The organism is Rhodopseudomonas sp. BAL398, from assembly GCF_033001325.1.
Classification (GTDB): Bacteria; Pseudomonadota; Alphaproteobacteria; order Rhizobiales; family Xanthobacteraceae; genus JARJEH01.
Map to the genome: position 1 here is coordinate 5,706,259 of NZ_CP133111.1, position 57,671 is coordinate 5,763,929.

48 protein-coding genes (2 of these 48 only partly in view) are annotated in these 57,671 nt (G+C 62.8%); 17 read left to right on the forward strand and 31 right to left on the reverse strand.

Annotated elements, in window-relative coordinates:
- The 5 genes from RBJ75_RS26855 to RBJ75_RS26875 form a co-directional block, all read right to left on the reverse strand.
- Positions 1 to 536, reverse strand: the 5' end (the start) of a protein-coding gene (locus RBJ75_RS26855) for a polysaccharide deacetylase family protein (RefSeq protein ID WP_044405058.1). The gene continues 538 nt to the left of window position 1, outside the view; the window shows 536 of its 1,074 coding nt (coding positions 1–536); it begins with the start codon at positions 534 to 536; the stop codon falls past the left edge of the window.
- 72 nt (positions 537 to 608) lie between these two features.
- Positions 609 to 1,883 carry a glycosyltransferase family 4 protein gene (locus RBJ75_RS26860; RefSeq protein WP_152647567.1) on the reverse strand — a complete coding sequence of 425 codons (1,275 nt, stop codon included), beginning with the start codon at positions 1,881 to 1,883 and terminating at the stop codon, positions 609 to 611.
- A 216-nt stretch (positions 1,884 to 2,099) separates the two neighbouring features.
- Complete coding sequence (locus tag RBJ75_RS26865) at positions 2,100 to 3,350, reverse strand: lipopolysaccharide biosynthesis protein (protein ID WP_052628784.1); 1,251 nt, start codon at positions 3,348 to 3,350, stop codon at positions 2,100 to 2,102.
- A 29-nt stretch (positions 3,351 to 3,379) separates the two neighbouring features.
- Complete coding sequence (locus RBJ75_RS26870; RefSeq protein ID WP_080900827.1) at positions 3,380 to 4,831, reverse strand: undecaprenyl-phosphate glucose phosphotransferase; 1,452 nt, start codon at positions 4,829 to 4,831, stop codon at positions 3,380 to 3,382.
- Positions 4,832 to 4,888: 57 nt separating this feature from the next.
- Entirely contained in the window at positions 4,889 to 5,665 is a 777-nt protein-coding gene (locus RBJ75_RS26875; RefSeq protein ID WP_234707295.1) for a Crp/Fnr family transcriptional regulator, read from the reverse strand.
- 165 nt (positions 5,666 to 5,830) lie between these two features.
- Here RBJ75_RS26875 and RBJ75_RS26880 point away from each other — a divergent pair, with 165 nt between their 5' ends.
- The 3 genes from RBJ75_RS26880 (at position 5,831) to RBJ75_RS26890 (ending at position 9,108) form a co-directional block, all read left to right on the forward strand.
- On the forward strand, positions 5,831 to 6,004 hold the full coding sequence (locus RBJ75_RS26880; protein WP_160297899.1) for a hypothetical protein: 174 nt from the start codon (positions 5,831 to 5,833) through the stop codon (positions 6,002 to 6,004).
- Between the two features lie 370 nt (positions 6,005 to 6,374).
- Entirely contained in the window at positions 6,375 to 7,673 is a 1,299-nt protein-coding gene (locus RBJ75_RS26885; protein ID WP_080900829.1) for a class I SAM-dependent methyltransferase, read from the forward strand.
- Positions 7,674 to 7,812: 139 nt separating this feature from the next.
- Positions 7,813 to 9,108, forward strand: a complete 1,296-nt coding sequence (locus tag RBJ75_RS26890) for a DUF4910 domain-containing protein (protein WP_276156716.1) — start codon at positions 7,813 to 7,815, stop codon at positions 9,106 to 9,108.
- Positions 9,109 to 9,163: 55 nt separating this feature from the next.
- On the opposite strand, the gene RBJ75_RS26895 is transcribed toward RBJ75_RS26890, so the two are convergent.
- The 4 genes from RBJ75_RS26895 to RBJ75_RS26910 form a co-directional block, all read right to left on the reverse strand.
- On the reverse strand, positions 9,164 to 11,203 hold the full coding sequence (locus tag RBJ75_RS26895; protein ID WP_317528566.1) for an HlyD family type I secretion periplasmic adaptor subunit: 2,040 nt from the start codon (positions 11,201 to 11,203) through the stop codon (positions 9,164 to 9,166).
- A 13-nt stretch (positions 11,204 to 11,216) separates the two neighbouring features.
- Complete coding sequence (locus tag RBJ75_RS26900) at positions 11,217 to 13,490, reverse strand: type I secretion system permease/ATPase (protein WP_080900983.1); 2,274 nt, start codon at positions 13,488 to 13,490, stop codon at positions 11,217 to 11,219.
- Between the two features lie 93 nt (positions 13,491 to 13,583).
- Positions 13,584 to 15,662, reverse strand: a complete 2,079-nt coding sequence (locus RBJ75_RS26905; RefSeq protein WP_276156717.1) for a DUF642 domain-containing protein — start codon at positions 15,660 to 15,662, stop codon at positions 13,584 to 13,586.
- A 625-nt stretch (positions 15,663 to 16,287) separates the two neighbouring features.
- Positions 16,288 to 16,506, reverse strand: a complete 219-nt coding sequence (locus RBJ75_RS26910) for a hypothetical protein (protein WP_152647791.1) — start codon at positions 16,504 to 16,506, stop codon at positions 16,288 to 16,290.
- A gap of 111 nt (positions 16,507 to 16,617) precedes the next feature.
- On the opposite strand from RBJ75_RS26910, the gene RBJ75_RS26915 reads away from it, so the two are divergent.
- From RBJ75_RS26915 to RBJ75_RS26930, 4 genes are all read left to right on the forward strand, one after another.
- The gene (locus tag RBJ75_RS26915; protein ID WP_234707476.1) at positions 16,618 to 17,703 is read left to right on the forward strand and encodes a radical SAM protein; all 1,086 of its coding nucleotides are present in this window, start codon (positions 16,618 to 16,620) and stop codon (positions 17,701 to 17,703) included.
- A 15-nt stretch (positions 17,704 to 17,718) separates the two neighbouring features.
- On the forward strand, positions 17,719 to 18,885 hold the full coding sequence (locus RBJ75_RS26920) for a glycosyltransferase family 4 protein (protein WP_080901139.1): 1,167 nt from the start codon (positions 17,719 to 17,721) through the stop codon (positions 18,883 to 18,885).
- Between the two features lie 26 nt (positions 18,886 to 18,911).
- Positions 18,912 to 20,156 (forward strand): O-antigen ligase family protein, encoded by a 1,245-nt coding sequence (locus RBJ75_RS26925; protein ID WP_276156718.1) that lies wholly within the window; start codon positions 18,912 to 18,914, stop codon positions 20,154 to 20,156.
- Positions 20,157 to 20,235: 79 nt separating this feature from the next.
- The gene (locus RBJ75_RS26930; RefSeq protein WP_052628874.1) at positions 20,236 to 21,342 is read left to right on the forward strand and encodes an acyltransferase family protein; all 1,107 of its coding nucleotides are present in this window, start codon (positions 20,236 to 20,238) and stop codon (positions 21,340 to 21,342) included.
- A 141-nt stretch (positions 21,343 to 21,483) separates the two neighbouring features.
- Here RBJ75_RS26930 and RBJ75_RS26935 read toward each other — a convergent pair whose 3' ends face one another.
- The 4 genes from RBJ75_RS26935 to RBJ75_RS26950 all read right to left on the reverse strand — a co-directional run bounded on the left by RBJ75_RS26935 (position 21,484) and on the right by RBJ75_RS26950 (position 26,177).
- Entirely contained in the window at positions 21,484 to 22,266 is a 783-nt protein-coding gene (locus RBJ75_RS26935; RefSeq protein ID WP_152647654.1) for a hypothetical protein, read from the reverse strand.
- 25 nt (positions 22,267 to 22,291) lie between these two features.
- Complete coding sequence (locus tag RBJ75_RS26940) at positions 22,292 to 23,362, reverse strand: glycosyltransferase family 2 protein (protein ID WP_052628872.1); 1,071 nt, start codon at positions 23,360 to 23,362, stop codon at positions 22,292 to 22,294.
- Between the two features lie 4 nt (positions 23,363 to 23,366).
- Positions 23,367 to 24,890, reverse strand: a complete 1,524-nt coding sequence (locus tag RBJ75_RS26945; RefSeq protein ID WP_052628871.1) for a hypothetical protein — start codon at positions 24,888 to 24,890, stop codon at positions 23,367 to 23,369.
- Positions 24,891 to 25,502: 612 nt separating this feature from the next.
- On the reverse strand, positions 25,503 to 26,177 hold the full coding sequence (locus RBJ75_RS26950) for a LuxR C-terminal-related transcriptional regulator (RefSeq protein ID WP_052628870.1): 675 nt from the start codon (positions 26,175 to 26,177) through the stop codon (positions 25,503 to 25,505).
- 369 nt (positions 26,178 to 26,546) lie between these two features.
- On the opposite strand from RBJ75_RS26950, the gene RBJ75_RS26955 reads away from it, so the two are divergent.
- The 3 genes from RBJ75_RS26955 (at position 26,547) to RBJ75_RS26965 (ending at position 30,094) form a co-directional block, all read left to right on the forward strand.
- Positions 26,547 to 27,278 carry an SDR family NAD(P)-dependent oxidoreductase gene (locus tag RBJ75_RS26955; protein WP_044408413.1) on the forward strand — a complete coding sequence of 244 codons (732 nt, stop codon included), beginning with the start codon at positions 26,547 to 26,549 and terminating at the stop codon, positions 27,276 to 27,278.
- A 131-nt stretch (positions 27,279 to 27,409) separates the two neighbouring features.
- Positions 27,410 to 29,020 (forward strand): MBOAT family O-acyltransferase, encoded by a 1,611-nt coding sequence (locus tag RBJ75_RS26960; RefSeq protein WP_044408410.1) that lies wholly within the window; start codon positions 27,410 to 27,412, stop codon positions 29,018 to 29,020.
- A 39-nt stretch (positions 29,021 to 29,059) separates the two neighbouring features.
- Positions 29,060 to 30,094 (forward strand): hypothetical protein, encoded by a 1,035-nt coding sequence (locus RBJ75_RS26965; protein WP_044408407.1) that lies wholly within the window; start codon positions 29,060 to 29,062, stop codon positions 30,092 to 30,094.
- 271 nt (positions 30,095 to 30,365) lie between these two features.
- Here the strand turns inward: RBJ75_RS26965 and RBJ75_RS26970 are convergent, their stop codons facing one another.
- Genes RBJ75_RS26970 through RBJ75_RS26990 form a run of 5 tightly spaced genes read right to left on the reverse strand, consistent with a single transcriptional unit; the run spans position 30,366 to position 36,521 of the window.
- Positions 30,366 to 32,024: a GMC family oxidoreductase gene (locus RBJ75_RS26970; RefSeq protein ID WP_276156720.1), complete on the reverse strand. Its 1,659-nt coding sequence runs from the start codon at positions 32,022 to 32,024 to the stop codon at positions 30,366 to 30,368.
- Positions 32,011 to 32,676 carry a gluconate 2-dehydrogenase subunit 3 family protein gene (locus tag RBJ75_RS26975; protein WP_044406805.1) on the reverse strand — a complete coding sequence of 222 codons (666 nt, stop codon included), beginning with the start codon at positions 32,674 to 32,676 and terminating at the stop codon, positions 32,011 to 32,013. The genes RBJ75_RS26970 and RBJ75_RS26975 overlap by 14 nt, the downstream gene beginning before the upstream one ends.
- Entirely contained in the window at positions 32,669 to 33,637 is a 969-nt protein-coding gene (locus tag RBJ75_RS26980) for a hypothetical protein (RefSeq protein ID WP_044406803.1), read from the reverse strand. Before RBJ75_RS26980 ends, RBJ75_RS26975 begins: the two co-directional genes overlap by 8 nt.
- Before the next feature lie 11 nt (positions 33,638 to 33,648).
- A complete protein-coding gene (locus RBJ75_RS26985; RefSeq protein ID WP_044406800.1) occupies positions 33,649 to 34,746 on the reverse strand; it encodes an enolase C-terminal domain-like protein in 1,098 nt (365 codons plus the stop codon).
- Entirely contained in the window at positions 34,746 to 36,521 is a 1,776-nt protein-coding gene (locus RBJ75_RS26990) for a thiamine pyrophosphate-requiring protein (RefSeq protein ID WP_044406797.1), read from the reverse strand. Before RBJ75_RS26990 ends, RBJ75_RS26985 begins: the two co-directional genes overlap by 1 nt.
- 228 nt (positions 36,522 to 36,749) lie before the next feature.
- Here RBJ75_RS26990 and RBJ75_RS26995 point away from each other — a divergent pair, with 228 nt between their 5' ends.
- On the forward strand, positions 36,750 to 36,872 hold the full coding sequence (locus tag RBJ75_RS26995; RefSeq protein ID WP_276156721.1) for a hypothetical protein: 123 nt from the start codon (positions 36,750 to 36,752) through the stop codon (positions 36,870 to 36,872).
- A gap of 67 nt (positions 36,873 to 36,939) precedes the next feature.
- On the opposite strand, the gene RBJ75_RS27000 is transcribed toward RBJ75_RS26995, so the two are convergent.
- From RBJ75_RS27000 to RBJ75_RS27010, 3 genes are all read right to left on the reverse strand, one after another.
- Positions 36,940 to 37,668, reverse strand: coding sequence for a DUF72 domain-containing protein (locus tag RBJ75_RS27000; RefSeq protein WP_044406794.1), 729 nt, complete (start codon positions 37,666 to 37,668; stop codon positions 36,940 to 36,942).
- Between the two features lie 9 nt (positions 37,669 to 37,677).
- Positions 37,678 to 37,929, reverse strand: coding sequence for a hypothetical protein (locus tag RBJ75_RS27005; RefSeq protein ID WP_152647617.1), 252 nt, complete (start codon positions 37,927 to 37,929; stop codon positions 37,678 to 37,680).
- A 71-nt stretch (positions 37,930 to 38,000) separates the two neighbouring features.
- Positions 38,001 to 38,144, reverse strand: a complete 144-nt coding sequence (locus RBJ75_RS27010) for a hypothetical protein (RefSeq protein WP_234707328.1) — start codon at positions 38,142 to 38,144, stop codon at positions 38,001 to 38,003.
- 254 nt (positions 38,145 to 38,398) lie between these two features.
- Between RBJ75_RS27010 and RBJ75_RS27015 the strand changes: the two genes are divergently transcribed.
- The 5 genes from RBJ75_RS27015 to RBJ75_RS27035 all read left to right on the forward strand — a co-directional run bounded on the left by RBJ75_RS27015 (position 38,399) and on the right by RBJ75_RS27035 (position 45,598).
- Positions 38,399 to 39,643 (forward strand): acetate kinase, encoded by a 1,245-nt coding sequence (locus tag RBJ75_RS27015; protein ID WP_317528567.1) that lies wholly within the window; start codon positions 38,399 to 38,401, stop codon positions 39,641 to 39,643.
- A gap of 45 nt (positions 39,644 to 39,688) precedes the next feature.
- The gene (pta, locus tag RBJ75_RS27020) at positions 39,689 to 41,824 is read left to right on the forward strand and encodes a phosphate acetyltransferase (RefSeq protein WP_317528568.1); all 2,136 of its coding nucleotides are present in this window, start codon (positions 39,689 to 39,691) and stop codon (positions 41,822 to 41,824) included.
- Between the two features lie 166 nt (positions 41,825 to 41,990).
- Positions 41,991 to 44,267 carry a formate C-acetyltransferase gene (gene pflB / locus RBJ75_RS27025; protein WP_411194534.1) on the forward strand — a complete coding sequence of 759 codons (2,277 nt, stop codon included), beginning with the start codon at positions 41,991 to 41,993 and terminating at the stop codon, positions 44,265 to 44,267.
- Positions 44,254 to 45,060: a pyruvate formate-lyase-activating protein gene (pflA, locus tag RBJ75_RS27030; protein WP_317528569.1), complete on the forward strand. Its 807-nt coding sequence runs from the start codon at positions 44,254 to 44,256 to the stop codon at positions 45,058 to 45,060. The genes pflB and pflA overlap by 14 nt, the downstream gene beginning before the upstream one ends.
- 22 nt (positions 45,061 to 45,082) lie before the next feature.
- On the forward strand, positions 45,083 to 45,598 hold the full coding sequence (locus RBJ75_RS27035) for a hypothetical protein (RefSeq protein ID WP_234707532.1): 516 nt from the start codon (positions 45,083 to 45,085) through the stop codon (positions 45,596 to 45,598).
- 169 nt (positions 45,599 to 45,767) lie between these two features.
- Here RBJ75_RS27035 and btsR read toward each other — a convergent pair whose 3' ends face one another.
- Both btsR and RBJ75_RS27045 read right to left on the reverse strand, forming a co-directional pair.
- Complete coding sequence (gene btsR, locus RBJ75_RS27040) at positions 45,768 to 46,487, reverse strand: two-component system response regulator BtsR (RefSeq protein WP_044418208.1); 720 nt, start codon at positions 46,485 to 46,487, stop codon at positions 45,768 to 45,770.
- Positions 46,484 to 48,190, reverse strand: a complete 1,707-nt coding sequence (locus RBJ75_RS27045) for a sensor histidine kinase (protein ID WP_234707533.1) — start codon at positions 48,188 to 48,190, stop codon at positions 46,484 to 46,486. The genes btsR and RBJ75_RS27045 overlap by 4 nt, the downstream gene beginning before the upstream one ends.
- A gap of 205 nt (positions 48,191 to 48,395) precedes the next feature.
- Between RBJ75_RS27045 and RBJ75_RS27050 the strand changes: the two genes are divergently transcribed.
- On the forward strand, positions 48,396 to 50,213 hold the full coding sequence (locus RBJ75_RS27050) for a carbon starvation protein A (protein WP_044418209.1): 1,818 nt from the start codon (positions 48,396 to 48,398) through the stop codon (positions 50,211 to 50,213).
- A gap of 138 nt (positions 50,214 to 50,351) precedes the next feature.
- Here RBJ75_RS27050 and RBJ75_RS27055 read toward each other — a convergent pair whose 3' ends face one another.
- The 8 genes in view from RBJ75_RS27055 to RBJ75_RS27090 are tightly spaced (at most 16 nt apart) and all read right to left on the reverse strand, a layout consistent with a single transcriptional unit that may run on beyond the window.
- A complete protein-coding gene (locus RBJ75_RS27055; RefSeq protein ID WP_152647900.1) occupies positions 50,352 to 51,743 on the reverse strand; it encodes a sensor histidine kinase in 1,392 nt (463 codons plus the stop codon).
- Entirely contained in the window at positions 51,721 to 53,223 is a 1,503-nt protein-coding gene (locus RBJ75_RS27060) for a sigma-54-dependent transcriptional regulator (RefSeq protein WP_276156436.1), read from the reverse strand. Before RBJ75_RS27060 ends, RBJ75_RS27055 begins: the two co-directional genes overlap by 23 nt.
- A gap of 1 nt (position 53,224) precedes the next feature.
- Entirely contained in the window at positions 53,225 to 54,265 is a 1,041-nt protein-coding gene (hypE, locus tag RBJ75_RS27065; RefSeq protein ID WP_044408699.1) for a hydrogenase expression/formation protein HypE, read from the reverse strand.
- A complete protein-coding gene (hypD, locus tag RBJ75_RS27070; RefSeq protein WP_044408696.1) occupies positions 54,262 to 55,401 on the reverse strand; it encodes a hydrogenase formation protein HypD in 1,140 nt (379 codons plus the stop codon). The genes hypE and hypD overlap by 4 nt, the downstream gene beginning before the upstream one ends.
- Positions 55,398 to 55,631: a HypC/HybG/HupF family hydrogenase formation chaperone gene (locus RBJ75_RS27075; protein ID WP_044408693.1), complete on the reverse strand. Its 234-nt coding sequence runs from the start codon at positions 55,629 to 55,631 to the stop codon at positions 55,398 to 55,400. The genes hypD and RBJ75_RS27075 overlap by 4 nt, the downstream gene beginning before the upstream one ends.
- 16 nt (positions 55,632 to 55,647) lie before the next feature.
- Entirely contained in the window at positions 55,648 to 56,565 is a 918-nt protein-coding gene (gene hypB, locus RBJ75_RS27080; protein ID WP_044408689.1) for a hydrogenase nickel incorporation protein HypB, read from the reverse strand.
- Positions 56,565 to 56,906 carry a hydrogenase maturation nickel metallochaperone HypA gene (gene hypA / locus RBJ75_RS27085; protein WP_044408687.1) on the reverse strand — a complete coding sequence of 114 codons (342 nt, stop codon included), beginning with the start codon at positions 56,904 to 56,906 and terminating at the stop codon, positions 56,565 to 56,567. The genes hypB and hypA overlap by 1 nt, the downstream gene beginning before the upstream one ends.
- Positions 56,899 to 57,671: the 3' portion of a hypothetical protein gene (locus tag RBJ75_RS27090; RefSeq protein WP_044408684.1), read on the reverse strand. 259 nt of this gene lie beyond the right edge of the window; the window shows 773 of its 1,032 coding nt (coding positions 260–1,032); its start codon lies beyond the right edge, outside the window; its stop codon occupies positions 56,899 to 56,901. The genes hypA and RBJ75_RS27090 overlap by 8 nt, the downstream gene beginning before the upstream one ends.

Below are 57,671 nucleotides of genomic sequence, written 5' to 3' on the forward strand. Positions count from 1 at the left end.
CAGTCGCAGGCCTCGCGATAGGCGCGAGCACGGCTGCGCAGCGTATCGACGCACCATCGCCGCTGCATCGGCTCGATCTCCACCGTCGAGTGCTGCAGGAAAAGGCGCTCAAGACCGAGCCACCAGCAGTCGAGATCGCCGGTGACCATGCCGCTGGCCACGTAGACGGCGAAGGGGGCGTTGTGGCTTTCGAACACCGGCAATGCGTGGAGGAAATTGTCGGCATAGCCATCATCGAAGGTGAAGGCGACGAACCGTCGGCCGTGGGGCTGTCGTAGCCGGGCCGCCACGGTATCCAACGAGACGACGTCGATCCGAGAGGCGCGTAAATGCGTCAGCAGGCGATCGAGGAATCGGGGAGTCGTCCGCAAATCGGAGTCGATATGAAGGTGCCGGTCCGGCGCTGCGCTGTGGAGCATATAGATCGCCCCGCATCCGCCATACCAACGCGCCGCCGCATGAGAGAGGCCGGTGCGGTGAAGCAGCTCGATCGCGCAGCGTTCGGTCCAGCTGCCTTGGCTTTCCGAAGCCTGCATTGCCCTCGTCCTCCCACGCAAGTGACTCGAAGTGCTCGCTTCGGCCGCCGCCAAGACGGCGGACCGGCGAGCTCACAGGGGACTGCTACCGGCTTCCGCGTTGACGGGGAGCTGCGTCGCCGTGGCGGCGACGGCCGGATGTTTGCGTCGCTGCACCAGGCTGGTGTAAAGCGCGAGGAGAGCTTGGCCGTGCGCCGCGATCGTATATTCCTCCTCGATGACCTTCCGCGCAGCGGCGCCGAAGCGTTTGCGCAAGTCGGCATCCCCAAGCAGCAGTTGGATCCGCTCAGTCAAGCTGTGGCGGTGCTTTGGAGGGAAGAGGAAGCCGGTCTCGCCGTCGCGAACGAGCTCCGGATTGCCGCCGATGTGCGATGCGACCACTGGCTTGCCGTGCGCCATCGCCTCGATGATCGCCATCGAGCAGTTCTCGGTCATCTCGGAGGGGACCACCACGACCGCCGCCTGGTCGATGCAGGAGCCGAGCGCGCTGCCCGACAGGAAGCCGGTAAACTCAGCCATCGGGAAACGTTGCCTGTATTCGTTCAGTTGCGGGCCGGTCCCCGCGACGACCAGCCGCCATTTGGCACCATCATCGGCATGAGCCTGCAGCAAGGTCGCAACGCCCTTGTCCGCCGTGATCCTGCCGAAATAGAGAACATAGCCCTGGTCTGACGGGACGACCTCGATGCCGGACAGATCGATTCCATTGGGAATGCATTCGATTCGGCTGGTCGAAAATCTTGCGGCGACGGCATCGCGGAGGAAACGGCTGGGCGCGACGAAGGCACTGACGTTCTGGTAGCTTCCGGCGGCCTGGTGATAGCGTGCTTCCAGCCAAAGCAGCAGCCGTTTCGGCAATGAATGTCCGCCGCATTTGTGGAGAAGCACGTTCTCGAACCGAGAGGGAGCGCATTTCGTACACGGCGCACCCTCCCGCATCTGAGTATAGACCGGGCAGACCGGCTTTAGATCGTGGAACGTCAACACCACCGGAATGTCGAGATTGGCCGCAGCCGAGATGATTGACGGGGTGAGTTGATGATAGATGTTGTGACAGTGCAGCAGATCGGGTTGTTCGGCCCGAATGAGCGCGGAGATCTTTCGCACCGCCTCCGGCGAATGAACGAAGCTCGCAGCCGATTCCAAGCTGGAAACAATCGACCTGGATTGATAATCGCGCGAAGATACGAAATATGCCGCTGTCGGCGACGGCAGATTCCGCGGATCGCTCATTGAAAAATGAATAACCTCCACGCCCATCGATTTCATCAGCGCTATTTCATCGAACATGACGACCTCTGAGCCGCCATTGCGAAAGAAATACTTGTTAGCATATAGGATCTTCATCCAGCTCATCCTTGGGCGCCGAACCGGCGCGCTGCCGCCGCGAGTTAGATGAAATGATGGAGAGAGCGGCACAAAGCGACTTGATGATCGTCAAGATCTCGATGAATTTGTCGGCCACATCGCGGGAGCACCCCACGCGACGACTAAGCATGACGGACTATGCGGCCAGGGAGATCGCGCGCTGGGGGCTGTCGGCGACGACGATCAGCGACCAAATCATTGACGGAGAAAGACCAGCTTGTAGCGCCAGCCTGCGATGGCGCCGAAAGTCAGCAGCAAGGCGATGCCGGCGCCTGCCAAGCCAGCGAGAGGAAGCAGGACGACCTGAAAGAATGAGAGGAGTGCTATCGCCACCAGATTGGTCGCGGTCATGACGCGGTCGCGTCGGGCGGAAAACAGCGCCATCGCTCCCCAATCGGCGATGCAGCGGGCGACGATACCCGCCACGATCAACCAGAACGCGACGATATTGAGGCTCGCGAGCGGTTGGCGCAGCAATGGCAGCACGATCTCGAACCCGATCGTCACAGCGAGCCCGACCGCCACGGCCATGATCGCCGCGGCTCGAACGAGTCGGATGCACTGCTCGCGGTGAGCCGCGTCGCCCTGATGGTGGGCTTTGATCAGGATCGGCCGCTGTTGCTGAAGGACGGTCATGCTTACGAAGGTGTAGATCGCATTGGCGGCGGTCCAATAGAGCATGTAGACGCCGGTCAATTCCAGGCCGAGGAACAGGGTGACCAGATATCGGTCGATGTACTGGCTGGCAATGTATGAGAGGTCGCTGGCATAGATCACCAGCGACGAGCGCATCAGCGACTTCAGCCACGACAGGCGGAACGGCAATCTGAATGCGTCTATCCAGGGCCAGGTTCGTGTCGCGACGGCGAACACCGCCACCGACGTGGCGGCGCCGATCAGCCAGAACAACAGCAGGGAATCCAGTGATCGCAGCGCGGGGAACCCTAATGCGAGCGGCAGATACACCAGGATCCACGCTGCTCCCCTCAGAAAGCCGGTGAAATTGGCCAGCAACGGGCGTTCGAGATTCGACAGCAACTGAAAGATGTCGTTGCCGAGCTGCTCGAAGAGGGCGATCGCCACAACGACGACCCAGATCGGCGCCCCAATGGCAGCTGCCGCCAGCCCGGAAATCGCAAGAACCACGGCATACAGGCCAATCGTATAGGTCCAATAGTGACGCAAGGCATCGGTCAGGCGCACGGGCGCCATGGTGACGGCATCGCGCATGATCACGTGGACCATGCCGAGGCCCGTCACCGCGGGCGCCATGGCAACGAAGCCAGAGGCCAGGCCGAAGAGGCCGAGCGTGGCAAGATCGAGGTAGCGTGAGATAAAGAGAATCAGCAGAAACCTGCAGAAGATCATGCTCCCGCGCATGCCGGCAACGAATCCCCAGCGGGACAGCGCGCGGGCGATTGGTGCTTGGAGCGCGAGAGAATTCATCGGTGCAGAGCCTCACCCGAAAGAGGAGATCAATAGGCGTTCGGAGATCGCAGGACACGAAACACGGTTAGAAACAAGATCCGGATATCCAGCCAGATTGACCAGTACTCGATGTACCAAAGGTCGTGATTGACGCGTGCTTCCATCATACGCAGGTCGCGAGTCTCGCCGCGAAAACCGTTGACTTGCGCCCAGCCGGTGAGGCCCGGCTTCATCTTGTGCCTGATGGCGTAGGTATCGATCACACGGCTGTATTCGTTATCGTGAGCGAGTGCATGCGGCCGTGGACCGATCAGGGACATGTCGCCGCGGATCACGTTGAGCAATTGCGGCAGTTCGTCGATGCTGAGCCGGCGCAGCAGCCGCCCCAGCGCGGTCACGCGGTTGTCGTTGCGCTGGGCCTGGCGCACGACCGGTCCGTCGTCCAGCGTCGACATGGTCCGAAACTTGTAGATGCGGAAGGGGCGGCCATTGAAGCCCATCCGGATCTGGCGAAACAGAATGGGCCCCGGCGACTCCAGTCGAATGGCGATAGCGACGATCATCAGCAGCGGAAGCAACAGGGCAAGCCCGATGACCGAGAGGACTCGATCGGCGAACTGCTTGGTCAGGCGCTGAGTGGCGTCGATCGGCGCGCGCTGGAGCTCGACCGCGGTTGCCGGGCCAAGGTCAAACAACGGCCGGCTGAGGAAGCGGGCGATTCGGGTATCTGGAACAAGCTTGACCGGCAGCGGCAGGACGCGGAGGTTGCTTTCGACGGCGGCCAGCAACTCCGGCTGATCCCACGGGATGGTGAGAAGGATTTCGTCGGGGGCGACCCGGCGAACCTGGGCGACCATGTCGCCCATGATGGCCTTGACGGCGGCGCGAAGATCCGATGCCTCGTCGATCTCAATCGGAAACGCCCGCACAACCGAATAGCCGTACAATTCGAGCCCCGACAACGTGTCGTTGCGAAATAATTCCTCCGAGGTCCCGATGACAACGACCCGACGCAGGGCAAGAGCGCGAGAGGCGATGATACGGGAACAGGCAGAGGCTACCAAGGCTCGCAAGACGACGCTGATCCAAAGACCGTTGAGGTAGAACAACAGCATCTCGCCCCGCGAGAACAGGGTGCTGACCTTGAGAAGGAAAGCCAGCGTCGCGAGAAACAAGAAAGTGCACGTCCATATCAGGAGCGATCGCCCTGCCTGCCACCGCGCGCGGACGAGATTGGAGGCGCGATACATGTCGGCGCTCTTGGCGAACGCGGCGTAGAGCGTCGCGATCGCGACACCTGGCCCGAGCGAGACGACGGAATAGACCGGTTCGGCCAGGATAACAGAATGATAGAGGTGGTCCGTCTCCAGACCCAGCAGGTAGATCCACATCCAGTCGAGTGCCGCGACAATGAGGCCAATCGAGTCGATCGGAACCGAGGGGCGGGAGCGGAAGCGAAGCCTTCCGACGGGCATAGTTGCGTCGCGTGTTGTAGCCATAGCGCATCCTTTTCTGGGTTGCGAAAGGGAGATGCCGGGCAAAAACCCGGCAGCGCGTTATTCACCCGTGACTGCCGCCAAGCCCCTGAGGTTGGTGAACCGAATGGTCTTGCGGTTCGGCAGATCGATCAAACGCCTCTCGCGGAAATCGGCGAGCGTTCGACAGACGGTCTCGAGCGACGTCCCGAGATGGTCGGCAATATCGGCGCGTGGAATGACAATCTGAAATGCACCATCGTAACGGGAGTCCCGTGGAAGGTGCGGTCGGATCTGGAGTAAGAACCAGGCAATCCGCTGCTGAGTGGTCTTTTTGCTCACAGAGCCGATCAAGCTCAGAGTCGCCGAGAGGGCTTGCTGAACTCCGCAAGGTTCCAACTGGTGGCAGGGCGACGAAACAGCGTCACACAGAATACGGCAATTGGTCACCGCCTCCGCGGTGTATTGTTGGCAGGCAGAACGGGATGGAAAGACCGTGTCGCCCGGCCAATAGAAGGCAAGAATCTGGCGATTTCCGTCCTCCATCAAGCGGACTGCCCGGACTACGCCTTGGACGACATTGATGCGGTACGGCTGATGTTCGTCCTGCCAGAAGAGTGCCCGACCTCGAGGAACGGAGGTTTGAGCGGAGCCTTTTTCAATGATTCGAGCTAAATCCTGAGTTCCATTTATCGCAATTGGTGCTGGCGCAATATTACAAGGATTGGAAAATGAGGTTGTGAGCATGATGTGCCGTGCCTGACTATAAATGCCCTCCAGAACCAGTTTCGAGCCGAAAAGAGCAAATTCTGTTCCCGAAGTGGCAATGATTCGATTGCAGTGTGGCAAACGTTGCACGTCCGGTCGCGAGGCGAAATTCAGTCGAGTTGAATAGGCCTGTAAGGTTCGCGACTATATGTCCAACGGCCTATGCCGAACGCCTCTGCCGAAAATTGATGACTCGCAAATTGCCGAGCTTCTGGGACCGCATCATGAATGCTGGTACCAGAAAGGAACATTGTCATGACGCTATTTTCGGAATCCACAACGGAAGTCGCTAAGACCGATGTCGCTATTGAACGCTCGCGGCGAGATTGGGCGCCTGTTGTGCTCGCGGTCGCGGCCGGCATCACCGTGGCATGGATCGGATTGATTTCCTGGCTGAGCCTCGCCGCGGTGCTCCATCTATTCGCATGATCAAGCGGCCATTCGTTTCGACTAATCGATTGCGGATATCAGAAATGGAATGCCGAGAAATCGCTGCGCTGCAAGTTCTGTAGAAACAATCGATCTGATATAGCAGCCCGTTGCGAAGTTCATCGAGCACCCTCGGTTTGATAGCGACGATCTGTGCTCGAATCAGCTGAGGCGGGCTGGCGGCTGAGAGAGGCGAGCCTCCCGCCAATGGACCATTGCCGTCAGCGCTGCGGTGGGAGCGTGACACGTTGCATGTTGTCGGTGATCGATCATCAACAACCTGTCGACCGGAGTTGACGGCCGTCAAGTGGTGTGAGTGTCCAAACCATAGCGTTGAAGCGAGAAAGCAACCTTGCAACGAGGATCATACATGCTCGAGCCAGACATCTTCCCGACCTCGGACGAGCCAGTCAATCCGACGGCGATTTCTCCTCATCAGCATGCGACATGCCGCTCCTGCGGGGCTGGCCTCAAGCACGTTGTCGTCGATCTCGGCCTGTCACCGCTGGCGAACTCGTATTTGTCGAACGAAGACCTGCATCGCGAGGAGCCGCGCTATCCGCTGCGTGTATTCGTTTGCGCGCAGTGCTTCCTGGTGCAGCTGGAAGCCTGGGAGACGCCCGAGAATATTTTCGGCGACTACGCCTATTTCTCGTCTTACAGCCAGTCCTGGCTGAAGCACGCCGAGACCTACGTCTCCGATGTCATTGCCCGCTTCGGCGCCAAGTCGCTGAACCAGGTCATCGAGATCGCCAGCAATGATGGCTATCTGCTGCAATATTTCAGGGAACGGGGCGTCTCGGTGCTGGGAATCGAGCCGGCGCGCAATGTTGCAGAGGCCGCACGGGACAAGGGAATTCCGACGCGCTCGGTCTTCTTCGGCGAGGAAACGGCGCGGGCGCTGCGTTCGGAGGGAATCGCGGCCGACCTGCTCATCGGCAACAACGTTCTGGCGCATGTTCCTGACCTCAACGATTTTGTCGAAGGAATTCGCATCGCCCTTGCCGATTATGGGGTGGTGACGATGGAATTCCCGCATCTGATGCGGCTGATGGAGGGGTGGCAGATCGATACGATCTACCATGAGCATTTTTCTTATTTTTCGCTGCTGGCGGTCCAGAAGGTGTTCGAAGCCCATGACATGACCATTTTCGATGTCGAGGAGCTGTCGACCCATGGCGGATCGCTACGAATTTATGCGCAACACCGGAAGACGGGTCGACAGCAGATCAGCGATCGGGTGGCCGAGCTGAAAGATCGCGAGCTTCGCCAGGGCTACGGCGATCTGGCCTGCTACCTTGCGTTCGGGCAATGCGCGCAAAGCATCCGAACGGGGCTGCGCAAATTTCTCGTCGAGGCGAAGTTGGAGGGCAAGCGCGTCGTCGGTTACGGCGCCCCGGCCAAGGGCAATACCCTGCTCAATTATTGCGGGATTGGAACGGATCTGATCGAGTTCACGGTCGACCGCAGTCCGCACAAGCAAGGAAAGTATCTTCCCGGATCCCATATTCCAATTCTGGATCCCGACGCCATCGCGGCGTCGAAGCCGGATTATATCGTCATTCTGCCGTGGAATCTGAAAGACGAGATTGTCGGGCAAATGTCGATGGCGCGGAGTTGGGGTGGGAAATTCGTCGTCCCGATTCCGCGGCCGACGATCGTCGAATGATGGCGGGCTCGAGCGGGGACGGGAATCATGACGTGCGAAAAGGGGCGATGGAACGATTGGCGCCGACATGGGTAGGGAGTTTGACACGGCAAGGATTATGAGGTCGCGGGATCTACTTGGGCGTGACAGTGGCAGGGCGATGTACGACCTGGTTGCTGAGCTCTATCCGATCTGTCGCAGCATCACGGGAGACGGGGTGCGGGAGACGTTGGCCATCATCGGCCGCCATATTCCGCTGAAAATTCACGAGGTGCCGACCGGGGTCGATGTGTTCGACTGGACGATCCCGAACGAATGGAATATCCGCGACGCCTATATCAAGGACAGCGCGGGAAAACGGATCGTCGACTTTCGCAAATCCAATCTCCACGTCGTGGGCTACAGCGTTCCGGTGCATACGCGCATGAGGTTGGCCGAGCTGAAGAGGCATCTGTTCTCCGATCCGGAACATCCCGACTGGATACCGTATCGAACGTCATATTACACGCCGGAGTGGGGGTTCTGCCTGGCGCAGCGTCAGCTCGACGCCCTTAACGACGACGATTACGAAGTCTGCATCGACGCCTCGCTCAAGCCGGGCCATCTGACTTATGGCGAACTGTTCATCGGTGGACGCAGCGGCGATCAGGTGTTGATCTCCTGCCACGTCTGCCACCCGTCGCTGTGCAACGACAATCTGTCGGGGATCGCGGTTGCGACGGCGCTCGCCCAGCACCTCGGCAGGATGGATACGAAGTTCTCCTACCGAATCCTCTTCGTGCCGGGGACGATAGGGGCCATTACGTGGCTTGCGCTCGCGGGCCGAGCGAGAATGAACGTCGCCCACGGCTTCGTATTGACCTGCGTGGGGGACCAGGGCCCTCCGACATATAAATGCAGCCGCCGCGGCGACGCCGAGGTCGATCAGGCTTGGCGTTACGTGTTGCAGCAGGGCGGAACGCCGTTCGAGATTCTGCCGTTCTCGCCGTATGGATATGACGAGAGGCAATATTGCTCGCCGGGATTCGATATGCCGGTGGGCTGCTTTATGCGCACGCCTGGCGGCAAGTTTCCGCAGTATCACACCTCGGCGGACGATTTAAATCTGGTGCATCCGGACGCATTGCAGGATTCGTTACAGCGTGTCTTGACGGTGATCGACGTGCTGGAAACGAATGAGCGATACGTCAATCAGAAGCCCTATGGCGAACCGAAGCTCGGCAATTACAAGCTTTACGACATGATTGGAGGCAAGTCGGCCGACGAGACGCGGATGGCGCTGCTTTGGCTCTTGAACATGTCGGACGGCCAGGCGTCGCTGCTTGAGATCGCGACCCGGTCGGGCCTGCCGTGGAGCGCGATCAAGGAAGGCTTGCGCGCGCTGACCGCGACTGGATTACTGAAAATTATCAATGAGCGGCGGCGCTACACCCGCAAGAAACGAAGAATAGCATAAAGGCCGGCCGTCAGATGGCAGCGCGCCCGCGGAATTCGCGCTTCCATCCGGGGCCTCACCGCTCGCGCATGCTCTCCTGACGATATCGCAAGAGTGGTGACAGCAGGTAACTGATGATCCGCCGCGAGCCGGTGCGAATTTCGATGGTTGATGCCATGCCGGGCGAGAGCCTTACACGCCGGTTCTCAACCGCCATGGAATCGTGGTCGATCGAGACGCGGACGGGGTAGATGAGCTCCTCGCCGCGCTGCTCGCTGTCGCCGGATTGGGTGCGCTGGCCTTTGTCGTCGGGGACGCGCCGCTGGACGGCGTCCTGGGAGATCGAGAGCAGTTTGCCATGGAGCATGCCGTAACGGGTGAAGTTGAAGGCGTCGATCTTGATCGCGACATCCTGGCCGGGTTCGATAAATCCGATATCGCGGTTGGCGATCATGGCTTCAATCTCCAGGGTGCTTCCGGCGGGGACGACATACATCAGCGTCTGGGCAGGCGTCACGACGCCGCCGACCGTGTGGATGGCGAGCTGCTGCACCATGCCGTCGACCGGTGCCCTGAGTGTCTGCAAGTTGGTCCTCTGATCAGCCTTGACGAGGTCGTGGGCGAGCTCGGACGATTTTTGAGCGACCTTGGCGTAGTCTGCGAGCAGAGCGCGGCGATACTCGGCCGCGGTCTTGGCGCGCGTCTCGGTTAGGGCCTCGATAGCGGCGTCGACCTCGTGGTAACGGCTTCGCTGCACCAGGATGTCCTGTTGCTGTCCGAGCAGCTCCTGCCTCTCGCCGAGATAGGTCAGCTTGGAGGTGAGTTGTTTCTCGACCAGTTGTTGGCGGATATCGACCTTCTGTTGCAGCGGCTCGAGGGTCGCGACCAGCTTTTGGATCGTCGCCTCGATCGTGGCGCGCTCCGCGGCCTTTTGCGCGATCTGCCGGTCGATGGCCGATATTTTGGCTTTTTGCTCCGCGCTTTGGCTGGCCAGGAAGCGGCGTTGCATGTCGACCATATCGGCCGGGGCGTCGGCGGGAGGATGGAAAGCGGATTGAGGATCGGCCAGGTCGGAGAGCGCCGCGCTCAGCCGCGCTGCTTCCGTTTGCGACGACTGCAGATCGCTCTTGATACGGCCAAGATCGGCGCCCGTCATGGTCGCGTCGAGTTCCACCATGACGTCTCCAGCCTTGACCGTCTGACCGTCGCGAACCCGGATCGCGCGGACGACACCGGTCTCGAAGGGCTGGACCGCCTTCGTCCCGCCGTTGGGCACGACCTTTCCAGGCGCGACGGCGACGACGTCGACGGTGCCGATCGTGGCCCAAGCCAACGCAGCGGCGAAGAGTGCCGCGATGCTGATTGCAATGGCCCGCCCAAGCGGCGAGGGTGGCGTCTCGACCACCTCGAGCGCGGCCGGAAGGAAAGCGAGCTCTTCCGATCGGCGGCGTGCCTCGTTGAGGGGGCGGATGACGATCGAGTTTCGGAGCCTGCGAGCGCGTTCTGCGAAGTCGATCACGGCAACGCCGCCGCTGGGCGGGTTCGGCTGCCCCGGCTCGGAGAGGTGCGACGTGGTCCGATCGGCAGATGGTTGGGCTTGATCCTGGGCAGCACGGGGGGTGGCGCTTGTCAGCGGCGATGCAGTCTTGCGACGCAGGCCCGACGCCATGCGGGGGATCGCAGCCAGCGCGGCCGTCAACGAGGCTTCGACGCGCAGACGCCAGCGCGTCAACCGCGAGGATTTCGCGATAAAGATCAGTCGGCCGTCCCATTGCGCCTCGAACTCGGAACGGGACCGGAGTGCCGGGCGTTTTGCGTCCGGCATCAGAACCACGGCCTGCTCGGGGAGGACTTTCCCCAGCACGAGAAAGCCGCCTGCCGTCAAGGGCGCGATCCCGGGCAGCGGAAGGCGGCTCAGCCCGGCCCAATCCGTGCGGCCGAGGCGGGCGTCGAGTCCGAATGTGCGAATGCAGCGAATGATGATGTCCGGCGTGACCGGGCCTGGCCCGGTTCGGAGCCGCAATTCGGTCGGTTCGATCTCGACCTGATAGAGCCGAAGCAGAATGTGCAGGACAAAGTGTCCCGGGTCGGAGTCTTCGATGCGCCTGGTCTGCATGATGTCTGTCTCGCTACGCGTGGTCGAGGTCGACTTGCTGGGTCCTGAGCTTTGGCCTCGTCGAACGGGAGGGCACGAAGGGCTCCGGCCAGACCGGCTGCGTCGGCGCCCCGCCGGCCGGCGGATAATTGACGCGCGGGGCGACCTTCCAGTCGTCGCGCCCGGTCTGAAGCCTGTAGAGTTCTGCGTATCGGCCGCCACTGACCAGCAGACTCTGATGGGTGCCATCCTCGACGATCTGGCCATGCTCGAGAGTGATGATGCGGTCCGCGGTACGCAGGGCCGATAAGCGATGGGCGATGATGAAGACGGTCCGGCCGCGGGAGATCTCCGACATGTTCTGCTGGATCACGCGCTCGCTCTCGTAATCGAGGGCGCTGGTCGCCTCGTCAAAGATCAGGATTCGGGGATCGGAGAGAAGCGCGCGTGCGATCGCCAGGCGCTGCCGCTGGCCGCCCGAGAGGCTGCTGCCGCGTTCGCCGACGATCGTATCGTAGCCTTCTGGCAGCGCCAGAATGAATTCATGGGCCCCAGCAAGCGTCGCGGCGGCGACCACGTCGTCACTGGTCGCGGATGGGTCGGCGAGGGCGATGTTGTCCCGGACCGAGCAATTGAAAAGAATGTTGTCCTGGAGCACGACGCCGATCTGGCGGCGCAACCAGGCCGGGTCGACTTGAGCGACATCGATGCGGTCGACAAAGACCCGTCCGCTCTCGGGCACGTAAAGCCGCTGGATCAGCTTGCCCAGGGTGCTCTTGCCGGATCCGGAGGAGCCGACCACTCCGATGACCTGGCCGGCCGGCACCGCCAGGCTGATATCCTGCAGGGCCTTTGGACCGTCGATACGATAACGGAAATTGACGCCCTGGAATTCGACGTCACCCCTGATTTCCGGCAGCGCCATCCGATTGGCGGTGTAGAGCGGTTCGGGCGGCGTATTGAGAATGTCGCCGAGGCGGGCGATCGAGAGGCTTGCCTGGTGGAAATCCTGCCAAATCTGCGCGAGCCGCAAGACCGGCGCGCTGACACGGCCGGCGAGCAGGTTGAAGGCGACGAGCTCGCCGACGCTCAGCTCGCCGCTGATGACAAGCTTGGCTCCAAAATAGAGAATGCCTGCGGTCGCCAGCTTGTTGATGAGCTGGACGCTCTGGCTCGCGGTGTTGCCGAGGCTGATGACGCGAAAGCTCGCCGCCACATATCCGGCCAGCTGCTCTTCCCAACGACGCTGCATCTGTGGCTCGACCGCCATCGATTTGAGCGTCTCGATGCCGGTCACACTCTCGACAAGGAAGGACTGACTTTCGGCGCCCCGTCGGAATTTTTCGTCGAGCCGACGTTGGAACAGCGGCGCCGCGCCCGCCGAGATTGCGATGTAGAACGGGAAGGCCGCCACAACGATGATCGTCAGAGCGGGTGAGTAGAACAGAAGCACCGCCACGAAGACCAGCGTGAAGCCGAGATCGATGACCAGGGTCAGTCCTGAGCTTGTCAGGAAATTGCGGATGTTTTCCAGCTCGCGCACCCTGGCTACCGAATCGCCGACCCGGCGCGCCTGAAAATAACTGATAGGCAACGCGAGCAGATGGCGGAATAAGCGGGCCCCGAGTTCGACGTCGATTCGATTGGTGGTGTGCGCGAACAAATAGGTTCGCAAGGCGCCGAGCACCGTCTCGAATATGGCGATGGCAACCAGACCAAAGGCGAGGACGTCGAGCGTGCCCAGACTGTGATGGACCAGGACCTTGTCGATCACCACCTGGAAAAACAGCGGAGAAACCAACGCGAAGAGCTGGAGGAAGAATGACGCGATCAGAACCTCGGCGATCAGGCCGCGGTACTTGGTCATCGCCGCGATGAACCAGCTGATATCGAAGCGTCGCGTCAGGTCGGTCAACGCGCTTCGCTTGGTCATCAAGACCAGCCGGCCATCCCAGACCGCTTCAAATTCGGCGCGGGTCATGATCGATGGAGACGGCTGATCGACGGCCTGGATCAGCACCTTGTCCTCGCCGGCCTTGCCGAGCAACAGAAAGCCACCATCCTTCAGCACCGCGATGGCTGGCAAGGGAGTGAACGGCAGCCGCTCCCATTTGCGCGAAAGGCAGCGCGAGCGCAGACCCAGGCTCTTCGCGCAGCGGAGCATTTCGGTGACGCCAATCGGCATCGAGCGAAACTGATGCCGGATCTGAGCCGGCTCGGCGCCGACGCCGTTAAAGCGAAGCAGCATCACCAGCGCGCTGAGGCCTTGATCAGGCTTTGGTGGGGTTGCACCACGCGGTTTTGTCATGGTCTCGTTCCAATCGTCGTCGATAGCCCCCTCGGCGGGGACGGATGACGTCTTCGCCAAGGGGACTATCGATGCGTTGCGGTCGACGGCGGATCAGATGCGACCTGGCAGGGCGACGGAGTGCCCCCAAGCCGCTGCCGCTTGATCGTGGATCGGCGTGGCGTTGCTCGTCGCGCTGGAATCGACGAATGACGAGGCGAGATGCTGACGGAACAAGGCCGCGGATTGCGTGTCGGATGTTGGGGCCACCGTCGCGCTTGAGGCCGCGACAAACCCAACGGTCCGATTGCTCCCGACGTTGTCACCCGTCAGAGTTTCCGGCGCCGCGTTGGCGACCAGCTGCACGTTGTCGACCATCGCGCCGACGCCGTCGAACGCCTGATTTTGCGGCTCGCGAATGGTCAACGTGTCGTTGCCTCCCGTTCCGGTAACGTTAACCGAATAGGTCGACCAATCGGCCCCAGGCTGAATCGTCGAAATCACCTCGCCGTTCCACAGCACCTCGACGCCGCAGGAAGCTGGATTCTCACCCGGGCGTGTCCGCGCGTCGACCGACAGCGTCAAGGCTTGGCCGGAACTGGTTTGCACCGACTGGGAGAATCCATCCTGCGCTCCCATGTAGTCGAGCTCGACAAAATTATTGCCGTCGGTCGCCTGAACTCCGATGAAATTGTCCCATAGCTCGATCGCGCTGCCGGACAGTGCGGTCCAGCCATCGACCCGTGTTTGAACGCCGACTTGTCCGCTGCCGACGGCCGTCGCCTCGAACGAACCGTTCCTCAGCAAATTGACACCAACAACCGGATCAGTGGTGCCGGCGGGCGGCGTGATGACGGGGGTATCGGTGCCGGATCCGCCCGGGGTCGGATCTGTCGAAGGGAGGTCGGTATCGTCGGTTGGCGTCGAAGCCGTGTTCGCGGCCAACTTCAGATTGTCGAGCATCGCGCCGACGCCGTCGAATGCCTGATTTTGCGGCTCGCGGATGGTCAGCGTGTCGTTACCTCCCGTGCCGGTAACGTTAACCGAATAGGTGCTCCAATCGGCTCCAGGCTGAATTGTCGAAATCACCTCGCCGTTCCACAGCACTTCGACGCCGCAGGAATATGGATTCTCGCCTGGCCGCGTCCGCGCGTCGACCGACAGAGTCAAGGCTTGGCCGGAACTGGTTTGCACCGATTGGGAGAAGCCGTCTTGCGCGCCCATGTAATCGAGCTCGACGAAATTATTGCCTTCGGTCGCCTGTACTCCGCCAAGATTGTTCCAGAGCTCGATCGCACTGCCGGACAATGCGGTCCAACCGTTAATCTGTGTTTGAATCCCGGCCTGTCCGCTTCCGACAGGCGTCGCCTCGAACGATCCATTCTTCAGCAAATTCACTCCGACGACCGGGTCGGGCGTGCTTCCCGGCGGAATCACGATGGGGGTGTCCGTACCGATTCCCCCCGGCGGGTCGGTGACCGGCGGGTTGGGATTAGTGATGATCGCGTCGGTGCAACAGGGCGGCGGATCGGCCCGAAATTCGGCCGCGGTTCCAGAATAGAAGGCCAGCGTCTGATAGTCACCCGTCAGTTCGACCCAGTTGCTCATCCCGGCGCCGGGATTATTGCCGAACCCGTCGACGTAGTCGGCCGTCGGCGTTCTCCACCAGTCGGCACCGATATTTGCCACAGCCTTCACATTGGGGTCGCTGATCTTCATATCCATCTGGACGTAAACGCCATCGACTGTGCCTGGAGCAAACTGCCCCCGCCCGACGTGCCAGAAATGGTCGTTATAGCCTAATGGGGGAACCTCCATCGTTGCGGTGCCGTCGGCTCCCTGCGTCACTTCCATCCCGATGCCGGCATTGCCGGCAAAATCGGCCACGAAGTGCCCGCCCTCGAGCGGGTCGTTGGCTTGGCTCTGAACGAGGACCCATTGATTGGTCGTCGACAGATGAACCCAGGTTTGCGCATTGGCGACCTCGACCGTCGCATTCGGGTTCGAGTAGCTCGAACCTTGCTCCGGATAGATCTGCCCCCATCCACCAACAGAACTGAAGTCGGCAGGCGGAATATCAGAGTCGGAAACCGCTCCCGTGTACCACGAGTAGGATGCCGGCACGCCGACCGGCAATCCGTCACTCATGCCTTTCGTGTTCTGCTCGATTGCTTCCGTCACAGAGATAGTCATGAAAATCTCCATCATGCGCTCGGGCCGTGTCGGCCGTCGCTCCCGCCGCCATCGCGTTAGCGTTGGCTGTCCCATTGCGGTTGGGCCAGAGAGCTACCACGGAATGATCAGCGGTCATGACGAAGATTTGGGCGTCCAATTTCCAAATTTGGCCGCATAGTCAAGCGCTCGCGTCGCTCGTTGTTGAAACGGAGGCGCGAAGTTGGCTAAATCGTGCGGAGTAGTTCGAATTCTCAGATGCCGATCTACAAGGTTGTGGAAAAGTTTCTGCCATCCCCCGATAGCGAACGACAAAGTAGCGACAAAGCGGGTCTGGGGCGCGTAAATCTACGGGGTTGGATGGGACATCCGACGCGCCGAGTCGCGCGAATCAGTGGTCGAGTCGTTGGCTCGGCAGCCGAGCGCGCGCGCATCAAAGACTGCCTGCCGACGGTTCTTACTATTCCCGCGATTATCATCGGCTCGGTATCCCATCGGGTCTTTGTCGTCACGGCAGATGCTCCCCACGAGGTTGGGTCACGAGCCGCGCGCAGTGATGCGCATGCGCGAAATTCCGATTAGCGCAGCCATGCGATCAATCGCGGCGGACCATTACGGTCTTCTCGAGCGCCGTAAAACCATTGCTTCAATCAGGTGAGCGCGACTTGACGACCGTCAAATCGGTCGTTTCCCGCGCCGATACGGTCACGCTCGATAACAGCAACGGGTTCTGTCCCTCGGGATGGGATTGCGCGACCCGAAGGCGCGGACGCAGGAGTTCGGCTTTCGACCAAACGAATACATCGGCCCGCTTATCGGCGAAGTCGCAACACTGCTGCAAGGCGGGCGGTGGACGCGTCGTCATGCCTTGATCGATCAGGCGGGAAGGCGATTGCGTCCTTGGCACACGGAGAGATCGGAGCGCTTCATGGATCTGACTGTCATTTCGACGTTTCGATGCAATTCACGATGCCAGATGTGTTACATATGGCAGAATCCGACCGAGCCAAGAGAGGAAGTCTCGCTCGAGACGCTGGCCAAGCTTCCGAGCGGTTTCGATAATCTCAACGTCTCCGGCGGCGAGCCGACGCTGCGCAAAGACCTCGGAGAGATCATCGAGATCGTCCATCCGAAGGCGCGAATAACCGAGATCTCGTCGAACGGGCTCCATCCCGAACGGCTGGTCCCGATCATCAAGAAATTCCCCAATATCAAGGTGCGTTTCTCGCTCGAGGGCGATCAGGCGACCAGCGACGCAATTCGTGGCGAGAAGGACGGTTACGCGACGAAGGTCGCGGGCTTGCGGATGCTGAGAGAGGCGGGCGGAACCGATCTCGGCTTTGCCATGGTGATTCAAGACGAGAACGTCGATCAGCTCGTCGATCTCTATGAATTCGCCACCAGAGAGGGCTACGAGCTGGCCACCTCCGCGCTCCACAATGCCTGGCAATTCTACAAGAACGACAACTATTTCTACGACCGCGTGGCGGTCGCGCGTCGCGTCGAAGGATTGATCGCGGCGATGTTGCGCAGCGGCCGGCCGAAGAACTGGTTCCGGGCTTACCTCAATCTCGGGCTGATCGAGAAGATCCTCGGACATGATCGGTTGATCCCGTGCACGGCGGGGCGGGACTTCGCCTTCATCGATCCGTGGTCCGACGTGTGGGCGTGCAACGTTCGCTCCGACCTGCCGATGGGCAACCTGGCCCGCCAGAGCTGGGACGAGATCCTCGATGGCGCAACGGCGCGTGGCACCCGCCGCAAAGTAGCGGCCTGTGCGCAGAATTGCTGGATGGTGACAACCGCGCGGACAGCGATGCGATCGTCGCTGATTCCGCAGGCTCCCAAATTGGGCCCGCTGATGTGGGTGCTCAAGAACAAGGCCAAGCTCGCGCTCGGTCGGGAGATCTGCTTCGACGGCTACATCGATTACTCGGATGTGCGCTTGTCCCCGAATGTCGGCCGGGCGTCGTTTCTCGACATCAAGGCGAAGGCGCGGCTGGTGAAGAACCGGGACACCGTGGAAGAGCGTTACCCCCTGAAGACGTTCGTCAATAATTGATCGTGGAGGCGTCGCATGCCGAGAAGCCGAGAGATTTTCACCTTCGGATTTCGCGGATTTCCCGGAGTGCAAGGGGGAATCGAAAGCCACGTCAGCGAGCTCGCTCCGCGCCTCGTTGCTGACGGCCATGACGTCACGGCGTGTTTCCGTACGCCCTACGTCGATGGCAAATGCGGCCGCGAATGGAACGGGGTTCGGCTTTGCAAGCTGTGGACGCTGCGCAACTCGAATCTCGAGACCATCATTCACTCCGTCGTCTGCGCGATTGTGGCGGGCTTCCGGCGGCCGGCATTGGTGCATATTCACGGCATCGGCCCGGCGTTGGTAACGCCATTGGTTCGGCTCTTTGGGCTGCCCGTCGTCGTGACGCACCATGGAGCGGATTACGATCGCGAGAAATGGGGACGGATGGCGCGACTGGTTCTTCGCTGCGGCGAGGCGGCGGGGATGCGGTTCGCCAACCGCCGAATAGTGCTGAGCCGTAACATCGAGGGAAAAATCAGAAACAAATACGGCAAGGCCTGCGAGGTGATTCCCAACGGCGTCCTGGTGCCGGAGTTGCCGGTTCGGACCGATCGGGTGGACGCGCTGGGACTTGAGCCGGGCCGCTACATTCTCATGGTGGGCAGGCTGGTGCCGGAGAAGCGACAGTTGGATGCCATTCGGGCCTTTGCCGCGGCACGGCCGTCCGGCTGGAAGCTGGTGATTGTGGGGCAGACCGACCATGTCAGCGATTATGCGCAAAGCCTGGCGCGGGAGGCGGCGACCAATCCGGACGTTGTCATGGCGGGGTTGCGTACTGGCGAAGATCTGCATCAGCTCTACGCCCATGCCGGCCTGTTCGTGCTGCCGTCGTCTCATGAGGGCTTGCCGATCGCCCTACTGGAGGCTCTGAGCTACGGGGTTCCGGTGCTGGTGAGCGATATTGCCGCCAATCGCGAGGTTATCGACGATCCGGAACGGATCTTCCAGATGGGCAATGTCGCGGAACTCGCGGCGCGGTTCACCGCCTTTGCTGGCGCGACCCCGAAGATACTGGACCGAGAACCGTCACGACGCGATTGCGCCCGGCGCTTCGATTGGGACGCCATCGCCCGCAGGACGGCCGCGGTCTATGCCGAGGCGTTGCGCCAACCCGTGACGTTAACTCCAAGGCCTCGCGGAGTTGAGCGTCGGGCCTGATCTCCCGCCACCGAAGAGAGATAGCTATGGAAGACGCTCTATCATACCGCGGTGGGCGCGGCACCACCCGACGACGATATTTCCTCGTCGTCGCCGCCATGCTGGTCGTGATCAATGTCGCCACGTTCATCTACCACATGACGGCCTCGGCATTGTTCAATGGCGTTGGGAACGCGGTAAGCATCGTACTGATCCTCTACTCGGCCCATATTTGGCTCGACTCGTCCGGAAGATTCACAGCGGCGTCAAAATACGTCGTCGTGGCGACTGGGCTGGTGGCTCTGAGCTTTGTCGCGAATTTGACCGTCGCGTCGCTCATCGACAGCATCAAATATCTGGCGATCTATGTTGTCTACGCAGCTGGTCGCTCGTGCCCGATCCGGCAGACGACCGCGGAGACAAATTGTCTTTACACATTGGCGGCACTGCCGATCGCGTTCCTGTTGATCGGCAGCAGCAAGGTGTATCCGCCGGAGAGCCTCGCCTATCTGCCAAACGCCAACACGGCAGCATTGTATTTTTCGGCGATCTTGTTTGCGTTGGCGCCTCAGCTCGGCCTTGGAGCCCTGGTGCTCCAATTCGTCAATGCCGCCCTGATGAACAAGGTCGGAGCGGCCGTCGCCACCATTGCGGCGTTGACGATCTGGCTGATCCTGCCGGTTCGCCGTGGTTCGTTCCTGGTTGCGGCCAGCTTGGTCGGAATGCTCGTCGCTGCGGGGCTGATCGCTCACATGCTGGGTGTGTTCGATCGTCTGGGAACGGCCGTTGATAGCGTCAGGCTTATCGTCGCCTTGGAGCCGGCGACGATTGCGACGATGCCCTATAAGGAACTAGTGGAAATCACCGGGACCAAGGACCTCTCCGCCTTCTTTCGTATCATCCATTGGTGGAACATTTGGAGTTTGTACACGAGCCAGGGGATTTCGACAGTGCTGTTCGGTTACGGCGCCGGCCAAACGAAATATCTGGCCTATGCGCCGCTTCCGCCACACAATGACTATCTGCGGGTCCTGGCCGAATACGGACTATTGAACGCTGCCGTGTTCGTGGCCTTTTTGCTTCATGTGGTGCGCTCGGTGAAGGTGATGCAGGCGCGTGTGTTGTTCATCGTCCTGATGATCTACATGTTCTCGGAGAACCTGATCGACAATTTCACATCGATGATTCTTTATTTCGCTTATGCGGGGCGAATGGCGGCGGCGAATCTCCACGTCGTCGGAAGCACGCGCGCCGTCGACGTCGATAGAGAGAGTAGCCCAGCGCCGGCCTGAGATGCGTCTCGTCAACAGTCGTCGTCCACGTCGGGCCGCCGACCGATTTCTAGACGAAGGGCGTAGCGGGCTGAATGCGATGGAGATGGCGACCCACATGCCTGACCGGACTGTGTCGGGGGACGGAACGAGGTCGGTCGGTCGGGTCAAGCAGCTGGATGGCTTGCGTGCCGTAGCGGTCCTCCTGGTCTTTGTTCATCACGCGTTTCCTTCCAGTCTTCCCGGAGGGCATGTCGGGGTCGATATCTTCTTCGTCTTGAGCGGCTTTTTGATCTCGACGATTCTTCTGAATGAATGGAGGCAAACAGGCCGGATTTCATTCCGGCAGTTCTACTGGCGCCGCGGGTTGCGGCTCATGCCGGCATTCATGTTATTGTTGCTCTGCGTTCTTTTGGTCTCCGTGCCGCTGTCGCGCGAGCCTCAGGAGCGTCTACGCGAGGCGTTTGCCTCGCTTTACATGATGAATTGGTTCAAGGCCTTTGGCTGGTGCCAGGGAGGCTATCTCAGCCACACTTGGTCGCTCGCGATTGAGGAGCAGTTTTACCTGCTGTGGCCGATCATCCTGGTTGGTCTTCTTCGCTGCGGACCGGTTGCTTTGCGCGGGTTCATCGTTGCGGCGATCGCGGCGGTGATGGCCTGGCGTGTGGCACTTTATCTTGGCGGCGCCTCGGTCGAGCGGATCTACAATGGATTCGATACGCGGGCGGATGCGTTGCTAATTGGCTGTCTCTTAGCCTCCTGGCCGAGACTGGTCATGTTGCTGAGCGTCCTCTGGGTTCCGGCGATAGCCTGCATCGCCGCGGTAGCGCTCTTCGTTCCGTATTCGAGCGTCCTCCTGCCTTGCGGATTGTTCACCCTTACGGCAGTGGCTTCCGCATCGATCATCGCAGCTCTTGTATCGCATCCTCCAAATGCGATTCAACGGTTCCTCGCCCAACGGATATTTGTGGAGCTTGGCGCGATATCTTACGGCTTCTATCTTTGGCATTATTACATTCTTCTGCTGTTGAAGCACGCCCACGCCAACGAGGTCATAGCGGCGGGTGCCGCATTTGCGCTCACCATTGCAATTTCATTTGTTTCATTCAGGTATGTCGAGCGCCCGCTACTGTCGTATAGAGGGCCTGCGGTGTGGCCCTGGCAGCTCATGCGGATTTGGATCAGGGGGCTGCCCGTGGCCAGGTAGTGCGGTTGCAATTGCGATCAATGGCGGCAAGTCTGGCCATGACCTTGGGCCGGAGTGCTGGCGAGGATCAAGATATGATGGCGAACAAGCGGGAATGAATGCCCGTCATCCACGTCAGGTCCTCATATGGCGCGCCCAAGACTAGCGTTCACGTTCGACCGGCAGACAGGGAGACTTACGCTGCGGGGGCGCAGGCAACACAAAGTGCGATGTGACGGCCGCGCGTCCTCTCGAGCCCGCCAGGGGTGGTGGCGGATTGGCTTTCAGTTCTGACGACGGGATTGAGTAGAAATGAAGGGTCGACCATCGCTGCCTCAGCGTGACCCAATTGCTGACGCCGGCGTCCGGATTGTTCGCGAAGCCGTCGACATAATCAGCGCCGGCGTCGCGCCACCAATCGGCCCCTACGTTCGCGACGAGCCCCGCGTTCGGCTTCGTTGTGCGGATCTTGGTCTGCACATAGACCGCATCGACGCTGCCGGCCTTGAACGTTCCGCGAGGCGCCATCCAAAAATGATTGTTATATCCAACCGGTGGTCTGCCCATTGACGCGGTGCCGTCCGGAGTCACCTGGATCTCCATTGGAACGGCGCGATTGCCGACGAAATCGCCGACGAAATGTCCACCCTCCAATTTGCCGTGGTGTTGATCTTGAACCAATGCCCAGCGTTTGCTCTGCTTGTATCGGACATAGGTCTTTGTTCCTTTGACCTGAAGCGTCGTCGCTTTAGTTGCTTTCTGCGGTGGGGCACCAGCCAAGGAATAGATCTGGCCCCATGCCGTGACGGCACTGAACCCCGCGGGCGGCGGCCGGCTGTCCCCCGGGGTGCCGGCACACCATGAGTATGTGCGTGGCACGCCCTGGGGATACGCCTCGCTATATCCGGGTGTATTCTGGACGATTGCAGCCTGCAGCGGCGTCATCTCAGGTCCGAACATTGGGATCACGTCATGTGGCTGCTACGGTGACCGGGTGACGCATCCGGCGCAGATGATGGGTGAGCGTCCGCGGCAGCAGCAGCACTGCGAGAAAATGCGCCGCCGCACGCGAATCGACGGGGTGCAGATAGCTGCGGAATTTCCAGATCAACGAAACGATCTCCCCAATGCTGGCGCCGGCCTTTCGATAGTCCGATAAGACCATGAGATTGCGACGGGCAAACCACCTGTGCGACTCATAGCGCAGCATCTTTCGCTGCCTTGCGGAGGTCCTGCGAGGGTCGATCGACGCCGCGATGATCTCGCCGGCCGCGCGCCCCTCATCAAGGCGGGTCTCGATGCTGAGGCTTGCCGTCGCCGACAAATCATGCAGCCGATAGGTGGCGCAGGCCTCGTTGACGAAGCCGGCCATTCCTTGGAGCAGCAATGGTGCCCAGGAGACCACGTCGGCCGTATAACGCAGTTGGGGCCAAAAGCCGCCGTTCCGGCGGACCAGCTCCGTCCTGGCCATGATACTGCAGTTCGTCACCGTAATCCGATCAGCGAGAAATTCCCGCAGAATCGCGGCTCCATCCTGCGCACCAGTTTCCAAAACGCGGCTGACGCGGCAGGGCCGAATGCGACCGAGCGCTACCATATCGAGATTGCTGAGGCCGACCACGATCGGCAGATGGGGCCGGCCGTTCATGGTTCGCACGCAGACCTCGAGCATGCCGGGAGCGAGCCTGTCGTCATCCGAGACGCAGACGATGTAGTCGCCGCGTGCGGCTGCGAGGCATGCGTTCCAATTGGGCAGCAGCCCGATATTGCGAGGCTGACGTATGATGCGGAGCCGTTTGTCATTGAAGGTCGCAAGCACATCCTGGGTGTGATCTTCAGACGCATTGTCGGACACCAGCACTTCGAAATGCGGGTAGGTCTGCGCCAGCGCGGCGCGGACACAGTCCGAGAGCAGATGCGCCCGGTTGAAAGTCGGTATCGCGATGGTCACGAATGGCCGGGCCGGGATCGACGCGGTCGCCGTGTCGACCGCGTCGGTTATGCTGTGGTCAATGACCGACTGCGCAGCAGGGGACACCATGGCGTTACTCCGCGGGTCCAAGCATTTCGTCACGGCGATAGTATCGCTGTCCGATATGAGCGACGACGCGTCCATTGTCGCCTCCCGCGGGTCGGCCAGTCGAACGAAGTCCGCCGAGTTCGATCATGACGGCAGCGGCGGCTCCGGAACCGATGCCGAGCAACAGAGTCAACAAAGCGAGGTGCGACGTTCTCGGAAAGATCGGCAAGTCCGGGACTTCCGCAGTCTGCACAACGCGGACGCTCGACAATTGAGCGCGCTTGGCGATGTCCGAGTTGATCTTCTCTTCGATGGTGCGGTTGCCATAATTCTCAGCCGCAGCGGACGCCCGAGACAGAACGCCGCGGAGGCGATTGTATTCGGCTTCCTTTGAGGCGAGCGTGACGAGCTCATCGTTGACTTTCTCGATTTCCGTGTCGAGCGATTTTTCGAAATCGCTCAGTCCCATCAAATCGGCATTGGTCTTCATCAGTGAGGACATGTTGTCCTGATAGACCTTGATGAGAAGAATCGGAGGAAGTTCTCCGAAGCTGCCAGATTGTTCCGAAAGCACGTCCGGGCTGGGCTTGTAATGCGGCCCGCCGATGTTCCTGACGATGCTGCTGACCATTTTCGATTGATAGACTGGACGCATCAATAATAGTTCGTCCATCAAGGCCTGCTTGAAACCCTTCTTTTCGACCATCGATCCCCGTGTCGCCGTCAGTTGAGCCGCCAGATCGTTGAGGCGCTTGAGGAGCAGCGTTCTCTGATCGACCACAGAATAGATCTGTGCGTTGACGGAAAATGCCTGCAGTTCCGCGGCCGCCTTCTCGGCTTCCTCTTCTAGCCGTCTGGTTTGTTGCTGGAAGAATGATTCGGCGCCGGCGATCTGGGTGACGTCCGCATAATTCGCGACCAGTATATATGCTAGGCTATTGACAAATTCGGCAGCCAAGGCCGGGTCGGAGGCCCGGTAGGAGATGCGCAGAATATCCGAGCGGCCTTCTTGGCGAGAGCTCAGGTCCTCGCGCAGATCATCCACGATCGTTGCATTTGGGTCGCGGACGAGTCTGGTCGGAGAGGTGGTCGAATCGGCTGTCGCATCTGCGGGTTTCGAAATGATTTGGTGCGCTTGCGTGGGAGTGAACAATTTCAAGATCGGATCGAACAATTTGGCCGCGAGCGTCTGCGTCCCGGTTGCGATCGCGGAATGCTTGGCTGGCGCCAGCCGTTCGAAGCCCACCTGGCTGGCCGCTTGGCGGATAACGTAGTCCGTCATGCCGATGCGTGCGACTGAGTCAATGCGCGCAGCCAGATCGACGCCTTCAAACGGATTTTGCGACTGTCCCGGTGTGCGGTCCTTGATTCCCTGCCCAACGCGAAGGAGAACGTATGCTTCGTAACGCTGGCCGACGAAGTAATGGTATCCGATCGCGGTGCCGGCGGCAGCCACGAGCGTCATATACACAATCCGCCTGCGGCGCTTGATGATCGGAAGGAAGCTCGTGAATAGCGTATCATAGGTTGATCGGTCGTCTTCCACCATGACCCGCTCCAATTTATCGAGTGTGGGAAAATCGTCTATTTGGTGTCTTCAGTAAGTCAAAAGCGTTGCGGTCCAACTTGATGACCGTCAACTCGACGAGTGGTTTCTCGATCGACGAAGGCAATCGTGCGAGGCAGGACGAGTATGTTCGCGCAGATCGTCGCAAACAGCGAAGCGCGTGATGATATTCGATGCCTGAATCGCCAAATGCGATGGATCGGCGGTCGGCCTAGAAGTGGCACGACATGCGTCATGCGGCTCTCCGCGGACGGGCAATTAAAGTTTAGAGAGAGGGACGACAAGAAGAAGCACAGAGGGAACCAGGCAACCAATGGAAACCCACGGTCACGGACAAAACGCTGGCTCGCTTGCTCTGCGGACCGCGGACCGACGCGACCTGCAATCGTGGCGACGAGGCACGACCTATCGACGTCCGTCTGAACGCAGGACTGGCACGGTCCAGCGATCAGGCGCGTCAGGCCGACATCAGGCCAACCTGCGCGTTTGATGTCGTGACCGCCGGAACGCCTTCGGCGATCTGTTCATCGGCCGGACGGTTTCATTTCGCGGTTCTCCGATCGGCTCTCCAAAGAGCCGATCGGTACTTCGAAGCTAGGAGGATCTATGGGCGGCTTTAACCGCATTGGTAGCTTTGTAGGCGAGGAACTCCGTGGCCTTGGCAGCCGCTTCAGTTCGGTTTCGAACGCCGAGGGCGCGAAGCATCGCAGCTGTATGAATTTTCGTCGTTCCCTCCGAGATGTGAAGAAGGTGGGCGATCTCCTTGTTCGAGAGGCCCTGAGCGATAAGGCTCAAGACGGATCGTTGACGCGGCGTAAGGGAGCCGGCGAAATACTCTTCAGGAGTTACCAGAAGATCACGTGCAGCCTCTCCTTCGGCAATCCAGGGCGGCACGCAGATCCGACCCTCGCAGATTTCGTCGAGCGAGGACAACAGCAGATGATCCGGCTGCAGGCGATCGAGGAAGCCATGGAATCCGTGAGCAAGGCAGCTCAACACGTTCTCGCGCGATCGCACCGCCGACGTCACGATCATGCGTGTCGACTTCGGGATGTTGAAAGCGCGAGCCAGAGAGTCGCGTGAGTAGCCCACCAGGGAATAGAAATCTATTAGCATTAAATCAAATGGATTATTGTCTTCAAGAAGATCGATAATTGATATCAAGCTGGAGGTATCGTCTACTTTGGCGTCCTTGATACGTCTTTCGATCAAGCAACGCAGCCCGGTACGCGACACTCCATACTCATCAACGATTAGGAATTGAGCCATCGTTACCTCATGACGCAAACGAGAAATAAATAAAATCTCCCCTAACCGCCCATCCCAACAATCAATCGTAATTTATGTGAATGATTGTTACAAGCGAGTTGACTGCCCTCAAATTACACTTGTTGTTTCGAGCGAGGCTTCCCTTGAAGCTTGGCCCCGGCGGAGGCCACCGCGTGAGCAGTTTGTCGAGAAAAATGACTGAATCAGGGGTGGTACGCCCCGAAACCGTGCATCGGCTGCCGGATAAAAGGTCAATTGCGGATGAGTCGCTGCCCGGACATAGATCGTTCAAATATCCGCATCGGCTGCGACTCTTAGTTGTAGTCGCGCTTTTGTGCCACGGTTCTGCTATTCTGAATTGAGTTGCGCATGACAGTTGATCCCGACAGCCGACGGCGGACCGTGGTGATCACAGGTTCAAGCAGCGGGATTGGTCGATCGCTGGCGCTGGAATTTGGTCGGCGTGGTTACGTCCTCCACCTCGTCGGACGGAATATCGCCAGCCTGGACCGGGTCCAAGCCGGGGCTCCGGCAGGGTCGAGAGTCTATAACGTCGATTTTCAGGAGACCGCCGAGGTCGCGCGATTGTCGGGCGAACTCTCGGCCGGATTGCCTGGAGTTGATGTCCTGGTCTGCAGCGCCGGTCTCTTCGCGGCTGGATCCTTTGATACGCTGACGGTCGCCGAGTTCGACCGGCAATGGCTCGTCAATGTTCGTGCGCCATACGTGTTGATCCAGGCGTTGCTGCCTGCGTTACGAGCGTTCCAAGGCCAGGTCGTATTTATCAACTCGCTGGCGGGACAGGGCATGCACGGGGCTCCGCGGATCAGCGCCTACACCGCGACGAAGCAGGCATTGCGCGCGCTCGCGGATGGCCTGAGGGCCGAGGTGAACGATGATGGCGTCCGCGTTCTCTCGGTTTTCCCCGGGAGGACCGCGACTGCCATGCAGGAGGGAATCCACGGACGTGAGGGAAAGGCCTATCATCCGGAACATCTTCTTCAGCCTGAGGATGTGGCGATGGCGGTGATGGCCGCGCTGGATATGCCGCGCACCGCAGAACTCACCGATATTATCCTGCGTCCGATGCGCAAGGCGTGAGGGCCCACACCCGGTCAGTGACGTCACCAGCCGGTCACAGCGACCGGCTCCCCGACTTGACGGATGTCAGGTTGGCCTGAGCGCGGGCGGCTAGGTTGTGCAGACCATCGCCACGGAGTGGGCGCGGCCGCATGCTGTTCAATTCCTACGAATTCCTGGTGTGGTTCCTGCCCATCGTGCTCGGGGGCTTCATCCTGATCGGCGGGGCAGGCCAAAGCCGCCTGGCCGCGTTATGGGTGACGTGCGCGTCGCTCCTATTCTATGGTTGGTGGAATCCAAGCTACGTTCCGCTGCTGATCGGGAGCATGACGGTCAACTACTGGCTGGGTAGCCGATTGTCGGCGAACCGCAGCAAAGGCCTTCTGCTGTTCGGGGTCGCGCTCAATCTGGCGTTGCTGGGCTATTATAAATATACCGGCTTTGCGCTTGGCGCGATCGATCAGGCCCTGGGTCTGGACTGGACCATTCCGCACATCGCGCTGCCGCTCGCGATCTCGTTCTTCACGTTCCAGCAGATTGCGTTTCTGAGCGACGCCTATGACGGAGAGGCCGAGGAACACAACTTTCTCGATTATTGCCTGTTCATCACCTTCTTTCCGCATCTCATCGCAGGGCCGATCACGCATCATCGTGAGATGCTGCCGCAATTTCGGGGCGAGGGAAAATTTCGCCCGCGGCCGGAGCATCTCGCGGTCGGGCTGACACTGTTTGCTCTTGGCCTGTTCAAGAAAGTCGGGATCGCCGATCCATTCGGCGAAATCGCACGGCCGGTGTTTTCGGCCGCGGCGGGTGGTGCGGCCTTGCACCTGACCGAATCCTGGGGCGGGGCGACCGCTTACGCGCTGCAGATCTACTTCGATTTTTCGGGCTATACCGACATGGCCATCGGGCTCGGCATCATGTTCGGAATTCGGCTTCCGCAAAATTTCGACAGCCCCTACAAGGCCCGCAGCATCATCGAATTCTGGTCGCGCTGGCATATGACGCTGACGCGCTTCCTGACCGCCTATGTCTACAACCCCCTGGTCCTGCGATTGACCAGGGCACGCGCCCGCGCGGGATTGCCGCTGATGCGGAAAGGGCAGGCCACGACTGGCGCGTTCATCGTTCTGGTCGCGCTGCCGACCATCCTGACGATGTTTCTGTCGGGTGTATGGCATGGCGCGGGTTGGCAGTTCGTCATCTTCGGCTTGCTGCATGGCTGCTATCTCACGGTCAATCACGCCTGGCGGGCCACCAAACGGAAGCTGGGCTGGGGCGATCGGCAAAGTCGCTGGCGCGCGGCTGTCGCCGTGTTGACGACGTTCGCGTGTGTGACCATCGCCTTGGTGTTCTTTCGCGCCGCCGACGTGCCGACAGCGCTTCGGCTGGTTGCGGGAATGGCCGGGCAGAACGGGCTGGTGGTGCACCCGACCTTGGCGGGAGCGCCCGGATTGGCACAGATCGTTGATCTCCTCGGGATTCGGGTCAGCGAGTCGGCCTATTTCAATAGCAGGCAGCTCGCATGGGTGTTGCTCGGCCTTGTGATCGTATGGGCGACGCCGAACACCCAGCAATGGATGCAGCGCTACTCCACGGCGCTTGGACAGAAGTTGCGGCCCGATTGGATTCTAAGCTGGTTACCAGGGATGGTGTGGCGGCCAACGGTGGTGATCGGCTTGTTGATGGGCTGCGTGACGACATTCTCGTTGATGAAGACGTTTTCGCAGGCGCCGACCGAATTCCTGTATTTTCAGTTCTGACGAGCGAAGCGCCTTTCGCGTGATGCTGGGGAGGACCAGATGGCTCTCGGTGATATCATGGCAGGACCAGATCGCGGCTCCGACAAGCCGCAGCAAGGAACCAGTCTGACCTACGTTGCGGCGATGATTTCCGGCGCAATTGGATCCATGGGATTTCTGTTTGCGACCTTGCTGGCTCTTCAGCACACCGGGCGGCTGCCCGCCCCGGCGATCTCCAACAATATTTGCATCGATGAGAAGCTCGCATTCATGCGGGAGCAACCGGATCATTCGCCAAACCTGTTGGTGCTGGGCTCGTCGGTCGCGTGGCGCAGCGTTGATGGCGGCGTTCTGGCTTCTGTCATCGATGGCGTGCGGCCCGTGAATGGCGCGTTTTGCGGATTGCGGATGCATCAGACCGAGTTCGTGGGGGACTGGCTGCTCGACAGGATGCCGTCGGTTAGGACCGTGGCGGTGGTCGCGTCGCCTTTTGACTTCGTCGGTTGCAAGGTGAATCCAACTGAGGTCTTCAACCGACAGGCCGCCGACGGCTTCGTGTTCGGACGTCAGTGGAAGTGGGGATTTTACTTGCGTTATTTCGACCCGATCTCGCTGCTTCGCAACGTTCTGCACGTTAGCTCCATGCGTCACGCGAAGTCGCTCGAGACCTTGGTGTTCACTCCTTATGGAGACGGTCCGCTCGACACCAGCGAGAGCATGCCGACGCTGGTCTATGGAGAGCTGCCGCCGACCCTCGATCCCTTGTGCTTCCAATCGTTGCGGCGATTTGCGGTTCGATTGTCGCAGGAACACCGCCGGCTGGCCCTCATCGCGACCCCGATAAGCCCGGCTTGGACGGCGCGCTTTGATCGCGACGGCAAAGCCTTTGAAGATTTTGGGAAGGCGGTCAGAGCGGCATTCGCCGGAACGGGCGCGATCTATTGGGATGGCGAGAAAGAGTCGCCGATGTCGCCGAAAGCCTTCACCGACGCGATCCATATGCGCTGGTCGGCTGTGGGTCAGTTCACCCGAACCTTTGCGTCTGCGCTGGGCAAGTTCCTCACCCCGGTACATGAGCAAGCAATGTCCGAGTAGGGTTCGGCGGAGCGGCAAGCGAAACGAGTTCTCGAGAGTCAATTACGAGGGCCAAGACACATTGAGTCCAGGCTGCGATAGCGGCGATAAGACAAACGGCAGCAAATAGTGCGGGTGGCAGCCGCACCGGCTCAATGCATGGCAGCTCTTTGCCTTATTGTTACTGCCCGTACGGCATCAGCGCGATGAGATGGTCGGTTCGGCGACCGACCGAGCGGAACGGGTGAGTCCGGCCGAAATTGACGGAATTCAGAGGTCACAAGTCTACAGTTTAGACGGCTGCCAGTTCCTTGCGGCGCGCCATTGCGCGAATCCGATCCGCGGTGCGGCACGCGACTGCTTGGATCGTCAGCGACGGATTGACCCCGCCGACGGTGGGAAACACCGAGCCGTCGCAGATCCACAGATTGGGAATATCCCAGCTGCGGCAATCGGCATCGACCACGCTGCTACGCGGATCGTCGCCCATCCGCGCGGTGCCGTTGAGATGGCAGGTGTCGTCGTCTTGGCTCCAGATGTCGCGCGCCCCGGCGGCTTGCAGCGCCTGGCTCATGAAGCGCAGCGAATGCTCGATCAGCCGCTTGTCATTGTCGCACCACGAATAGGTGATGCGGGGAATCCGCAGGCCATATTGATCGACCTCGTCGGCCAGCGTGACGCGGTTGCTTTCCTGCGGCAGCATTTCGCCGACGATTTTCAGGCCGGCAACATGATTGTAGGCTTTCATCGCCGCGACCAGAGGGTCGCCCCACAATCCGTGGGCGCTGAATTGGGTATTGGCCCATAGCTGCGGCAGCGGACCCTGGCTCATATAGGCGTAGCCACCGAAGAAATCCTTGTCGCGGTCGGCGTAGTTCCAATGTTCGGTGATCGCCAGCGAGGGCGGTCCCTTGTAGGAGCGGACCTCGTCCTCCATCAGGCCCCATACCGCCTGGTTGGATTGCGCCATCAGGTTCTTGCCGACCAGGCCCGAGGAGTTGGCGAGGCCGTTCGGGAACATCGCATTGGCGGAGTTCAGCAGCAGCCGCGGCGTCTCGATCGCATAGCCGGCGACCACCACATTGCGGGCACGCTGGAAGCGCCATTGGCCGTCACGAAAATAATGCACGCCGGTGGCGAGGCCGTCCTTGCCGGTCTCGACGCGGCCGACCATCGCGAGATCGCGGATTTCGGCGCCGGCGGCGATCGCGCGCGGGATCCAGGTCACCAGCGCGCTCTGCTTGGCGTTGGTGGAACACCCGGTGACGCAGAATCCGCGATAGACGCAAGGATGGGCGAGGCCGCGCGGCGCCGACAGCGTCGCCAGCGGCGTCTCGGTCCAGCCGATGCCCATCGCCTCGCAGCCCTTGGCCAGCACGCGGGCGGCGGCGTTGAGCGGATGGGCGCGATAGGGATAGCGCGGCCGCTTCGGGCCCCACGGATAGGTGACGGGGCCGGAAATTTTCAGTGCCTGCTCGACCTCGGCGTAGTAATCCCACATCTCGCGCCAGTCGAGTGGCCAGTCGGCGCCATAGCCGAGCAGGGTGCGCGACTTGAACCATTCCGGCCGAAACCGCAGCGACACCATGGCAAAATGCACGGTCGATCCGCCGACCGCCTTGCCGCTGTTGTTGCTGCCCATCTGCAGCGGGTTGGCGCCGTCGACAATGCGGTCGTCGGTCCAATACAGCTTGTCCTGTTCGCTTTCGTCGGAGGCGAAGTCCTCCAGCGGCCGGAAATAAGGGCCGGCGTCGAACGCCACCACCGAGAAGCCGTGTTCGGCGAGCCGACAGGCCAGCGTGCCGCCGCCGGCGCCGGTGCCGACGATGACGAAGTCCACCAGGTCGCTGTCGCGGTGCTGCCGCATCGGCACAAAGCCGCCGGGGCGGAATACGTCCGGTGCGCGGCCTTGCGTTGCGCGCGGGCTGTCGAGCGGATCATCGTAGGTCATGATTGATCTTTCGCACTGGCGCGTCATCATTGCCGTCGGCCTCGGCGGCTTCCCAGGGATCGCGGTCGTTGAAATCGAGCCGGACATAGCCGCGCGGGCTGGCGGGGCCGCCCCAGCCGATTTCGTTCCACGCGGTGGGATGCGCGTAGTAGGCCATCACGACGTCGCGGCCGAGCCGACGCTGAAAGAACGCCTGCGGCTGCATCGTCCCCCAGGCCGGGTTGCTCAATTCCCCGCGCTGCATCCGCTCCAGCAATTCGCTCTGCTGCGCTCTCGGCAAGGCGCTAAAGCGCTTGCCATGGGCGGCCTCGGCTTCGGCATCGAGCGCGGCAATGCCTTGTTTCCAGGCCTCGCCGTCATGCGGCATTTGCGACAGCCGATAGCCGTCGGATTTGCCTTGCGACAGCCGGTGGTCGATCAGGCCGGCGATCGGGACCCCCGGCCGGTTGGTCGGTTGCGGCACGATCAGCGCGGCGATCGCCGTCATGGTGGCAAACTCCGCTTCCGAAAAGTAATGGGGCTGCTGTCCGATCGACAGACGACGGTTGACGACCCGCCGCGTTTGCGCGTTCCAGGATGGGCCGGATCGTTTCGACAGCACGTCGTAGCCGGGATAGCGATCGGGCTTGGCGGCGCGGGAGGGGTCATGCATCGGGATGCTCCCTGATCAGATCGAGACAGGCGAGGCCCGCCAGCGCCAGGCCGGAGAAGCTCGGCGGCGCCGGCAGCGGTGGACTGCTGAGGATATTCTGGCTCCAATTGGCGAAGCCCCCCATGTTTCGCGAGACGCCATAGGCGTGCAGACCGGCGCCGCCAAAGCCCATCGCGACCAGCAGCCACATCCAGGCGCGCGGCAGCCAATGCGCGGCGTCGAACTTCGCTGCGACGCCCGCCAGCAGCAGCGCGCCAACCGGCGGCAGCGTCACCGGCAGCAGCATCAACGGGTTGTGATAGGCGCCGCGGAAATGCAGCAGCGCGGCTTCGCCGGTGGTGCCGAGCAGCCCGGCGCCGGTCACCGCGGCGAGCGTGCGCCCGGCCGGCAGCGTGAAAATCTCCGGCCGCACCGCTGCGTCGCGGCGGCTCTCGCGCACCCGTTCGGAGCTGAAGCCGATCAGGCCCGACAGCAGGATCGCCATCGGCGCGCCGAGCGGAGCTGCGTAGAACAGGTTCTGCCAGCAGAAGCCGCCGAGCTTCTTGCCGACATTGTAGATATGGAATCCGGTGCCGATCAGGCCGGTGGCTGCGGCGAGCGCATAGACAGCGTCGCGGCTGAGATGCGCTGCCGGACGCTTGTCAGCGGTGCCGTGCAGGCTGACGCCGAGCGTCAAAGCCGACACCACGAGCGGCGTATACATCGCCTTGTTCTTGAATGAGCCGCGATAGTGCTCGACGCCGCTATCGGCCAGCACCGAAGTCGCCAGCAGACCCGCGGCGCGATTGAGCCGGCGCGCGGCGGTGACGGTGGCTTGGGAGCGCGCCCGGCTCGTGGCATCCTCACCGCGCCGCTGAGCCGAGATCCGGCGCGGTGCCTCGCCGGCGCGGCGAGTCGCGGCGACCAGCCCGGCACCCAATCCGATCCCGGCGCAGAACAGAAACAACCGCTGATTGGTCATGGGCTTGATCCTCAGGCGGCGTAGCGCGCGGCGTCCTGCGCCTTGAAGGCAAGGCCGTGGCCGGGCTGCGACAGGTCGGGATGCAGCGCGCCGTCGCGCGGCACGGGTGCGCCGTCGAACAGCATGTGCTCGATCCGGACATGGTCGTGAAACCATTCGAGATGCCGCAATCGTGGCGCCGCGCAGGCGACGTGGAGATGCAGCGCCGGCGCGCAATGGCCCGACAGGTCGGTGTGAAACGCCTCGCACACCGCGGCGATCTGCAGGAAGCCGGTGATGCCGCCGCAGCGCGTGACATCGGCCTGCATCACGTCGACGGCCTCGGCGGCGAGCATGTGGCGGGCGTAATCGGTGGTGTAGGCGTATTCGCCGGCGGCGACATCCATGCCGAACGGCGCGCGTGCGCGCACCGCGCAAAGGCCCCGCAGGTCGTCCGACGACACCGGCTCTTCGAACCAGCCGACGCCCTGCTGGGCGAATTGCTCGGCGAGCCGCAGCGCCTGCTGCACCCCATAGGCGCCGTTAGCGTCGACAAACAGCGTGGCGCGGTCGCCGATCGCATCCTTGGCGGCGCGCACCCGCGCCGGGTCACGCGCGGGCTCGGAGCCGACCTTCATCTTGACGAAGGCGCAGCCCTGGTTCGCAACCCAGCCGCCAAGCTGCTCGCGCAATTCCTTATCGGAGTAACTGGTGAAGCCGCCGCTGCCATAGATCGGCACCGCGTCGCGATAACGGCCGAGCAAGGTCGCCAGCGGTACGCCGAGCAGCCGCGCCTTCAGGTCGTATAGCGCCGAATCGACCGCCGAGATCGCGGTCGCCGCCAGTCCTTCGCGACCGAGATTGCGCACGGATCGCTGCATCGCCCGCCAGGCGCCTTGCGGATTGAGAGCATCGCGGCCCTCGACCACACCGGCGAGCTTGCCGGTGATGAGGCCGAGGATCGCATCGGACGAATAGGTGTAGCCGAGGCCGGTTTTGCCATCGCCATGGGCCTCGACCAGCACGATCGTGGTCTTGTCCCAGGCCAGGGTGCCGTCCGCTTCCGGCCGGTCGGTTGGAATCGTGAAGGCGCGGACGTCGAGCCTGTCGATGGTGACCTCCGACATCATCAGCCCTTTCCGGGGAGCACGCTGGCGAGCAGCTCCTTGGCGCTGTTGGTCAGGACGCTGCTCAGTTCGGGTTCCTCGCCCATCATGCTGACGAAGTTCTTGGCGTCCTTCAGAGTGATATGCGGCGGCAGCGGCGGAATGTTCGGGTCGGTATAGGCCTCGAAAATCACCGGCCGGTCGGCCGCCAGCGCTTCGTCCCATGCCGCGCCCAGCCTGTCCGGATTGTCGACGAAGATGCCCTTGAGGCCGAGCAGCTCGGCGTATTTGTGATAGGGGAAATCCGGAATGCTCTGCGTCGACTCGGTCTTGCCGGCGCCGAGCTGGATCCGCTCTTCCCAGGTCACCTGATTGAGATCGCGGTTGTTCAGCACCAGCACGATCAGCCGCGGGTTCGACCATTTCTGCCAATATTTGGCGATGGTGATCATCACGTTGAGGCCGTTCATCTGCATCGCGCCATCGCCCATGCAGGCGATCACGGTGCGATCCGGATAGGCCATTTTGCCGGCGACCGCGTAAGGCGTGCCGGCGCCGAGCGAGGCCAGGCCGCCGGACAGCGACGCCTTCATGCCGCGCCGTATCTTGAGGTCACGCGCGTACCAATTGGCGACCGAGCCGGAATCTGCGGTGATGATGGCGTTGTCGGGCAGCCGCGGCGACAATTCCCAGAACACCCGCTGCGGATTGAGCGGCTCGGCCGCGACCATCGCGCGTTGCTCCAGCGTCTGCCACCATGATGTGATGCCGCGCTCAATGCCGCGCCGCCACGCGGTTTCCTTCTTCTGGGTCAGCAGCGGCAGCAGCGCCTGCAAGGTCTTGGCGCTGTCGCCGATTAGATTGACCTCCATCGGGTAACGCAGGCTGAGCCGGCGGCCGTCGATGTCGATCTGGACGCCGCGGGCGTCGCCCGGGCGCGGCAGAAACTCGCTGTAAGGGAAAGCCGAACCGACCATCAGAAACGTGTCGCAGCCCTTCATCAGGTCCCAGCTCGGCCGTGTGCCGAGCAGGCCGATCGAGCCGGTAACGAATGACAGGTCGTCGGGCAGCGCTGCCTTGCCGAGCAGCGCCTTGGCAACGCCGGCCTGCAGCCGCTCCGCGACCGCGATTACCTCGTCGGTGGCGCCGAGCGCGCCGGCGCCGACCAGCATCGCCACCTTCTTGCCGGCGTTCAGCACCTCGGCGGCGGCCTTCAGCCCGGCCTCATCCGGCACGCTCGCCGGAAAAGCGTGTCCAACCCCCGTGTGGGTGGCGCCATGCGCCATCGGCGGGGACTTGTAGTCGAGCTGCTGCAGATCGTTCGGCAGGATCACGCAACAGACGCCGCGTTTGTCGTGGGCAATGCGGACGGCGCGGTCGATCAGATGCCGAACCTGCTCGGGGACGCTGGCGAGCCCGACATATTCGCAGACATCGCCGAACAGCGTCTGCAGATCGACCTCCTGCTGATAATTCGCCCCGATCGCGCTCCGCGCCTGTTGCCCGACCAGGGCGACCACCGGAACGTGATCCATCTTGGCATCGTACAGCCCATTCAGCAGATGAATGGCACCGGGTCCCGAAGTCGCGTAGCACAGCCCGACCTGGCCGGTGAATTTGGCATGCGCCGAAGCCATGAAGGCGGCCATCTCCTCGTGACGCACCTGGACGTAATCCATGGAGTCGCCGGCCTTTTCCAGCGCAACATCGAGGCCGCCGACGCCGTCTCCCGGATAGCCATAGACCCTGTGCAGGCCCCATTCCGCCAAACGCTGCCAGACAAATTCGCTCACATTCATGTCATGATCCAGACGGTGCACGCGCACCCGTTTGATTGAGTGTTGGAATGATTGAGTGTTCGAAGCTCCAACGATGGAGTTTTGCGATCGTTGCGTGAGCCGTTGCGCAAATTGAACGAAGCGCGGGCCGCTCACGTCCTTTTGAAACGCACACGGCCTGCCACAACGGCGTGGGTCCGCGCCGGACGGCGTGAGGAACCCGCGGTCCATCACGGCGTTCGATTGCGCATGGCAGACGATGACCTTGACGAGAAGCGAACCGGCAACGAGCCTGCGCCTTTGCTGCTGATCGCGGTGGCGCTGCTGCCGCTATTGGCCGTGGCGGCGTGGGCGGCGGGCTTCTTTGGCTGATTGCGGCTTGCTGCGCGACGCGCCTACCGCACAAGTGCGGAGGCGGGTTGCTATTTGTGTTATGTCACTATTTTTCGAACAGCCGGGTCAGGCGTAGCGCGTCGCTGGGCGCCGCGCTTTTCTGGTCATTGTCAAAATAGACATAGACGTCATAGCCGCGCCGCTTCCAGGCACCGATCGTCTTTGCCCATTGCTGCAGGGTCGCGCCGGGATAGCGGCCCTTGTAGCGACCGCCGGGTCCATGGCCTCTGACATAGATGAAGTCCGCGGTCCGCTTCCAGGGCGCGGGCGCATCGTGGTGATCGGACAGGCATAACGCCACATTAGCGTCGCGCAGTATCCGGAACACTGGCGGGCTGTACCAGCTCGGATGGCGGAACTCGAAGGCATAGCGGCGGTGGGTTGGCAGCATGTCGAGGAAGGCGGCAAGACGGCCGCGGTCGCAGGCGAAGCGTGGCGGCAGTTGAAACAGGATTGGGCCGACCTTGTCGCCGAGCAGCGCGATCCGGTCCTCCATCAGTTCAAGGCTATTGGCGGAGGCAGCCGACAGCCGCTTCCAATGGGTGATGAATTTCGAAGCCTTCCAGGCGAAGACGAAATCGTTCCCGGTCTGGTCATGCCAGCTCTGCACCGCCTCCGGAGGCGGGGTGCGATAGAACACGCCGTTGAGTTCGGTGGTGGGAAACTGGCTGGCGTAAAACTGCAGCCGTCGCGCGACCGGTAGCCGATCCGGAAAGAACGGCCCGCGCCAGGATGCATAGGACCATCCGGAGGTGCCTATCAGGATCCGCGCCATGCTGGCGGCTCAGTGCCGTTTGCCGAGCACGGGCAGGGCGTCGTCGAGTTTCCGGACGGTTAATCCCTGCTTCTGACGCGCTGCGCTGACCTGCACCAACGCCTGCTGCCGCAGTTGATCGAGGTCGGGCGGCCGTTGTACGAGGGTCGGTGATGCGGCGACCAGCGACGCCTCAAACACCGCCGCAACAGCCATCCGACGCTTGGCGCTGGCGCCTTGGTGCGGCAACAAACAGGCTGGGCTTGGCGAAATGCTGGTCATCTTTCGGCTAATCCTGACGACGCGCGATCGTTCCTCGCTTTGGCGCTGCGCAAGGCTGGCCGGCTGCCGGGTCAGCGCGACAGCACATCGCTGAAGGTCAATGCGAACAGGATCGCCAGCCAGAATAGGCCGGTGGCGGCCGCGAGCCGCATGATCGCCCGCGAGCGCCATAGCGACATGAAGATCAGCAGCGCCAGCGCGGCCTTGAGACCCAAATCGCCAGTCCGATCGGCGCATTGAACGCCCCGAGCGAAGCATGGGCGAGCGCGAAGGAGAGAGCCAGCAGCGCCGGAACGCCAGCCCCGGCGCGATGGTGACACCGAGGTGGCGCCAATCGGGCCGCCGCTCGGCGCCGGTCTGCGGCCGCTCGGGGACGCATGCTGCCGTTCGCCGGAACGCCGTCGAGGCTGCCACGGGGTGCGTTAAGGTCACCTCACATTCTCATAGCGGCAATCTACGAGATCGAAGAATGGCCTATATTTCCGAGCTCGTCCTGGTGATCAATTGCGGCTCCTCGTCGCTCAAATTCTCGGTGATTCCGGCGTCCGGCGGCGGTCCGCTGGCGTCCGGTCTGGCGGAATGCCTCGGGCGTCCCGAGGCGCGGATCGTGCTCAAATCGGCTGATACCAAGACGGTCAATTCGCTGCACGGCGGCAGCCATGATTCGGCGCTGGCGGCGATCCTGCGCTATCTCGCCGAGCAGCGCCTGCTCGATCGCATCGTCGTCGTCGGCCATCGCGTCGTCCATGGCGGCGAGCGGTTCTCCGCCTCGGCGCTGGTGACCCCTGAGGTGATCGCCGACATCGAGGCGGTGGCGGCGCTGGCGCCGCTGCACAATCCGGCCAATCTGCTCGGCATCCGCGCCTGCGCGCAGGGCCTGCCGGCGATCCCCCAGGTGGTGGTGTTCGACACCGCGTTCCATCAGACCATCGCCGCCGCCGCCTTCACCTATGCGATCCCGCAGCGCCTGTATCGCGACCAGGGCGTGCGGCGTTACGGTTTTCACGGCACCTCGCATCGCTATATCGCGGGCCAGACGGTCGAGCTGCTGCGGCTCGATCCGCAGGATCATGGCATCGTCATCGCCCATCTGGGCAATGGCGCCTCGGCCACCGCGGTCAGCAATGGCGAGAGCGTCGATACCACGATGGGCATGACGCCGCTGGAAGGGCTGGTGATGGGCACCCGCTCGGGCGACATCGATTTCGGCGTGGTGGCGCATGTCGCGCGCACCAATCGGCTGAGCCTCGACGAGGTCGAGACCATGCTCAACACCCAAAGCGGGCTGCTCGGCATCTCCGAACTGTCCGGCGATTGCCGGGCGCTGGAGCAGGCCGCGCAAGCAGGCCATCCCGGCGCCATCCTCGCCCTCGACGTCTTCGTGCATCGGCTGGCGCGCCACATCGGCGGGCTTGCGGCCTCGCTCGACAATTTCGACGCGCTGGTGTTCACCGGCGGCATCGGCGAGAACTCGGCGCTGCTCCGCGCCAAGACCATCGAGAGCCTGCGGGTGTTCGGCTTCACCCTCAACCGCGAAGCCAATGAGCGCACCGTGGGCGGGCGCAGCGGCCGCATCAGCCGCAGCCGGCGACCGACCGCCATCGTCATCCCCACCGATGAAGAAGGCCTGATCGCCCGCGACGCCACCGCCATTCTGGGGATCTCCCCGTCGGGCGGCTTTCCCGCCCAGCCCTCCGACCTTCACATCGCCTGATCGCAGGCGCGCGCAACTCCTCGATCGGTCGCCGAAAGCATTCCAATGAATAATTCCCGCCATCGTACGTTCTATCTCGTTCCGGTCTCCCGCGAGGCCGGCCTCACATCGATGACGCTGGGCCTGGTCCGGGCCCTGCAACTCACCGGCGTCAAGGTCGGCTTCGTCAAGCCGATCATGCAGCCCGAAATCCGCTCCGGCGATCTCGATCTGGCGGCGCATTTCGCCCGGACGCTGTGCGGCGTCCGCACCCCGGACCCGATCGCGTTCGATCACGCCGCCGAGATGGTGCGCTCCGGCCAGCTCGGCGGGCTGATGGAAGAAGTGGTGTCGATGGTCGACACCGTTCAGGCCGATTGCGACATCGTCATCGTCGAGGGCCTGATCCCCGACGTCGAATTCCAGATCGCCACGAGGCTGAACATCGAGATCATCCGCTCGCTCGGCGCCGATCTGATCCCGGTGCTGGCTGGCGGATCGCACGATGCCGCAGCACTGGCGGCGAAGGCCGCCGCCGCCGCCGAGCAATATGGCGACGACGGCCGCCGGCCGATCGCCGGCCTGCTGATCAATCGCTGCATCGACGCCGCCGCCGCCCTGGCGCTGACCGAGCGCGGCGCGCTGACGCTGAACGGATCGAACCCGGTGCCGATCCTCGCCGCGGTGCCGAGTGCCGCGCATCTGCTGGCGCCGCATCTGATCGACATCGCCGACACGCTCGGCCTGACCATCCTCAATCGCGGCGGCATCGACACCACGCGCGTGCTCAACGTCGTGGTCGCGGCGCGCTCGCCGGAGAAGCTGATCGGGACCTTGCGGCCGGAAACCCTGGTGGTGACGCCGGCCGATCGCAGCGATGCGATTCTCGCCACCGCGCTGGTGGCGCAGCGCGGCATGGCGCTGGCCGGCCTGGTGCTGACCTGCGGCGGGCGTCCGGCCCCCGAGCTCGCCGCGATCCTGGCTTCCGCCCCGCTCGATCGGCTCGCCGTCCTGTGTACCGACGACGACACGTTCACCACCGCGTCGAAGCTGGCCAATCTGTCGGCCCATGTCAGTCGCGCCGATGGCGATCGCATGGAACGGGTGATCGCGTTCATCGCCGAGAAGGTGGAGACGCGGCCGCTGGCGCTGCGGCTCGATCTGCCGGTCGAGACGCTGATGCCGCCGCCGGTGTTCCGCCATCGCCTGGTCGCGCGCGCGCGTGCGGCGCTGCGCCGCATCGTGCTGCCCGAGGGCGAGGAGCCGCGCACCATCCGCGCCGCCGCGATCTGCGCCGACAAGCGCATCGCCCGCTGCATCCTGCTCGGCGCGCCCGAGCGCATCCGCGAGGTCGCCGCGGCGCATGGCATCGAGCTGCCGGACAATCTCGAGATCGTCGACGCCGAGCAGCAGCGCGGCCGCTACGTCGCGCCGCTGGTCGAATTGCGCAAGGCCAAGGGCCTGACAAAACTCCAGGCCGAGATCGCGCTGGAGGATTCCGTGGTGCTCGGCACCATGATGTTGGCGCAGAACGACGTCGACGGGCTGGTCTCGGGCGCCGTTCACACCACCGCCTCGACAGTGCGCCCCGCGCTGCAGCTGATCAAGACCGCGCCGGGATCGAGCATCGTCTCCAGCGTGTTCTTCATGCTGATGCCGGACCAGGTCCTGGTCTATGGCGATTGCGCCATCAACCCCGATCCGACCGATCACGAACTCGCCGAGATCGCGATCCAGTCGGCCGATTCCGCAGCCGCCTTCGGCATCGAGCCGCGGGTGGCGATGATCTCCTATTCGACCGGCGCGTCCGGCGCCGGCGAGGACGTCGACAAGGTGCGCCGGGCGACCGACAAGGTCCGCGCGCTGCGCCCCGACCTCATCGTCGACGGCCCGATCCAATACGACGCCGCCACCGTCGCCAGCGTCGGGCGCCAGAAGGCGCCGGGCGGCCCGCTCGACGGCCGCGCCAATGTCTTCGTCTTCCCCGACCTCAACACCGGCAACACCACCTACAAGGCGGTGCAGCGCTCCGCCAATGTCGTCTCGGTCGGACCGATGCTGCAGGGCCTGCGCAAGCCGGTCAACGACCTCTCCCGCGGCGCCCTGGTCGACGACATCGTCTACACCATCGCCATCACCGCCATCCAGGCCGCCGCTGGCGACGCCGCCAGGCCCGGAACCTACGCCGTGGCAGCCGAGTGAGGACCGAAACGATGCGCGACACAGGATCGTCCATGTTATGCCTTATCGTCCGCACTGGTTCGCCCCGGTCGTCCGGACCTGGGCATCGACATGACATGCGCGCGGCGCACGCGACAACGAGGCAAGATTCTTCCGAGATTTCATCCAGCGAGGTCACATCATGAACATGCAAGTGCAAAATCCAGTCGGCGTCGAGACGGTCAACGCAGTTTCCAGCGATCCCTGGCGTGATTTTGCGACCGGGGTCTGGACCCGTGAGATCGAGGTGCGCGATTTCATTCAAGCCAATGTGACGCCGTGGACCGGCGACGCCGGCTTCCTGGCGCCCGCGACAGAGCGGACCAAGGCGCTGTGGGCGAAGCTGACAAGCCTGCTGCAGGCCGAGCGCGAGCGCGGCGGCGTACTCGACGTCGACACCCAGACCTTCGCCTCGATCGTGTCGCACGGCGCCGGCTATATCGACCGCGACCTCGAGCAGATTGTCGGCCTGCAGACCGACGCGCCGCTGAAACGCGCGATGATGCCGTTCGGCGGCTGGCGCATGGTCAAGAACGGGCTCGAGGCCTACGGCTTCAAGGTCGATCCCAGCTTCGAGAAGATCTTCCCGACGCTGCGTAAAACTCACAACGACGCGGTGTTCGACATCTATGCGCCGGACGCCGTGCGCTGCCGCAAGTCCGGCATTATCACCGGGCTTCCCGACGCCTATGGCCGCGGCCGCATCATCGGCGACTATCGCCGCGTCGCGCTGTACGGCGTGACCCGGCTGATCGAGGACAAGAAGGCGCAGGGCGCCAGTCTCGAACTCGACTCGCTCGACGAGGCGGTGCTGCGCCTGCGCGAGGAGATCGCCGAGCAGATCCGCGCGCTGAAGGAACTGGTAGTGATGGCCAAGGCCTATGGCTTCGACCTTTCCAAGCCGGCGGCGAACGCCCGCGAGGCGATCCAGTGGACCTATTTCGCATACCTCGCCGCCGTCAAGGAATCCAACGGCGCGGCGATGTCGCTGGGACGGGTGTCGAACTTCCTCGATATCTATATCGCGCGTGACATCGCCGAGGGCGTGCTCGACGAGGCGACCGCGCAGGAGTTGGTCGATCATTTCGTGATGAAGCTGCGGATCGTCCGGTTCCTGCGCACGCCGGAATATGATACGCTGTTCTCCGGCGATCCGACCTGGGTCACCGAATCGATCGGCGGCATGGGGCTGGACGGCCGTCCGCTGGTGACGCAGTCGAGCTTCCGCTTCCTGCACACGCTGGAGACGCTGGGCCCGGCGCCGGAGCCGAACCTCACCGTGCTGTGGTCGGAGAATCTGCCGCAGGGCTTCAAGGATTATTGCGCTCTGACCTCGATCCGCACCTCGTCGATCCAGTACGAGAGCGACGACCTGATGCGGCCCTATTGGGGCGACGATTACGGCATCGCCTGCTGCGTCTCCGCGATGCGCATCGGCAAGCAGATGCAGTTCTTCGGCGCCCGCGCCAACCTCGCCAAGGCGATGCTCTACGCCATCAACGGCGGACGCGACGAACTCTCCGGCGAACAGATCGGCCCGACTTTCGCGCCGGTCACCGGCGATGTGCTCGACTTCGACGAGGTCACGGCCAAGCTCGGCCCGATGATGGACTGGCTCGCCAAGGTCTATGTCGGCGCGCTCAACGCGATCCACTACTGCCACGACAAATACATGTATGAGCGCATCGAAATGGCGCTGCATGATCGCGATATCCTGCGCACTATGGCCTGCGGCATCGCCGGCCTGTCGGTCGCCGCCGACAGCCTGTCGGCGATGAAGCACGCCAAGGTGAAGGTGATCCGCGACGCGCGCGGGCTCGCCACCGACTTCGAGATCGAAGGCGACTACCCGGCCTTCGGCAACAATGACGACCGCGTCGACGAGATCGCGATCTGGCTGGTCAAAGAGTTCATGACCCGGCTGCGCAAGCAGAAGACCTATCGGGGCTCGGTCGCCACCATGTCGGTGCTGACCATCACCTCGAACGTCGTCTACGGCAAGAAGACCGGCAACACTCCCGACGGTCGCAAGGCCGGCGAACCCTTCGCGCCGGGCGCCAACCCGATGCATCGCCGCGACGTCAAGGGTGCGGTCGCCTCGATGGCCTCGGTGGCGAAGCTGCCCTATGCGCATTCGCAGGACGGCATCTCCTACACCTTCACCATCGTGCCCTCGGCGCTGGGCGCTGCGGAAGCCGATCGCGTCACCAACCTGAACGGCCTGCTCGATGGCTACTTCGCCCAGGGTGGCCACCATATCAACGTCAACGTGTTCGACCGCGCGACCTTGCTGCACGCGATGGATCACCCGGAACTGTATCCGCAGCTCACCATCCGGGTCTCCGGCTATGCGGTGAACTTCACCAAGCTGACGCGCGAGCAACAGCTCGACGTCATCTCTCGGACCTTTCATGATCTACACTGACCAGGCCAATGCCGGCTACGCCACGGCGGCGCGCAAACCCACGGGTTTGCGCGCGGTGCGCCCAGCCATCTCTGGCTGGGTGCATTCAACCGAGGTTGGCGGCGCCGTCGATGGACCGGGTATTCGCTACGTGCTGTTTCTGGCGGGCTGTCTGCTGCGCTGCCAATATTGCCACAACCCTGACTCCTGGCACATGCACCAGGGCAAGCCGACCAATTCGCGCGAGGTGTTACGCGATATCGGCAGCTACACCAAATTTCTCATGCATGCCCGCGGCGGCGTGACGCTCAGCGGCGGCGAGCCGCTGGTGCAGCCCGACTTCACCCACGCGATCCTGCGCGGCTGCAAGGAGATGGGCCTGCATACTGCGCTCGACACCGCGGGCTTCCTCGGCGCCCATGCCGACGATTACCTGCTGGCCGACGTCGATCTGGTGCTGCTCGATATCAAGGCCTTCTCGGAGGCGACCTATCACGACCTCACCGGCGTCGCGCTGGGACCGACGCTGGTGTTCGCCCGCCGCCTCGCGGCGATGAAGAAGCCGGTCTGGATCAGATTTGTGCTGGTTCCCGGCCTCACTGACAAATTCGACGAGATTGAGAAAATGGCGGCGTTCGCGCGTGAACTCGGCAATGTCGAGCGCGTCGACGTGTTGCCGTTCCACAAGATGGGCGAGTTCAAATGGGCCGCCGGCGGCGTGCCGTATCGACTTGCCGGCACAGAGCCGCCGACGCCCGACCTGCTCGAGCGCACCCGCGCGGTGTTTCGCCGCCATGATCTGGTGGTGACGTGAGTTGTTAGCAAGGAGAAAGTCGATGTCGACTTGGGACATTATGAGCCCTGGCGTTTCGTTTGCGCGGCGCAATTCGCCTGCGGCGGCGGTGGTGCGCAAGGAGGTCGCGATGGTGCCGAGTGCCGCCGAATTCGCGGCCCTTGCCACCGCCGCCGAAGAGGCCGAACGCGCGCAGCGCGCGGCGGCCGAGCGCATCGCGGGTGAGGCGCGTCGCGCGCTGGTCACCGCGCTACAGCAGAAGGCGCTCGACGAGGCGAACTGGCAGGCGTTGATCGATCGCGCGCGTCAGGTGGCGCGCCGCGGCGCCCGCGAGATGCTGCTGATCCGATTTCCGTCGGAGCTGTGCAGCGACCGCGGACGCGCCATCAACGCCATGGACCCGCATTGGCCGGAGACGTTGATCGGCGAGGCCGCCGACATGTTCGAACGCTGGCGGCGGGAATTGCGGCCGCAGGGCTTCGGCCTGACCGCGCAGATCCTCGACTTCCCGGGTGGTTTCCCCGGCGATGCCGGTCTCACGCTCCGATGGGGACGCTGAGCCGACGCGCACGACTCGCGTAAGTATTGCGCTGACTGTAGGCCGAAGCTGATCGAAGCGGTGCGACAAAGATTCCTTCGCCCCGCTTGCGGGGAGAGGTGAAGCAGTGCTCGTCGCAGTAACGACTCTGGTTCCTGCTACGCTGATTGCTCGCTCGCCGCAGCCGGTGTCAGCCGACGCCCAGCTTCTCCTTGAGCAGGGACAGAAACCGCCGGCTGACCGGCACCGAGCGTCCGGCCAGCGTCAGGATATGTCCGAGCCCGCCTTCCTCGAAGCGGAGCTCCTTGATGCGGTCGAGGTTGACCAGATATTGCCGGTGACACTGGAACATGCTGGTGCGTTCTTCCAGCGTGCGCAGCGACAGTTCGGTGAAGCGTTCCTTGCCGTCCTCGCCGACTACATAGACGCCGCTGGGCCGCGAGGCGACATATTCGACGTCCTCGACCCGCAGCAGCGAAATCCGGTTTTGGCCGGTGCAGGGGATCTGCCGCAGCGGATGGGCGCGCTTGAGCGTGCCGACGTCCTGCGGGGCGCGATCGCGCTGCAGCCGTTGCAGGGTCTTGCCCAGGCGCGCCGGATCGACCGGCTTCAGCAAATAGTCGAAAGCGTTCTCCTCGAAGGCCTGCACGGCGTAGTCGTCATGCGCGGTGAGAAACACGATCCGCGGGGGGTGGACCGGATCGAGCATGGTGAGCATTTCCAGCCCGGTGATGCGCGGCATCTGGATGTCGAGGAACACGACCTCGGGCTGCAGCCGGTTGATCGCGGCGATCGCCTCGACGGCGTTGCCGGCCTCGCCGACGATGTCGATATCGCCGGCTTCGTTGAGCAGCACGCGCAACTCGCTCAGGGCAGGGGGCTCGTCATCGACAATCAAGACGCGCATCATGCGGCCACCATCTGCATTGGCAGCCGCATGGTGACGCGGGTGCGCACGTCGGGTTCAAAGCTCACATCGAGCCCGTAACCTTCGCCATAGCGGTTGCGGATTCGTCGGTCCACCAGGCTCATGCCGAGCCCGTCGCCGGGCGGATGCTCGGCGTACAAGCCGGCGTTGTCTTCGACCGACAGCAAGAGCACGCCCTCCATCTGCCTCGCCGCGATCCGCACCACGCCGGCTTCGAGCATATGGGCGATGCCATGCTTGATGGCGTTTTCCACGATCAGCTGCAGCGAGAAAGCCGGAAGCTGGACCACGCGCAGCGCCTCGGGAACGTCGAATTCGACCGACAGCCGGTCCGCGAAACGGGCCAGCTCGATCTGCAGATAGGCGTTCACATGCTCGATTTCGTCGCCCAGCGTCGCATCCTCGGTGGGCCGCTTGAGGTTCTTGCGGAAAAAGGTCGACAGATGCAGCACCAATTCGCGGGCGCGCTCGGGATCCGTGCGGATGATCGAGGACAACACGTTGAGCGTGTTGAACAGGAAGTGCGGATTGATCTGCGCGTGCAGCAGCTTGATCTCCGAGCGCGCCAGCAGCTGGGTCTTCTCGTCATAGCGGCCCGCCAGGATCTGGCTGGAAAACAGCCGCGCCAAGCCCTCGCCGAGGGTGCGGTTGATGTTGGAGAACAGCTTGCTGCGCGGCTCGTAAAGCTTGATGGTGCCGATCACGCGTTCATCCTCGCCGAGCAGGGGGATCACCAGCGAGGCGCCGAGCCGGCAGGTCGGGCTGAGCGAGCAGCGATATTCGGTCTCGTCGCCATCCGCATAGACCACTTGGTTGTGCTCGATCGCGAGCCGCGTCTGCTCTGAGGCGATCGGTGTGCCCGGCAGATGGTGGTCGTCGCCGATGCCGATAAAGGCCAGGATCTTCTCGCGGTCGGTGATGGCCACCGCGCCGACGCCGGTTTCTTCATAGAGGATGCGGGAGATTCGCGTCGTGGTTTCCTCGTTGAAGCCGCTGCGCAGGATGCCTTCGGCCCGCGCCGCGATCTTCAGTGCCTTGGCCGAAAACACGCTGGACTGGCGTTCCGTCAGCACCCGGCGTTCCAGCAGAATGCGCATGAACAGGCCTGCGCCCAGCGTATTGGCGATCCACATCGGCAACGCGACGTGGTCGACCACCGACCAGGCGACCGCGAACGGCCGGGTGATCAGCAGGATGATCGCCATCTGCGCCACTTCGGCGACGAAGGTCACCAGCGCCACGCGCCAGGGGTCGAACAGCCGGTCGAATTGCCGCTTGCCGACATAGTGGCGGTGCACCAGGCCGCCGATCAGCCCCTCGGTAATGGTGGAAATCGCACAGGCGACGTCGGTCGGGCCGCCGAGCGAATAGCGATGCAACCCGCCGGTGAGCCCGACTGCCAATCCCACTGACGGCCCGCCGAGCAGACCGCCCAGAACCGCCCCGATCGCCCGTGTATTGGCGATGGAATCGTCGAATTGCAGGCCGAAATAGGTGCCCATGATGCAGAACATCGAGAAGATCAGATAGGCCGCGGCCTTATGGGCGGGGCGCACGGTGACGTTCATCAGCGGAATGAACAGCGGCGTTCGGCTCAACAGATAGGCAATCACCAGATAGACGCAGGTCTGCTGCAGCAGCAACAGCGTCATGGTGAGGCGATCGAGCAACATCGCAGGCAGCATTGGGGATTCCGGACCGGTGTCTTGACCCACCATAGGTTGGCCGAACCGGCGCTGCACCTCCGTAAGGCACCGCGAGGGCTGTGCGGCCCGCCGCTCAGTGCCCGCTGGCGGCCGCTCGGCGAAGCATGCTGCCGCTCTCGGAAACCGCCATTCGCGACGCAATTGCCTGGATTAGGGTCGCCGCATCTTCAAAAGGAGAGCAGCCATGATCCACGCCCTTCCATTCGTCATAGGGACGATCTGCGTCCTGACGATCTGCTACCGTTTTTACGGGATATTCTTCGTTCGCACGGTCTTGCGCGCGGACGACTCGGAAGTGACACCCGCCCATTCCATGCAGGACGGCCGCAATTTCGTGCCGACCAGGAAATGGGTCAATGCCGGCCAGCATTTCGCCGCGATCGCGGCGGCCGGCCCGCTGGTCGGGCCGGTGCTCGCGGCCCAGTTCGGCTACCTGCCAGGCTTCCTCTGGCTGCTGATCGGCGCGGTCCTGGGCGGCGCGGTGCATGACACCGTGGTGCTGTTCGCCTCGATGAAGTACAAAGGCCAGTCGCTGTCGGAAGTGGCCAAGGCCGAGCTCGGCCCGGTCGCGGGCTGGTGCACCGGCATCGCGATGCTGTTCATCATCACCATCACCATGGCCGGCCTGTCGATGGTCGTGGTGCATGCGCTCGAACGCAACGCCTGGGGCACTTTCGCGGTCGTCATGACGATCCCGATTGCCATGGTGGTCGGTACCTATGAGAAGCTTACCGGCCGCTCCAAGGGCGCCACCTATTTCGGGGTGTTCGCCATCATCGCCGCCGTCTTCATCGGCCCCTATCTGCAGGGCACGATGCTGGGCAATTGGCTGACCGTGAATGCGCGGACGGTTTCGCTCGCCATCCCGGCCTATGCGTTCTTTGCCACCGCTCTGCCGGTCTGGTTGCTGCTGACGCCCCGCGGCTATCTGTCCAGCTTCATGAAGATCGGTGTGTTCGGCGCGCTGATCGTCGGCGTGGTGTTCATCAACCCGGTCGTCCAGTTCCCGGCGTTGACCGACTTCATTAACGGCGGTGGCCCGGTGATCAGCGGTCCGGTGTGGCCCTTCATCTCCATCACCATTGCCTGCGGTGCGATCTCGGGTTTCCATGCCTTCATCGGTTCCGGCACCACGCCGAAGCTGGTGGACAAGTGGAGCGACATCCTGCCGGTGGCATTCGGTGCGATGCTGGCCGAATGCGTGGTCGGCGTGATGGCCCTGATCGCCGCCACGGTGCTGCACCCGGCTGACTACTTCGCCATCAACGCCTCACCGGCCGTGTTCGCCGCGCTCGGCATGGATGTCGTCGACCTGCCGCGGCTCAGCGAGAGCATCGGCATGGATCTCTACGGCCGCACCGGCGGCGCCGTGACCCTCGCCGTCGGCATGACGGAGATCTTCACCAAAATGCCGTGGTTCTCGAATCTCGCCGCCTACTTCTTCCAGTTCGTGGTGATGTTCGAAGCGGTGTTCATCCTGACCGCCGTCGACTCCGGCACCCGCGTCGCCCGCTACCTGATCCAGGATCTCGCCGGCGAAGTCTACAAGCCCTTCAAGCGGCTCGACTGGATGCCGGGCGCGCTCGGTGCCAGCCTGCTCGCCTGCCTGCTGTGGGGCTACCTGTTGAACTCGGGCGACATCAACTCGGTGTGGACCCTGTTCGGCGTGTCGAACCAGCTGATGGCCTCGATCGGCCTGATGATCGGCGCCACCATCATCCTGCGGCTCTCCCAGAAGCGGATCTATATGCTGACCTGCCTGGTGCCGCTCGCCTATCTCTACGTGACGGTGAACTATGCGGGCTATTGGATGATCACCAATGTCTACCTGAACCCGGCCGCGAAGGGATACAACATCTTCAATGCGAGCATCTCGATCATCATGCTGGTCTTGGGCGTGGTCATCATGATCGCATCGCTGTGGCGCTGGAAGAACCTGCTGCAGCGGACCACCCGCAACAGCAGCGCCGGACCCATGGCGGTCGCCGCAACGGGTGGCTGACCCCATCGACGACAAGGCTCCGTCGGCTACGGCCGACGGATGCAAATCGAAAAGCTGGGCTTCGGTCGTGGATGCGACCGGAGCCCAGCTCTTTTTGGATTCATGGCATGGCCGCGCCGAAGCGTTCGCGATCCAGCATCATGCTTGGGCGGGCGCCAGCTCCGACGGCGCGATGAACATCGGAAGCGCAAAGGAAAACTCGGCACCGCCGCTCTCGCGATTGCGGACCCGCAGCTCGCCGCCATGTTCGCGCACGATGCCGTAGCTGATCCAAAGTCCCAGCCCGGTTCCGTCGCCGACCTTCTTGGTGGTGAAGAACGGCTCGAAGATCTGGCCGATCGCCGTTTCGGAAATCCCCGGGCCATTATCGGAAATCAGGACGCAGATCTCATCGCCGCTGCGAAACGCCTTGATCGACAGCACCGGCTTGGCGCGCTCGCTCATGGCGTCGATGGCGTTGTCGACCAGATTGACGATCACCTGATGGATCTGCCCCTCATTGCCGCGCGCGACCAGATTGGGTTCGATCGCGATCTCGACCTGCGCCCTTGTCTGCTTGGCGCGAAGCGCCCAGCGGACTGCTGTGTCCAGCACGCGGTCGATCTGGAAGTGTTGTTGCTCGGTGGTCTTGTTGAAGGACAGCCGGCGCAGATTCTTGACGATCTCGGAAACCCGCGCCGCGCCTTCCAGCGTCCCGTCGATCAACGGCTCGAGATCGGCGAGCATGGCGTCGATTTTCAGCTTTTGTCGCAGCGTGGCGCGGGCCTCGTCGGTAGCGTCGCCGTGAACCGTGGCGAGATATTCAATCAGCCGCTGCCGGTAGCGCTCGAGCGTGTGGATATTGCCGTACACGAAGCTGATCGGATTATTCAATTCATGGGCGACCCCGGCGACGAGACGGCCCAGACTGGCCATTTTCTCCTGCTCGACGAGTTGGCGCTGGGCGCGTTGCAATTCACTATGCGCGCTATGCAGCGCCTCATAGGCGCGTCGCAACTCGCCGATCGGGCGGCCGGTGAGAACGACGCCGACATAGCGCCCGCCGTGATCGTAGCGCGCCGCGCCATTGAGCGAAAACAGGTCGGAGGGGCCGGTCGGGGTGAGGAACCGTAATTCGCTCTCGATCACGTCGGTCGGCAGCCGCGGTCGCAGCAGGTGCTCGACGCGGGACAGGTCCCGCGGGTCGACGATCTGCGCCAGCTCGCAGCCGACCAGATCGACGGCGTGGCCCCCGGCGATGCGGACCAGCGCTGAATTGACCTGCTGGATCGCGCCCTGCGAACCGCAGACGATCAGCACGTCGGACACCGACTCGATGACGCTTGAAATGAAGGCCTGCGCCTCTTCGAGCGCCGCATTCTTGGCCTCGAGGTCGGTCTCATAGCGCAGCAGGTCCGAATAGACCTCGTCCATCTTGCGGATGACTTCGATCCAGGCGTCCTCGCGCTCGCCGTCCAATTCGGGAAGTCCCGGATAGGCAACCGTGTCGAGGAGGCCCCTCGACCGGTCAACCGTGGGAATTCTCTTCATCGGCATCGAGGTCCTTCCGCAAATCATAACGGGACAGCTTGCTGCGCAAACCGACCCGGGACAGCCCGAGCGATCCGGCGACCTTGCTGATATTGCCATTGAAACGTTCGAGCGTTTCGGCGATCACGGCTTTCTCTAGCGCCTCGACTTTGTCTTTCAGGGTCGAGCTGCCGTTCATCTTCAGCGCCGCCTTGAACGGATCGGATGACGGGCGCGCCTGACCGGACAGCGTCGAGGATTGCAGCCGGTCGCCATCGGCCAGGACCACCATGCGCTGGATTTCGTTCTGCATCTCGCGCACATTGCCGGGCCAGGGGTACCGCGTCAATTCGTCAAGAATTGCCGGCGAAAACCCGGCGATGTCGCGGTTGAACGCGGTCTTGACCTCGCTCAGGATGCGCTCGGCGATCAGCGGGATATCCATCGGCCGGTCACGCAGCGCCGGCATGTGGATCGGAAACGCCGCAAGCCGATAGTACAGATCGCGCCGGAACCGGCCGGCCTCGACCTCGGCGCCGAGATCGCGATTGGTCGCGGCGACGATCCGGACGTCGACCTTGCGGACGCGCTGGGCGCCGAGCGGGCGGATTTCCCCCTCCTGGAGCACCCGCAGCAATTTCACCTGGAACGCCGGCGAGGTCTCGCCGATCTCGTCGAGAAAGATGGTGCCGCCATTGGCGACCTCGAACAACCCGATCCGATCCTGATAGGCGCCGGTGAAGGCGCCCTTCTTGCAGCCGAACAATTCGCTTTCCAGCAATTCGTTGGGCAGCGCGCCGCAATTCTCCACCACGAACACCTTGTTGGCCCGCGCCGAGTGGTAGTGGATCGCGCGCGCCAGCAATTCCTTGCCGGTGCCGGATTCGCCGGTGATCATCACCGAGATATCGTAGTCGGACGCCCGCCGCGCCAGATCGATCACGCCATGCATCGGGCTCGAGGGCGCATGCACGATGCGGTCGAAATCATAGAGTCGCCGCGCCGCGCCACGCTTCTCGGAAATCACCTGTTTGACCCGGCTCGGCCCCAGCTTGACCTCGACGCTGGCGGTCTCGGTTTCCTTCTGCAGCCGGAACAGCTGCACGGCGCCTTGCACGGTCTCGATCAGTTGGTCGGGATGCCACGGCTTGGTGATGTATTGATAGATCCCGGCCTCGTTGACGCCGGCGATGATCTCTTCTGAATCCGAATAGCCGGAAATGATCATCCGGACCGGATCGGGCCAGAGGTCGCGAACCCGCTTGAGGAATTCGACGCCGGACTGGCCCGGCATACGCTGGTCGCACAGGATGGCATGAACCATGTCGCCTTCGAGGAATTCTTCGGCTTCGCGGGCATCCTTGGCGCAGAGCACTTCGAAGTCGTCGTTGAGGACGCGGCGCAAGGCTTCCAGCGAGCGGATTTCGTCATCGATGACGAGAACGGTCGCGTGCGTGCGCGTGTCGGAGGGCCGCTGCGGCGTGGCGTGCTCGAATGACATCTCAACAGATCCGCGGCAATTGTTCGCCGGACAACCAGTCGACAATGCGGCCACCGCCGAAGCTGGTGGTCATCTGCACGAAACGATGATCGTCCGCGATCACCTCGCCGATGTCGACGGCGTCCTGGCCGAGCGGATGGGCGCGCATCGCAGCCAGCAGGCCTTGCGCCGCCTCGGGCGCGACGATCGCGACCAGCTTGCCCTCATTGGCGACGTTGAGCGGATCGAGGCCGAGCAGCTCACAGGCCGCGGCGACCGCCGGCCGCACCGGAATCGATTCCTCATTGATGCGAAAGCCAACGCCGGATTGCTGCGCCAATTCGTTCAGGGTCGCGGCGAGGCCGCCGCGGGTCGGATCGCGCATCACCCGAATGCCGGCGCCGTCGGCCGCCACCATCGCCGCCACCAGCCCGTGCAGCGCGGCGGAGTCGGAGACGAGATCGGTGTCGAAAGTCATATTGGCGCGCTTCGACATCACCGCGATGCCGTGATCGCCCAGCGTGCCGGACACCAGCACGCGGTCGCCGGCCCTGGCCTTGTCGGCCGACAGATCGAGGCCATCGGGGAGGGCACCGATGCCGGTGGTCGAGATGAAGACGCCGTCGGCCTTGCCGCGCTCCACCACCTTGGTGTCGCCGGTGACGATCGGCACGCCGGCCTCGCGCGCAGCTGCGCCCATCGCGTCGGCGATTTGCTTTAGCTCGGCGAGCGCAAAGCCTTCCTCGATGATGAAACTCGCCGACAGATATAGCGGCCGCGCGCCAGCCATCGCCACGTCGTTGATGGTGCCGTGCACCGCGAGCGAGCCGATATTGCCGCCGGGAAAGAACAGCGGCGAGATCACATAGCCGTCGGTGGTCATCACCATGCGGCCCTGGCCGACGTCGAACGCCGCCTGGTCGTTGCCGCGCGCCAGCCACTCATTGTTGAAGGCGGCGTGGAACACGTCCGCGATCAGATGCGCCATCGCGCGGCCGCCGGAGCCGTGCGACAGGTCGACATGGCCGGTCCTGAGATTGAGCTTGCGGCGCTTATCGCTCATGACGCCTTCCTCTGGATGTCGCGGAACCGGCCATAGGTCCAATGCGCGGCGCAGGCGCCTTCCGACGACACCATGCAGGAGCCCATCGGATTGTCTGGCGTGCACACGGTGCCGAACAATTTGCAGTCGGCCGGCTTCTTGACGCCGCGCAGAATCGTGCCGCATTCGCAGGCCGGATTGTCGGCCGCGGTGAGTTCGGGCATCTCGAAGCGGCACTCGGCGTCGAAACCCGCATAGGCTGGCTTCAGCTTCAAGCCGCTGTGAGGGATGAGGCCGAGGCCGCGCCATTCGAACTGCGCGCGCAACTCGAAGATCTCGGCGACCGCGGCTTGCGCGCGCTGATTGCCGTCGCGGTTGACGGCGCGGATATATTGGTTCTCGACCTGGTGGCGGTCCTCATTGACCTGCTGCACCAGCATCAGGATCGCCTGCATCACGTCGAGCGGTTCGAAGCCGGCGATCACCACGGGCTTGGCGAAGGTCTCGGCGAAATATTCATAGGGCCTGGTGCCGATCACGGTCGACACATGGGCGGGGCCGACAAAACCGTCGAGCGCGACCTGGTCGGGATCGGCGAGATCGACGCCGTCGAGAATCGCCTGGATCGCCGGCGGCGTCAGCACGTGGTTGCAAAAGATGCTGAAATTGCCGAGCCGCTTCTCGGTCGCGAGCCGGATCGCCATCGCGCTCGGCGGCGTGGTGGTCTCGAAGCCGATGGCGAAGAACACCACCTCGCGCGCGGGCTGCTGTTCGGCGATGGCGATGGCGTCGAGCGTCGAATACACCATGCGCACATCGGCGCCCGCGGCCTTGGCGCGCAGCAGCGAATTGCGCTGCGAGCCCGGCACCCGCATCAGGTCGCCATAGACGCACAGCGTCACCTCGGGGCGCTGCGCCAGCGCGATCGCCATGTCGATCCGCCCGGCCGGCAGCACGCAGACCGGGCAGCCCGGGCCGTGGATCATCCGGATATTGTCCGGCAGCAGGTCTTCCAGGCCGTAGCGCGAAATGGCATGGGTGTGGCCGCCGCAAAATTCCATGAAGCGATAGAGTCGGTCCGGCGCAGCCGTCGCGGCGATCACCTCGGCGAGCTGGCGGGCGCGGTTGCCGTCGCGATATTCGTCGACATATTTCATGACGCCGGCTCCGCGACGCCGCCAAGTTCGGCCAGCAGCGCCAATGTGTGACGGGCCTCTTCCGGATCGATCCGTGTCAGCGCGTAGCCGACATGCAGGATCACGTAATCGCCGACCTTGAGATTTTCGATCAGCGCCACCGAGATGATCTTGCCGACGCCGTCAATGTTGACGCGCGCCATCTCGTCGGGCAGCAATTCGGTGACTTCGGCGGGGATGGCAAGGCACATCTGGTTTGTCCTTTGCTCACTCGGCCGCGGTCGCCAGCGTCGCGGCGCGCTTGGCGATCCAGGCGTAGAACGCCTTCATGCCTTCGCCGGTCCGGGCCGACACCGTCAGCACCTCAATTTTTGGATTGACCCGCCTGGCATATTCGATGGTGCGCGCCAGATCGAAATCCAGATGCGGCACCAGATCGATCTTGTTGATCAGCATCAGGCTGGAGGCCGCGAACATGTCGGGGTATTTCAGCGGCTTGTCCTCGCCCTCGGTGGTCGAGAACACCACCACCTTGTGGGCCTCGCCGAGATCGAACGCCGCCGGGCAGACCAGATTGCCGACGTTTTCGATGAACAACAGCCCGTTGTCGATCGCGGGTAGTCTGTCGAAAGCGGTGCCGACCATCGCGGCGTCGAGGTGGCAGCCCTTGCCGGTATTGACCTGGATCGCGGCGGCGCCGGTGGCGCGGATTCGTTCGGCGTCATTCGAGGTCTGCTGATCGCCCTCGATCACCGCGATCGGGCTGGTGCCTTTCAGGTCATTGATCGTCCTCACCAGCAGCGCGGTCTTGCCGGCGCCGGGGCTGGAGACCAGGTTGAGGGCGAACACATGGGCGGCGGCAAAGCGGGCGCGGTTGGCTTGCGCCAGCTCGTCATTCTTGCCGAGAATATCGCGCTCAATCTGGACGATGCGCTGCTGGCTCAATCCGGGCACATGGACGCCGGCCAGGTCGCCGCCGAAATCGATCGTGTCGCCTGCCGGCGGATGCGGATGATCATGGTCGTGGTCGGGGTGATGATGATGGTGATGATCGCCATCATCATGGGAATGCGGATGGGAATGGCCGGCGCCATCGCCGTGATGGTGATGATGCGCATGGCCGTGCGGCTTGGCGCCGGGCTCGATGCTGGCATTCTGATTGTCGCAACCGCACACCGTACACATCAGGCAACCTCCAATTCCTTGACCCGCATCTCCTCGCCCGCGGTGACTTGCAGCTGGTAGCTGCCGCAGCACAGGCAGGGATCGTAGCGGCGTTTCACCGGGACGGTTTTGATGCAGCTCATGCACCAGGCCTCGCCGGGCGAGGTGATGATCTCCAGTCTTGCCGCGGCGGCGATCGAGTGCGCCGCAACAACGTCGAAGCAAAACCGCATCGCCTCGGGCTCGACCTGGCTCAGCGCGCCGATTTCCAGCCACACCGTTTTGACTTTGGCGAAGGATTGTCGCCGCGCCTCGGCCTCGATGATCTCGATCACGCCCTCGCACAACGCCATTTCATGCATCGGCCGTCTCCCGAAGGGTGAGCCGGTAGCCGACGCAGGGGTCGAAAGCGGCGATCAGCTGGTCGACCGCTTGCCGGTCGCTGCATTGCAGCGTGGCGCCGCGCAGCATCCGTGCCAGCGGGCCGCGGGGGTGAAAATTCCATTCCGTCGGCGCGAGGCAAGAAAAGCGGCCGACCCGGCCGTCGCGATCGAGTTCGACCAGATGATAGAGCCGGCGGCGCGCGGTCTCGACCGCGGCGGCGCCGAGATTGGCGGCGAGGCGATAACCGATCGGCGCGTCTGGGCAGGGCGCGGCGTCGGTAACGAGGCCGCGCAGGCTTTTCGGCATGGTGACGAGTTCATCCAGCCGCGCGCGCAGCCTTGCCGCCGCATTGTCGGGCGACGCCATCGGACGCGAACGTGCCCAGGGGCCGGTTTCCGGAACGGAGCCGTCGAGATCGGGTGCCGCCGCATAGCGGGAGCCGCCATCCGCCAGCCTTGCGATGACGGCGAGGTCATCAGAGGCGGTGAGGGCAGATGGTCCCGATGCGCTGAACCGTGCGGTGCTCTCATCCGGGATCAGATCGGCGATGCCGATCTGATCGAAGGCGGATTGGATCCGATCGATGCCGCGCAACAACGCCGGACCATCGTTCGCCGTCTCGTCCGCAAACAGCGCGGCGGCGCCGATCACCTGGCGCGTCGCGTCGGCGATCGGCGGATGTTCGAGCAAACGCAGCGCCGTGACCGCACCGCGCAACTGCTCGGCCAATCGCTCGGCAAGCA

Coding starts and splice junctions, on each gene's coding strand:
- RBJ75_RS26965 (WP_044408407.1), top strand. CDS start 29,060: ATGGCTCTCGGTGATATCATGGCAGGACCAGATCGCGGCTCCGACAAG.
- RBJ75_RS26860 (WP_152647567.1), bottom strand. CDS start 1,883: ATGAAGATCCTATATGCTAACAAGTATTTCTTTCGCAATGGCGGCTCA.
- RBJ75_RS26880 (WP_160297899.1), top strand. CDS start 5,831: ATGACGCTATTTTCGGAATCCACAACGGAAGTCGCTAAGACCGATGTC.
- RBJ75_RS26955 (WP_044408413.1), top strand. CDS start 26,547: ATGACAGTTGATCCCGACAGCCGACGGCGGACCGTGGTGATCACAGGT.
- RBJ75_RS26920 (WP_080901139.1), top strand. CDS start 17,719: ATGCCGAGAAGCCGAGAGATTTTCACCTTCGGATTTCGCGGATTTCCC.
- RBJ75_RS26940 (WP_052628872.1), bottom strand. CDS start 23,362: ATGGTGTCCCCTGCTGCGCAGTCGGTCATTGACCACAGCATAACCGAC.
- RBJ75_RS26865 (WP_052628784.1), bottom strand. CDS start 3,350: ATGAATTCTCTCGCGCTCCAAGCACCAATCGCCCGCGCGCTGTCCCGC.
- RBJ75_RS26960 (WP_044408410.1), top strand. CDS start 27,410: ATGCTGTTCAATTCCTACGAATTCCTGGTGTGGTTCCTGCCCATCGTG.
- RBJ75_RS27055 (WP_152647900.1), bottom strand. CDS start 51,743: ATGAAGAGAATTCCCACGGTTGACCGGTCGAGGGGCCTCCTCGACACG.
- hypD (WP_044408696.1), bottom strand. CDS start 55,401: ATGAAATATGTCGACGAATATCGCGACGGCAACCGCGCCCGCCAGCTC.
- pta (WP_317528568.1), top strand. CDS start 39,689: ATGAATAATTCCCGCCATCGTACGTTCTATCTCGTTCCGGTCTCCCGC.
- RBJ75_RS27075 (WP_044408693.1), bottom strand. CDS start 55,631: ATGTGCCTTGCCATCCCCGCCGAAGTCACCGAATTGCTGCCCGACGAG.
- hypB (WP_044408689.1), bottom strand. CDS start 56,565: ATGTGTACGGTGTGCGGTTGCGACAATCAGAATGCCAGCATCGAGCCC.
- RBJ75_RS26905 (WP_276156717.1), bottom strand. CDS start 15,662: ATGACTATCTCTGTGACGGAAGCAATCGAGCAGAACACGAAAGGCATG.
- RBJ75_RS27060 (WP_276156436.1), bottom strand. CDS start 53,223: ATGTCATTCGAGCACGCCACGCCGCAGCGGCCCTCCGACACGCGCACG.
- RBJ75_RS26995 (WP_276156721.1), top strand. CDS start 36,750: ATGGCAGACGATGACCTTGACGAGAAGCGAACCGGCAACGAGCCTGCG.
- RBJ75_RS27015 (WP_317528567.1), top strand. CDS start 38,399: ATGGCCTATATTTCCGAGCTCGTCCTGGTGATCAATTGCGGCTCCTCG.
- btsR (WP_044418208.1), bottom strand. CDS start 46,487: ATGATGCGCGTCTTGATTGTCGATGACGAGCCCCCTGCCCTGAGCGAG.
- RBJ75_RS27045 (WP_234707533.1), bottom strand. CDS start 48,190: ATGCTGCCTGCGATGTTGCTCGATCGCCTCACCATGACGCTGTTGCTG.
- pflA (WP_317528569.1), top strand. CDS start 44,254: ATGATCTACACTGACCAGGCCAATGCCGGCTACGCCACGGCGGCGCGC.
- pflB (WP_411194534.1), top strand. CDS start 41,991: ATGCAAGTGCAAAATCCAGTCGGCGTCGAGACGGTCAACGCAGTTTCC.
- RBJ75_RS26935 (WP_152647654.1), bottom strand. CDS start 22,266: ATGACGCCGCTGCAGGCTGCAATCGTCCAGAATACACCCGGATATAGC.
- RBJ75_RS27035 (WP_234707532.1), top strand. CDS start 45,083: ATGTCGACTTGGGACATTATGAGCCCTGGCGTTTCGTTTGCGCGGCGC.
- RBJ75_RS26890 (WP_276156716.1), top strand. CDS start 7,813: ATGTACGACCTGGTTGCTGAGCTCTATCCGATCTGTCGCAGCATCACG.
- RBJ75_RS26975 (WP_044406805.1), bottom strand. CDS start 32,676: ATGCATGACCCCTCCCGCGCCGCCAAGCCCGATCGCTATCCCGGCTAC.
- RBJ75_RS26870 (WP_080900827.1), bottom strand. CDS start 4,831: ATGGCTACAACACGCGACGCAACTATGCCCGTCGGAAGGCTTCGCTTC.
- RBJ75_RS27005 (WP_152647617.1), bottom strand. CDS start 37,929: ATGACCAGCATTTCGCCAAGCCCAGCCTGTTTGTTGCCGCACCAAGGC.
- RBJ75_RS26915 (WP_234707476.1), top strand. CDS start 16,618: ATGTGTTACATATGGCAGAATCCGACCGAGCCAAGAGAGGAAGTCTCG.
- RBJ75_RS27050 (WP_044418209.1), top strand. CDS start 48,396: ATGATCCACGCCCTTCCATTCGTCATAGGGACGATCTGCGTCCTGACG.
- RBJ75_RS26950 (WP_052628870.1), bottom strand. CDS start 26,177: ATGGCTCAATTCCTAATCGTTGATGAGTATGGAGTGTCGCGTACCGGG.
- RBJ75_RS27000 (WP_044406794.1), bottom strand. CDS start 37,668: ATGGCGCGGATCCTGATAGGCACCTCCGGATGGTCCTATGCATCCTGG.
- RBJ75_RS26980 (WP_044406803.1), bottom strand. CDS start 33,637: ATGACCAATCAGCGGTTGTTTCTGTTCTGCGCCGGGATCGGATTGGGT.
- RBJ75_RS26930 (WP_052628874.1), top strand. CDS start 20,236: ATGGAGATGGCGACCCACATGCCTGACCGGACTGTGTCGGGGGACGGA.
- RBJ75_RS26895 (WP_317528566.1), bottom strand. CDS start 11,203: ATGCAGACCAGGCGCATCGAAGACTCCGACCCGGGACACTTTGTCCTG.
- RBJ75_RS26945 (WP_052628871.1), bottom strand. CDS start 24,890: ATGGTGGAAGACGACCGATCAACCTATGATACGCTATTCACGAGCTTC.
- RBJ75_RS26970 (WP_276156720.1), bottom strand. CDS start 32,024: ATGACCTACGATGATCCGCTCGACAGCCCGCGCGCAACGCAAGGCCGC.
- RBJ75_RS26910 (WP_152647791.1), bottom strand. CDS start 16,506: ATGACGACGCGTCCACCGCCCGCCTTGCAGCAGTGTTGCGACTTCGCC.
- RBJ75_RS26925 (WP_276156718.1), top strand. CDS start 18,912: ATGGAAGACGCTCTATCATACCGCGGTGGGCGCGGCACCACCCGACGA.
- RBJ75_RS26985 (WP_044406800.1), bottom strand. CDS start 34,746: ATGATGTCGGAGGTCACCATCGACAGGCTCGACGTCCGCGCCTTCACG.
- RBJ75_RS26885 (WP_080900829.1), top strand. CDS start 6,375: ATGCTCGAGCCAGACATCTTCCCGACCTCGGACGAGCCAGTCAATCCG.
- RBJ75_RS26990 (WP_044406797.1), bottom strand. CDS start 36,521: ATGAATGTGAGCGAATTTGTCTGGCAGCGTTTGGCGGAATGGGGCCTG.
- RBJ75_RS26900 (WP_080900983.1), bottom strand. CDS start 13,490: ATGACAAAACCGCGTGGTGCAACCCCACCAAAGCCTGATCAAGGCCTC.
- hypA (WP_044408687.1), bottom strand. CDS start 56,906: ATGCATGAAATGGCGTTGTGCGAGGGCGTGATCGAGATCATCGAGGCC.
- hypE (WP_044408699.1), bottom strand. CDS start 54,265: ATGAGCGATAAGCGCCGCAAGCTCAATCTCAGGACCGGCCATGTCGAC.